At 63.5% G+C, this 55,901-nt stretch carries 55 protein-coding genes and 1 tRNA gene (1 of these 56 running past the window's edge); 18 read left to right on the top strand and 38 right to left on the bottom strand.

All coding sequences use genetic code 11. The features are described from left to right. Positions 1–136 precede the first annotated feature (136 nt). Positions 137–2,173, top strand: a complete 2,037-nt coding sequence (locus tag ACQ5SA_RS15505; RefSeq protein ID WP_499314837.1) for a TonB-dependent receptor domain-containing protein — start codon at positions 137–139, stop codon at positions 2,171–2,173. Between the two features lie 54 nt (positions 2,174–2,227). Here ACQ5SA_RS15505 and ACQ5SA_RS15500 read toward each other — a convergent pair whose 3' ends face one another. Then, on the bottom strand, positions 2,228–2,398 hold the full coding sequence (locus tag ACQ5SA_RS15500) for a hypothetical protein (RefSeq protein ID WP_162887695.1): 171 nt from the start codon (positions 2,396–2,398) through the stop codon (positions 2,228–2,230). A gap of 218 nt (positions 2,399–2,616) precedes the next feature. Between ACQ5SA_RS15500 and ACQ5SA_RS15495 the strand changes: the two genes are divergently transcribed. Beyond that, positions 2,617–3,003, top strand: coding sequence for a DUF2628 domain-containing protein (locus ACQ5SA_RS15495; RefSeq protein WP_025879013.1), 387 nt, complete (start codon positions 2,617–2,619; stop codon positions 3,001–3,003). Between the two features lie 96 nt (positions 3,004–3,099). Here the strand turns inward: ACQ5SA_RS15495 and ACQ5SA_RS15490 are convergent, their stop codons facing one another. From ACQ5SA_RS15490 to ACQ5SA_RS15475, 4 genes are all read right to left on the bottom strand, one after another. Next, entirely contained in the window at positions 3,100–5,634 is a 2,535-nt protein-coding gene (locus ACQ5SA_RS15490) for a methyl-accepting chemotaxis protein (RefSeq protein ID WP_499314834.1), read from the bottom strand. 209 nt (positions 5,635–5,843) lie between these two features. After that, positions 5,844–6,737, bottom strand: a complete 894-nt coding sequence (locus tag ACQ5SA_RS15485; RefSeq protein WP_230109779.1) for an NAD-dependent epimerase/dehydratase family protein — start codon at positions 6,735–6,737, stop codon at positions 5,844–5,846. A 142-nt stretch (positions 6,738–6,879) separates the two neighbouring features. Continuing rightward, complete coding sequence (locus tag ACQ5SA_RS15480) at positions 6,880–7,653, bottom strand: LytR/AlgR family response regulator transcription factor (RefSeq protein WP_230109781.1); 774 nt, start codon at positions 7,651–7,653, stop codon at positions 6,880–6,882. Continuing rightward, positions 7,650–8,771, bottom strand: coding sequence for a sensor histidine kinase (locus tag ACQ5SA_RS15475; protein ID WP_353098735.1), 1,122 nt, complete (start codon positions 8,769–8,771; stop codon positions 7,650–7,652). The genes ACQ5SA_RS15480 and ACQ5SA_RS15475 overlap by 4 nt, the downstream gene beginning before the upstream one ends. 177 nt (positions 8,772–8,948) lie before the next feature. On the opposite strand from ACQ5SA_RS15475, the gene ACQ5SA_RS15470 reads away from it, so the two are divergent. Next, positions 8,949–9,281 (top strand): hypothetical protein, encoded by a 333-nt coding sequence (locus ACQ5SA_RS15470; protein WP_499314831.1) that lies wholly within the window; start codon positions 8,949–8,951, stop codon positions 9,279–9,281. A 129-nt stretch (positions 9,282–9,410) separates the two neighbouring features. After that, entirely contained in the window at positions 9,411–9,713 is a 303-nt protein-coding gene (locus ACQ5SA_RS15465; RefSeq protein WP_499314830.1) for a KGG domain-containing protein, read from the top strand. 10 nt (positions 9,714–9,723) lie between these two features. On the opposite strand, the gene ACQ5SA_RS15460 is transcribed toward ACQ5SA_RS15465, so the two are convergent. Then, complete coding sequence (locus ACQ5SA_RS15460) at positions 9,724–11,196, bottom strand: MFS transporter (RefSeq protein ID WP_499314828.1); 1,473 nt, start codon at positions 11,194–11,196, stop codon at positions 9,724–9,726. Positions 11,197–11,328: 132 nt separating this feature from the next. Here ACQ5SA_RS15460 and ACQ5SA_RS15455 point away from each other — a divergent pair, with 132 nt between their 5' ends. Then, a complete protein-coding gene (locus tag ACQ5SA_RS15455) occupies positions 11,329–11,955 on the top strand; it encodes a TetR/AcrR family transcriptional regulator (RefSeq protein ID WP_353098731.1) in 627 nt (208 codons plus the stop codon). Between the two features lie 15 nt (positions 11,956–11,970). On the opposite strand, the gene ACQ5SA_RS15450 is transcribed toward ACQ5SA_RS15455, so the two are convergent. The 4 genes from ACQ5SA_RS15450 to ACQ5SA_RS15435 all read right to left on the bottom strand — a co-directional run bounded on the left by ACQ5SA_RS15450 (position 11,971) and on the right by ACQ5SA_RS15435 (position 15,016). Continuing rightward, positions 11,971–12,321 carry a VOC family protein gene (locus tag ACQ5SA_RS15450; protein ID WP_499314826.1) on the bottom strand — a complete coding sequence of 117 codons (351 nt, stop codon included), beginning with the start codon at positions 12,319–12,321 and terminating at the stop codon, positions 11,971–11,973. Between the two features lie 98 nt (positions 12,322–12,419). Beyond that, positions 12,420–12,620, bottom strand: a complete 201-nt coding sequence (locus ACQ5SA_RS15445; RefSeq protein WP_499314824.1) for a hypothetical protein — start codon at positions 12,618–12,620, stop codon at positions 12,420–12,422. Positions 12,621–12,709: 89 nt separating this feature from the next. Further along, positions 12,710–13,891 carry a CmlA/FloR family chloramphenicol efflux MFS transporter gene (cml, locus tag ACQ5SA_RS15440; protein WP_499314822.1) on the bottom strand — a complete coding sequence of 394 codons (1,182 nt, stop codon included), beginning with the start codon at positions 13,889–13,891 and terminating at the stop codon, positions 12,710–12,712. A 219-nt stretch (positions 13,892–14,110) separates the two neighbouring features. Continuing rightward, positions 14,111–15,016, bottom strand: a complete 906-nt coding sequence (locus tag ACQ5SA_RS15435) for a LysR substrate-binding domain-containing protein (RefSeq protein ID WP_499314821.1) — start codon at positions 15,014–15,016, stop codon at positions 14,111–14,113. A 76-nt stretch (positions 15,017–15,092) separates the two neighbouring features. On the opposite strand from ACQ5SA_RS15435, the gene ACQ5SA_RS15430 reads away from it, so the two are divergent. After that, positions 15,093–16,592, top strand: a complete 1,500-nt coding sequence (locus ACQ5SA_RS15430) for an MFS transporter (RefSeq protein ID WP_499314819.1) — start codon at positions 15,093–15,095, stop codon at positions 16,590–16,592. An 85-nt stretch (positions 16,593–16,677) separates the two neighbouring features. Here the strand turns inward: ACQ5SA_RS15430 and ACQ5SA_RS15425 are convergent, their stop codons facing one another. The 6 genes from ACQ5SA_RS15425 to ACQ5SA_RS15400 all read right to left on the bottom strand — a co-directional run bounded on the left by ACQ5SA_RS15425 (position 16,678) and on the right by ACQ5SA_RS15400 (position 19,572). Continuing rightward, the gene (locus ACQ5SA_RS15425) at positions 16,678–17,130 is read right to left on the bottom strand and encodes a PA2169 family four-helix-bundle protein (RefSeq protein WP_032952113.1); all 453 of its coding nucleotides are present in this window, start codon (positions 17,128–17,130) and stop codon (positions 16,678–16,680) included. Positions 17,131–17,308: 178 nt separating this feature from the next. After that, on the bottom strand, positions 17,309–18,373 hold the full coding sequence (locus ACQ5SA_RS15420; protein ID WP_499314818.1) for an alpha/beta hydrolase: 1,065 nt from the start codon (positions 18,371–18,373) through the stop codon (positions 17,309–17,311). Positions 18,374–18,449: 76 nt separating this feature from the next. Continuing rightward, positions 18,450–18,749: a hypothetical protein gene (locus tag ACQ5SA_RS15415; RefSeq protein ID WP_108265967.1), complete on the bottom strand. Its 300-nt coding sequence runs from the start codon at positions 18,747–18,749 to the stop codon at positions 18,450–18,452. Continuing rightward, positions 18,737–18,952 (bottom strand): hypothetical protein, encoded by a 216-nt coding sequence (locus tag ACQ5SA_RS15410; RefSeq protein WP_499314816.1) that lies wholly within the window; start codon positions 18,950–18,952, stop codon positions 18,737–18,739. Before ACQ5SA_RS15410 ends, ACQ5SA_RS15415 begins: the two co-directional genes overlap by 13 nt. Before the next feature lie 43 nt (positions 18,953–18,995). Beyond that, entirely contained in the window at positions 18,996–19,208 is a 213-nt protein-coding gene (locus tag ACQ5SA_RS15405) for a hypothetical protein (protein WP_499314814.1), read from the bottom strand. Positions 19,209–19,350: 142 nt separating this feature from the next. Continuing rightward, positions 19,351–19,572 carry a hypothetical protein gene (locus ACQ5SA_RS15400; protein WP_499314812.1) on the bottom strand — a complete coding sequence of 74 codons (222 nt, stop codon included), beginning with the start codon at positions 19,570–19,572 and terminating at the stop codon, positions 19,351–19,353. A gap of 170 nt (positions 19,573–19,742) precedes the next feature. Here ACQ5SA_RS15400 and ACQ5SA_RS15395 point away from each other — a divergent pair, with 170 nt between their 5' ends. Further along, entirely contained in the window at positions 19,743–20,045 is a 303-nt protein-coding gene (locus tag ACQ5SA_RS15395; RefSeq protein ID WP_499314810.1) for a hypothetical protein, read from the top strand. 17 nt (positions 20,046–20,062) lie between these two features. Here ACQ5SA_RS15395 and ACQ5SA_RS15390 read toward each other — a convergent pair whose 3' ends face one another. Further along, positions 20,063–20,548: a hypothetical protein gene (locus tag ACQ5SA_RS15390; RefSeq protein ID WP_499314808.1), complete on the bottom strand. Its 486-nt coding sequence runs from the start codon at positions 20,546–20,548 to the stop codon at positions 20,063–20,065. A 30-nt stretch (positions 20,549–20,578) separates the two neighbouring features. On the opposite strand from ACQ5SA_RS15390, the gene ACQ5SA_RS15385 reads away from it, so the two are divergent. Both ACQ5SA_RS15385 and ACQ5SA_RS15380 read left to right on the top strand, forming a co-directional pair. Beyond that, the gene (locus ACQ5SA_RS15385) at positions 20,579–21,220 is read left to right on the top strand and encodes a glutathione S-transferase family protein (protein WP_499314806.1); all 642 of its coding nucleotides are present in this window, start codon (positions 20,579–20,581) and stop codon (positions 21,218–21,220) included. A 169-nt stretch (positions 21,221–21,389) separates the two neighbouring features. Beyond that, positions 21,390–21,710 carry a hypothetical protein gene (locus tag ACQ5SA_RS15380; protein ID WP_499314804.1) on the top strand — a complete coding sequence of 107 codons (321 nt, stop codon included), beginning with the start codon at positions 21,390–21,392 and terminating at the stop codon, positions 21,708–21,710. Between the two features lie 58 nt (positions 21,711–21,768). Here ACQ5SA_RS15380 and ACQ5SA_RS15375 read toward each other — a convergent pair whose 3' ends face one another. Beyond that, positions 21,769–22,146: a nuclear transport factor 2 family protein gene (locus ACQ5SA_RS15375; RefSeq protein WP_499314803.1), complete on the bottom strand. Its 378-nt coding sequence runs from the start codon at positions 22,144–22,146 to the stop codon at positions 21,769–21,771. A gap of 124 nt (positions 22,147–22,270) precedes the next feature. On the opposite strand from ACQ5SA_RS15375, the gene ACQ5SA_RS15370 reads away from it, so the two are divergent. After that, a complete protein-coding gene (locus ACQ5SA_RS15370; protein WP_499314801.1) occupies positions 22,271–23,185 on the top strand; it encodes a LysR family transcriptional regulator in 915 nt (304 codons plus the stop codon). A gap of 295 nt (positions 23,186–23,480) precedes the next feature. Here ACQ5SA_RS15370 and ACQ5SA_RS15365 read toward each other — a convergent pair whose 3' ends face one another. Further along, on the bottom strand, positions 23,481–24,053 hold the full coding sequence (locus tag ACQ5SA_RS15365) for a phospholipase D-like domain-containing protein (RefSeq protein ID WP_499314799.1): 573 nt from the start codon (positions 24,051–24,053) through the stop codon (positions 23,481–23,483). A gap of 278 nt (positions 24,054–24,331) precedes the next feature. Between ACQ5SA_RS15365 and ACQ5SA_RS15360 the strand changes: the two genes are divergently transcribed. Together ACQ5SA_RS15360 and ACQ5SA_RS15355 are read left to right on the top strand one after the other, a co-directional pair. Then, positions 24,332–25,321: a tyrosine-type recombinase/integrase gene (locus ACQ5SA_RS15360; protein WP_499314798.1), complete on the top strand. Its 990-nt coding sequence runs from the start codon at positions 24,332–24,334 to the stop codon at positions 25,319–25,321. Between the two features lie 52 nt (positions 25,322–25,373). After that, the gene (locus tag ACQ5SA_RS15355; RefSeq protein ID WP_499314796.1) at positions 25,374–25,700 is read left to right on the top strand and encodes a helix-turn-helix domain-containing protein; all 327 of its coding nucleotides are present in this window, start codon (positions 25,374–25,376) and stop codon (positions 25,698–25,700) included. 529 nt (positions 25,701–26,229) lie between these two features. On the opposite strand, the gene ACQ5SA_RS15350 is transcribed toward ACQ5SA_RS15355, so the two are convergent. Both ACQ5SA_RS15350 and ACQ5SA_RS15345 read right to left on the bottom strand, forming a co-directional pair. Further along, entirely contained in the window at positions 26,230–26,775 is a 546-nt protein-coding gene (locus tag ACQ5SA_RS15350; RefSeq protein WP_499314795.1) for a hypothetical protein, read from the bottom strand. A gap of 845 nt (positions 26,776–27,620) precedes the next feature. Beyond that, positions 27,621–28,235: a hypothetical protein gene (locus ACQ5SA_RS15345; protein ID WP_499314793.1), complete on the bottom strand. Its 615-nt coding sequence runs from the start codon at positions 28,233–28,235 to the stop codon at positions 27,621–27,623. 63 nt (positions 28,236–28,298) lie between these two features. Between ACQ5SA_RS15345 and ACQ5SA_RS15340 the strand changes: the two genes are divergently transcribed. Next, positions 28,299–28,574 (top strand): hypothetical protein, encoded by a 276-nt coding sequence (locus ACQ5SA_RS15340; RefSeq protein ID WP_499314791.1) that lies wholly within the window; start codon positions 28,299–28,301, stop codon positions 28,572–28,574. Positions 28,575–29,179: 605 nt separating this feature from the next. On the opposite strand, the gene ACQ5SA_RS15335 is transcribed toward ACQ5SA_RS15340, so the two are convergent. The 13 genes from ACQ5SA_RS15335 to dtd form a co-directional block, all read right to left on the bottom strand. Next, positions 29,180–29,485, bottom strand: a complete 306-nt coding sequence (locus ACQ5SA_RS15335; RefSeq protein ID WP_499314789.1) for a hypothetical protein — start codon at positions 29,483–29,485, stop codon at positions 29,180–29,182. Positions 29,486–29,532: 47 nt separating this feature from the next. After that, the gene (locus ACQ5SA_RS15330) at positions 29,533–30,582 is read right to left on the bottom strand and encodes a hypothetical protein (RefSeq protein ID WP_499314787.1); all 1,050 of its coding nucleotides are present in this window, start codon (positions 30,580–30,582) and stop codon (positions 29,533–29,535) included. Between the two features lie 876 nt (positions 30,583–31,458). Beyond that, complete coding sequence (locus ACQ5SA_RS15325; protein WP_499314786.1) at positions 31,459–31,752, bottom strand: DUF5681 domain-containing protein; 294 nt, start codon at positions 31,750–31,752, stop codon at positions 31,459–31,461. Between the two features lie 1,295 nt (positions 31,753–33,047). Continuing rightward, positions 33,048–34,361: a hypothetical protein gene (locus ACQ5SA_RS15320; protein ID WP_499314784.1), complete on the bottom strand. Its 1,314-nt coding sequence runs from the start codon at positions 34,359–34,361 to the stop codon at positions 33,048–33,050. A gap of 1,068 nt (positions 34,362–35,429) precedes the next feature. Continuing rightward, entirely contained in the window at positions 35,430–37,121 is a 1,692-nt protein-coding gene (locus ACQ5SA_RS15315; RefSeq protein ID WP_499314782.1) for a lytic transglycosylase domain-containing protein, read from the bottom strand. 204 nt (positions 37,122–37,325) lie between these two features. Further along, complete coding sequence (locus tag ACQ5SA_RS15310; protein WP_499314781.1) at positions 37,326–38,006, bottom strand: hypothetical protein; 681 nt, start codon at positions 38,004–38,006, stop codon at positions 37,326–37,328. Positions 38,007–38,868: 862 nt separating this feature from the next. Further along, positions 38,869–39,405: an HNH endonuclease signature motif containing protein gene (locus ACQ5SA_RS15305; protein ID WP_425541465.1), complete on the bottom strand. Its 537-nt coding sequence runs from the start codon at positions 39,403–39,405 to the stop codon at positions 38,869–38,871. 625 nt (positions 39,406–40,030) lie between these two features. Then, entirely contained in the window at positions 40,031–40,741 is a 711-nt protein-coding gene (locus tag ACQ5SA_RS15300) for a hypothetical protein (protein WP_312401040.1), read from the bottom strand. 52 nt (positions 40,742–40,793) lie between these two features. Then, positions 40,794–41,483, bottom strand: a complete 690-nt coding sequence (locus ACQ5SA_RS15295; protein WP_312401039.1) for a hypothetical protein — start codon at positions 41,481–41,483, stop codon at positions 40,794–40,796. Positions 41,484–41,605: 122 nt separating this feature from the next. Further along, the gene (locus ACQ5SA_RS15290; RefSeq protein WP_312401038.1) at positions 41,606–42,820 is read right to left on the bottom strand and encodes a tyrosine-type recombinase/integrase; all 1,215 of its coding nucleotides are present in this window, start codon (positions 42,818–42,820) and stop codon (positions 41,606–41,608) included. A gap of 177 nt (positions 42,821–42,997) precedes the next feature. Then, positions 42,998–43,073, bottom strand: a tRNA-Ile gene (locus ACQ5SA_RS15285). Positions 43,074–43,395: 322 nt separating this feature from the next. Then, a complete protein-coding gene (gene rpoD, locus ACQ5SA_RS15280) occupies positions 43,396–45,246 on the bottom strand; it encodes an RNA polymerase sigma factor RpoD (protein ID WP_108267021.1) in 1,851 nt (616 codons plus the stop codon). A 90-nt stretch (positions 45,247–45,336) separates the two neighbouring features. Next, complete coding sequence (gene dtd, locus ACQ5SA_RS15275; protein ID WP_089237155.1) at positions 45,337–45,777, bottom strand: D-aminoacyl-tRNA deacylase; 441 nt, start codon at positions 45,775–45,777, stop codon at positions 45,337–45,339. Positions 45,778–45,837: 60 nt separating this feature from the next. Here dtd and ACQ5SA_RS15270 point away from each other — a divergent pair, with 60 nt between their 5' ends. The 4 genes from ACQ5SA_RS15270 (at position 45,838) to ACQ5SA_RS15255 (ending at position 50,094) form a co-directional block, all read left to right on the top strand. After that, positions 45,838–46,758: a lauroyl acyltransferase gene (locus tag ACQ5SA_RS15270; protein ID WP_108267017.1), complete on the top strand. Its 921-nt coding sequence runs from the start codon at positions 45,838–45,840 to the stop codon at positions 46,756–46,758. Positions 46,759–46,833: 75 nt separating this feature from the next. Beyond that, positions 46,834–47,967 (top strand): GTP cyclohydrolase II RibA, encoded by a 1,134-nt coding sequence (gene ribA, locus ACQ5SA_RS15265; protein ID WP_499314778.1) that lies wholly within the window; start codon positions 46,834–46,836, stop codon positions 47,965–47,967. Positions 47,968–48,079: 112 nt separating this feature from the next. Further along, on the top strand, positions 48,080–48,556 hold the full coding sequence (locus ACQ5SA_RS15260) for a PH domain-containing protein (protein WP_353098742.1): 477 nt from the start codon (positions 48,080–48,082) through the stop codon (positions 48,554–48,556). Then, a complete protein-coding gene (locus tag ACQ5SA_RS15255; RefSeq protein WP_499314776.1) occupies positions 48,553–50,094 on the top strand; it encodes a PH domain-containing protein in 1,542 nt (513 codons plus the stop codon). Before ACQ5SA_RS15260 ends, ACQ5SA_RS15255 begins: the two co-directional genes overlap by 4 nt. A gap of 138 nt (positions 50,095–50,232) precedes the next feature. On the opposite strand, the gene ACQ5SA_RS15250 is transcribed toward ACQ5SA_RS15255, so the two are convergent. Next, positions 50,233–51,291, bottom strand: coding sequence for a CDP-glycerol glycerophosphotransferase family protein (locus ACQ5SA_RS15250; RefSeq protein ID WP_499314775.1), 1,059 nt, complete (start codon positions 51,289–51,291; stop codon positions 50,233–50,235). On the opposite strand from ACQ5SA_RS15250, the gene ACQ5SA_RS15245 reads away from it, so the two are divergent. Next, positions 51,290–52,096: a glycosyltransferase family 2 protein gene (locus ACQ5SA_RS15245; protein WP_499314773.1), complete on the top strand. Its 807-nt coding sequence runs from the start codon at positions 51,290–51,292 to the stop codon at positions 52,094–52,096. The two genes, ACQ5SA_RS15250 and ACQ5SA_RS15245, sit on opposite strands and share 2 nt — an antisense overlap. 21 nt (positions 52,097–52,117) lie before the next feature. Here the strand turns inward: ACQ5SA_RS15245 and ACQ5SA_RS15240 are convergent, their stop codons facing one another. The 3 genes from ACQ5SA_RS15240 to rsmB all read right to left on the bottom strand — a co-directional run. Then, entirely contained in the window at positions 52,118–53,293 is a 1,176-nt protein-coding gene (locus ACQ5SA_RS15240) for an O-antigen ligase family protein (RefSeq protein ID WP_353098779.1), read from the bottom strand. A 233-nt stretch (positions 53,294–53,526) separates the two neighbouring features. Then, positions 53,527–55,239 (bottom strand): ArnT family glycosyltransferase, encoded by a 1,713-nt coding sequence (locus tag ACQ5SA_RS15235; protein WP_353098777.1) that lies wholly within the window; start codon positions 55,237–55,239, stop codon positions 53,527–53,529. Positions 55,240–55,261: 22 nt separating this feature from the next. Continuing rightward, on the bottom strand, positions 55,262–55,901 hold the 3' portion of the coding sequence (gene rsmB / locus ACQ5SA_RS15230; RefSeq protein WP_353098776.1) for a 16S rRNA (cytosine(967)-C(5))-methyltransferase RsmB. 692 nt of this gene lie beyond the right edge of the window; only the last 640 of its 1,332 coding nucleotides appear in the window; its start codon lies off the right edge, out of view; its stop codon occupies positions 55,262–55,264.

Below are 55,901 nucleotides of genomic sequence, written 5' to 3'. Positions count from 1 at the left end.
CCGCGCTCCTTGCTCCGGACCCACCCAGCTGCGCCGGACTTACCGCGCGCCCGATGACCCAGGGAAGGGGTGGCTGCCTGCTGTCTGCGTGCGCCTGCTGCTTCCACCGGGTCTCTCCTCTCCCTTGGAAGCCGTCATGTCCCCTCTTCGTTCCGCGCGCCCGTCGCGCACCCGCCTGGCCAGCGCCCTGGCCGCCGCCTGCCTGCTGACCCTGCCCGCCCTCGCCGCCGCTGAAGCCAGCGCCGATGCCTCGACCAAGGACCTGGATACCGTGGTGGTCACCGCCTCGGGCAACCAGCAGTGGATCAAGGATGCCCCGGCCAGCATCAGCGTGATCAGCCGCGAAGACATCGAACGCCAGCCGGTGCACGACCTGGCCACCCTGCTCAGCCGCATTCCGGGCGTGACCGGTGGGCTCAGCGCCGCCGGTGAGCAGTCCAAGATCAAGCTGCGCGGCATGCCGTCCAACTACACGCTGGTGCTGGTCGATGGCAAGCGCATGGGCAGCTCGGCCTCGACCAACTATCGCCCCGACCTGGGCCGCCAGGACCTGAACTGGATTTCTCCCGACCAGATCGAGCGCATCGAAGTGGTGCGCGGCCCGATGTCCTCGCTGTATGGTTCGGACGCGATGGGCGGGGTGATCAACATCATCACCAAGCGCATCGGTGACAGCTGGAACGGCAGCGCCACCCACAGCTACACCCGGCCGCAGGATGGCGACCGTGGCGACACCCAGCAGATCGGCGCGACCTTCTCCGGCCCGCTGGGCGAGCGCTTCGGCCTGCGCATCGGTGCCAACAGCATGCGCCGCGACTCGGACCGCTCCAACGGCGGCGTGTATGGCAACGCCTATGCCGGCGAGAAGGACCGCAATGTCGACGCGCTGCTGCAGTGGAAACTGAGCGAGGCACAGGAAGTGTCGCTGGAAGCGGGCCATGGCGTGCAGCAGGCCTTCATCGCCCAGGCGCTGGAAAAGCAGGACGAGGGTGCATGGGGTGCCAGTGAGCTCAAGCGCAGTTCGCTGGCGTTGAACCACGACGGCAAGTGGGATTTCGGTACCTCCAAGCTCAGCGCGTACTGGACCGAGTACAAGAACGACATCGGCGCCACCGGTCGCTCCGAGGCAACCGATACGATCATCGAAGGCAGCCTGAGCACGCCCTTCACCCTGGGCGTGGACCACCAGTTCGCGGTGGGCGGCCAATGGAAGCGCCAGGAGCTGACCAACACCGACACCATCGGCCAGGCACCGATCGACTACACCGGCAAACCGGTGGTCGGCTCCAGTCTGGAAGTGGACACCTGGGCGCTGTTCGTCGAAGACGAGCTGAAGCTGCACCGCACCCTGGCCCTGACCCTGGGCGCGCGCCTTGACCACCATGAGCAGTTCGGCAGCCATGTCAGCCCGCGTGCCTACCTGGTCTGGCACCCGAGCGAGCAGTGGACGATCCGTGGCGGCGTCTCCAAGGGCTTCCGCGCGCCGAGTCTGACCGAGAATTCGCCCAGCGCAGCGACCCAGTCCGGCGGCCGCGGCTGCACCTCGCTGATCCCGCTGGGCTATACCCGCGGCGGTTGCTACATGGCCGGCAATCCGGACCTGGACCCGGAAACCAGCACCAACCGCGAGATCGGCATCAGCTTCGACAACGATCTGGTCGACGCCGGCCTGACCTACTTCCATACCGACTTCAAGAACAAGATCGAGTATGAAGCGCTGGGCAAGTTCAACGGCTACTGGTGGACGCGCATGAGCAACGTGCAGCGCGCGCGCACCAGCGGCATGGAAGGCAACCTCAACTTCCGCTTCGGCGATCACTGGCGCTGGCGCACCTCGGCGACCTGGATGAAGGAAGCCAAGAACCTGACCACCGGCCGCAACCTGATCGACACCCCGGAGTTCTCAGGCTATTCGTCGTTGGACTGGACGCCGAACACGGTGTTCTCCAGCAGCCTGTCGGCGCAGTACACCGGCAAGCAGACCGGCGTGGTCAGTACCTTCCTGAAGGCCTACACGCTGTATGACCTGACCGCTGCCTGGAACGTCAACGAGGTACTGACCCTGCGTGGCGGCGTCAGCAACTTGGCCGACAAGAAGCTGTACGCGGACGGCTCCACCGACTACTTCGTGGCGGGCCGCAGCTACTTCCTCAGCATGACCGCGCGCTTCTGATGCGCACTGCGATCGCGCTGGCAACAGGCCAGCGCGATCGTGGCTTTTTCAGGCTCAGTCGTTTTCCAGCACAGCCGGTGCAGCGTCGCGGCTGGCCGCGATGCGTGCACGGTCCATCGCCACCGCCAGTTGCTGGCGGGCGAGCAGTTGTTGTGCCTGCACCACTTCGGGTGTGGGCAGGAGCACCGGTCCGGGTGCGTTTTCCGGTGTAGCTGGTGTGGTCATGCAACCTCCATGGACATACCGCCGCTACCCGTGAACAGCCGGGGTGGCAGCGGAACTGCGCACCCTATCCTAAAAACAAGGCGGATGGGTGACGGTGCGGCGCTGGGACGCAAGCCCTTCGCCGTAGGAACGTCACATTTTTGACGCTCCAAGCTGGTTTGCTGAATGTGACTCACTTATCATGAAAACGTTTTCCTAACAGGGAAGTCCCTACTCACATGAATACCGTCGACCTCACCCGCTTCAGCCCGAAGTGGCAGTTCCGCTTCAATTTCTTCCAGCAGCACGGTGCTCCCAAGGAGCCCGGCTTCAAGCAGGCCTGGAAGGCGCTGTCCTTCGGCGACCGCCTGAAGATCAACCTCAACTTCTTCGCCTTCTTCTTCGGCGCGATCTATCTGTTCATCCTGGGCATGTGGCGCAAGGCGCTGGTGGTGATCGGCATCAACATCGTGCTGATCGCGGTCAGCCTGGTGCTGCCGGACATCGTCGCGCGTGCGCTGTTCATCGCAATGAACTTCCTGGTGGCGTCGAGCACCAACTACAGCTATTACCTGGAACAGGTGAAGGGCAACACCAGCTGGAACCCCTTCGAAGGCATGTTCTAAGCAGCTGCGTACGCCGGGCAGGGTCCGGCGGCGCCAGTTGGTTTGAAGTTGCATGGACGCCCGGCCTTGGCCGGGCGTCTTCGTTCACGGCCCTGATCAGGCAGCGCGCAACGTGGCCGTCGGGCGAGTGTCGGCCTGCAGGCGGAAGCGTGACACCGCCACCGCCAGCTGCTCGGCCTGTTCTTCCATCGCCCGTGCCGCCGCCGTGGCTTCTTCCACCAGCGCAGCATTCTGCTGGGTGGTCTCGTCCATCTGCACCACGGTCTGGTTGACCTGTTCGATACCGGCCGACTGTTCGCGCGAGGCGGCCGAGATCTCGGCCATGATCTCGTTGACCCGGCCGACCTGGCCGACGATCTCCTGCATCGTGCGGCCGGCGCCATGCACCAGCTGCGCACCGGCACCGACATGGCCGACCGAGGCATCGATCAGCTCCTTGATCTCCTTTGCCGCGCCCGCCGAGCGCTGCGCCAGCGCGCGCACTTCACTGGCAACCACCGCGAAGCCACGGCCCTGTTCACCCGCACGCGCCGCTTCCACCGCTGCGTTCAAGGCCAGGATGTTGGTCTGGAAGGCGATGCCATCGATCACCGAGATGATCTCGGCGATGCGCTGCGACGAGGTCTCGATCTGCTCCATGGTCTGCACCACCTGGCTGACCACCTGCCCGCCTTCGCTGGCAACGCCTGCGGCCGAGGCCGCCAGCTTGTTGGCCTGCAGGGCATGATCGGCGTTCTGGCGCACGGTGGAGGTGAGTTCCTCCATGGACGCGGCGGTTTCTTCCAGGTTGGCCGCCTGCTGCTCGGTGCGGCGTGACAGGTCGCTGTTGCCCGACGCGATCTCACCTGCAGCCAGGCGGATGCTGGATGCAGACTGCTGGATCTGGCCGACGATCTGGGTCAACTGCTGCACGGTGCTGTTGGCATCATCCCGCATCACCGCGAACACCCCGTGGAAGTCCCCCTCCATCCGAGTACTCAGGTCACCGGCGGCGATGGCGCGCAGCAGCGTCGACAGCGCGGCCAGGTTGTGATCACTGACCTGCATCATGGTGTTCAGGGTTTCCACCATGCGGCGGAAATCGTGCTCGAAGCGCTGCGCATCGCCGCGCACCGCGAAATCACCGGCCGCTGCTGCTGCAGCCAGCTGCTGGATCTGCTCGTTGATCGCCGCCAGGTTGGTCTTGGTGGTTGCCATGGCAGCGGTGAATACCGCCTTTTCGCCCGGCAGTACTTCCATGTCCACGCTCAGGTCACCCACCGCGTAGCGCTGCATCACTTCGACCAGGCGCTGGGTGACCGTATTGCTGTCGGCCACCAGCTGGTTGCTGTCGGCCACCATGCGACCGTATTCGCCCGGGAACACCGAAGCATCCATGCGGTAGCTGATTTCACCGGCATCATGGCGACGCGCCATCTCCGCCTGAGCGGCCATCACCGCCTGCAGCTGGCCACGCATGCCCTGCATCGCGTCCAGCAACCGGCCCACTTCATCGTTGCCCAGCGCCGGCATGGCGGTGTCCAGCTTGCCCGCAGCCACGTCGCCAGCGATGCGCACTGCCTGTGCAAGCGGTCGCACGGCCAAGCGCTGCAGCAGCAGGTAGACACCGCCGCTGAGCACCAGCGCGGCCACCACACCCACCAGCAGGATGATCCACAGCAGCTCGCGGGCCTGCGCGATGATCACCGCGTGCGGCACCACCACGCCCAGCGCGAAACGCTGCGGCGCGTCCCCCACCTGCAACGGCACGTACAGGCGCACGTTGCCGGCAGCGTCGGGCTCGAACGCTTCGTACGTCTTGTCGGCGGCGATCTGCGCCAGCATGCCGACGGTAGCGGCATCGGTACGCGGCTTGCCGATCTCGGCAGCGTTGGCCGAGGCCAGCACCACGCCCTTCGGCGACAGCAGTTCGACACGGCCGGCGCCCATCGGCGTCAACGTGGCCAGGTGCTTCTGCAGCGCGTCCAGCGAGAAGTCGACGGTGAAGACACCGAGGAAGGTGCCGTTCTCGACGATCGGCGTGCTCAGCGTGCTCATCAGCACCTGCTTGCCGCCGATATCGTAGGCATACGGCTCGCTGACCAGCGGCAGCTTGTCGCGGCTGGGCACCATGTACCAGTTGCCCGAGCCGCTGGGCGTTTCGGTGTAATCGGTCATCGTCGACTGCTGCGGCTTGCCGTCCTGCCAGGCCCAGTAACTCATGTAACGGCCGGTGGCGTCGTGCGCCTCGCTGTTGACGAACTCCGCATCCTTGCCGTCGAAGGCATTGGCCTCCCACATGGTGCTCTTGCCCAGCCATTCCGGGTGCGCGTGCAGCTGCTCGCCGATGACGTTGGCCAGGCTGGCGCGATCAGGCGCATCACCGCGCGCACGCTGGGCAAGCACGGTTTCCACCATCGCATCGTTGCTGGCGAAGGCCGTACCCAGGTCGGCAGCCACCTGGCGCGCCTCGGCGCGGGCTTCGCTGGCCATGGTCTGCCGCGAGGACGACACCAGCGCCGAACTGGCCTGGTGATAGATCAGGAACGCGGTCGCGCCAAAGCACAGCAACGCGATCACCGCGGTGCCCAGCATCAGCTTGTGGGCGATGCTGCCGGGGCGGCGGGCAGCGACGGAACGGGAAGAAGACATGGGAGGATCCGCAGGCAGTTCAGGTCGACCGGTGCCACCAGGGCACCGCGCAGATGCGCGATCCATCGCGCGGGCCGCCTGCCCTGCCGGATCGGAACCCGGCGCAGGAAAGCGCGCACCGGGTTAGCGGCCATGGCCGGGCGAGGTTGAGGCTAACCGCACGCACAAAACTGAACCTGCTCAGCTGCGGCCGTCGACGCGGGCCTGTGCTACTCGGCCACGCGGTCGCGGATCCACTCCGCACGGGGCAGGACCTCGATGCTGCCGGCGGCGTACTGCTGCAGAACGTCCTCCGGACCGAAACGCGGCTGCCAGCCCAGCGCTGCGCGCATCCGGCTGCTGTCATAGACCCGGTCGATGCTGAGCGGCAGCGGCCAGCCACGGCGCTCGAACTCGGCCAGCAGCTGCGGTGCGCGGCGTGCCAGCACCTGGCGCGGATCGGCCGCCAGCTGCAGGCAGTCCTCGCGCCGGAAGGGCGTTGGCGCGCAGGCGAGGAAGCGCTGGAAGGGCGCGCCTTCATCGTGGAGCAGCGCGGCATGCGCGCTGGCCACGTCGCGTGCGTCGATGCCGCGGTGCAGGCGGAACATCGCCATACGGTCAGGCGGCTCGGGGAAGCAGCGCGCCATCCGCAACACGCGCACGGTGAACGATGTGCTGGCCGCCGCTTCGGCAGCCGCCTCGGCCTGCAGCTTGGTGCGGTGGTAGATCGTGCGGGGCAGCGGCTCGGTGTCCTCGTCGATCCAACGGCAGCCGCCGGATACCACGGCATGGCCGTACAACGCCGTGGTACTGGTCAGCACAAAGCGCTGCACGCCAGCCTCGCGCGCCAGCTGCAGCAGGTTTGCAGTGGCGTCCACGTTGATCTGCTGGAACACCGCGTCGGGTACCAGGCCCACGTGGGGGGCGTGAAGTGCCGCGGTGTGGATCACGGCATCGATTCCCTGCACGGCGCGCTCCAGCGCCCGGCGATCGGTGATATCGGCAATCACGCGCGTGGTGGCGAAGGGACTGCGATCCAGCCCTACCACCTCATTGGCGCCCGCCAGCGCACCGAAGATCGCGCGCCCTATCCGCCCGGAACTTCCGGTCAACAGAATCTTCATTGAATCCATTCACTCGACAGCGCCCGGGACCTACCGGGATATCCCGATTCTAGGCAAGCACGATGTCATCGGCGATAGGAACCGATGACATTCTGCATGCCATCGCCGTCGAGTCGGCGGCGCTTGACCGGGCAACAGGAACTCACGCCTCCGAGCGGGCCGACACCAGACGCAGGAAGGCTTCGTTCTGGTAGCGGCTCATGCGCAGCTGCTGGCCGTTCTCCAGGGTGAGTACGTGATGGCCATTGAACCAGGGGTGGATCGTCCTGACCCGCGCGATGTTGACGATGGCCGAGCGATGCACCCGGGCGAAATGCCTGGGATCAAGCCGTTCAGCCAGGCTGTTCATCGTTTCGCGAAGCTCATGCACGCGATCGGCAAGATGCAGCTGCACCGTATTGCGATTGGCGCGGATCCAGAGGATGTCCTGCACCGCCAGCAGCAGCACTGCCTCGCCATCACGTACGGCGATACGCTGCAGATAATCCTCGCGCCTGCGCAGCACATCCAGCGCCTGCAGCAGGCGCGTGTTGTCGGCCGCATTGGCGGCCTGGGCCAGCCGGGATTTCGCGCGCAGCAACGTGGCCGCGAACCGCTCGCGACTGAAGGGCTTGACGAGGTAATCCAGCGCGTTGGCCTCGAATGCACGTACCGCATACTGCTCGTACGCGGTGACGAATACCGTGGCCGGCATCCGCGCGGCGCCGATGGTGGCCAGCACGTCCAGACCGGTGATGCCAGGCATCTGCACATCCAGGAACACCAGGTCCGGCGACTGCGCGCGGATGGCTGCCACGGCAGACACTCCGTCACCGCACTCGGCCACGCTGTCGATGTCTGCATCGCCGTGCAGCAGACGCGTCACCGCGCGCCGGGCGATCGGCTCGTCGTCCACCACAAGCACACTCAGGCTCATGTGGCACTACCGTGCACGACAAACTCGGGAGCGTCATCGGCATCGTCCAGCATCCGCAGTGGCAACCGCACCCGGCAGGCCACACCCTGCGGCCAGAGCAGGTCCAGGCGTACCTCGGCCGCATCGCCATACAGCTCGCGCAGGCGCAGCCGCGTATTGGACAGGCCGATACCATGGCCACCTGGCGCCCCGGGCTGCTGCAGCGTGCTGTTCTGGTTGCGCACCTCGATGCACAGCATGTCACCGTCGCGGCGGCCCTCGATCTCGATGGTGTCTTCGCCAAGGTTGCGGCCGATGCCATGGCGCAGCGCGTTTTCCACCAGCGGTTGCAGGATCAGGCTTGGAACCGCGCCATCAAGCAGTTCCGGTGCAACGTAGATGCGACTGTGCAGGCGATCCTTGAAGCGCGTGCGCTGGATGCCCAGATACAGCTCGATCAACTCCAGTTCCTGGCGCAGGCTGATTTCCTGGCCATCGTAGTCTTCCAGAAACGCACGCAGCAGCTCGCTCAGACGCAGCAGCATGTCTTCGGCACTGGCCTTGTCTTCATCCAGCAGGGTGATGATTGCATGCAGCGTATTGAACAGGAAATGCGGCTGCAGCTGCGACTTCAATGCCAGCAGCCGCGACTGCGCCAGCTCGGTCGCCAGCCTGCTTGCCTCGACCTCGCGGCGCACCTTTTCCTGCTGGAAATGCAGTGCCTGCTGGATCGCGAACAGGGCCCAGTAGGTCAGCAGGCCCATCGCGAAATGCTGGGCAATGAAATACCACAGCTGCTCGCCAAAGCTGCTGGGCTCGAACCAGGTGGACACCAGGGCGCCCACCACCATCGCCAGCCCGGTCACCCCCACGCTGGCCATCAGCTGCACGCCCAGCCCGGCCAGCCTTCGCTCCGGCTGCAGCGGATAGCGTTCGCCCAAAGTGAACACCAGCGGCGCCAGCGCCGCCCAGGTAAACCACTGGATCATCGACCAGCGCAGGTAGACCTCAAACGGGAATGACTGACCCTGCAGGCTGTGGCTCAACACCTTCTGCAGGGTGAAGGCGAACGCCACCGCCAGCCACAGCAGCAGGTAACGCAGCACGTCGATCTGGGTATGGCCAAGGCGGATCTTCATCGCATGCGTCCCTGTGCCCGAAGCGGGCCAGCGCCATCTTAGGCACAGCGTGGCCGGCAATGAAGGGCGGCGATGGCCGATTGCGATTGGTCCCGCTGTCGCGACGATTCGTCCCGGATCGATTGCAGGCGCGTGGCCTCCACCGCCAGATGGCGATGTCCCCAACGGAGATCGCCCATGCACCTGTCCCGCGCTCTGCTCGCTGCCAGCCTGTTCTGCATTGCCGCCAGCGCACCTGCTGCGCCGCTGCACTACCTGACCCTGATCAACCGCGCCCATGCACCTGCCATGTCGGTGGAAGTCGCGGCGAGTGAATCCGACGCATTCCACGCCTTGGCATTGGCCGGGCCCATCGCGGGAGGTGGCGGCCAGGCCACCGTGGCACTGCGCGGAACCGGTTGCCGCGTCGATCTGCGCATCACCTTCAACGATGGCCGCCGGATCCTGTACAGCAACACCGATGTCTGCCGCGGTGACCGACTGCTGATCTCGGCGCTCCCTGCGCGGTAACCGGTTGTCAAACGCATGCGCAGGGCGTGTGAGTCCAATGGGGCCGACGTCCACCTGCCGTTAGCCCGCGATGTGGAGCATGAAGCCGTCGCTGATGGCGGCATCCCATTTCACATCCGGAGACCGGCAATGGCCAACTCACGCAGCGGCAGCAGCAATCGGGGCTTTGCCTCGATGGACGAGGACAAACAGCGCGCGATCGCGTCGAAAGGCGGACGCGCCGCACACGCATCCGGCAATGCGCACCAGTTCAGCCCGGATGAGGCCCGCGTGGCGGGCCGCAAGGGCGGTGAAGCGATCAGCCAGGATCGTCAGCACATGGCCGCGATCGGGCGTGAAGGCGGCCATGCACGGCATGCCAGTGCCCGCCAGCAACAGCAGCTGCAACGGCAGGAAACGCCCGGCAAACCTGGCAACGGCCAACAAGGCTGAGTTGTTGCGGTCACTGCACCACGTAGCGGCGGTGCAGGCCGAAGGCTGTCAGCACCGCCAGCGCACCGGCCAGCGCCATTGCCCAGCCGAACCCACTGGCCATCGCCGCGCGGTAGTAGCCCAGCAGGTACGGTGAACTGGATGCCATCGCAGGTTCGAAGATGAGCAGCCGCGCTTGCTGCGCCACCTGCAGTTGGCCGGCGGCGTGGGCTGCTGCGGTGAGATGCTGTACGGCGCGCTGGCTCATCACGCTGCCGAGCAGCGCGATGCCTACGCTCATCCCCGCCTGGCGAAGTGCATTCATCGTGGCCGACGCGATACCCGCGCGTTCCTGCGGCACGTGGCCCATCACGGCCATGCCCGTGGCGGGCACCGCCAGCCCCATGCCAGCCCCCAGCAGCAACAGCAGGAGCGTTGCATGTGCGCGCGTGCTGCTGGCATCAAGGCCTGGCATCGCACACAGGGCAATGCCGGCCAGCGCGTAGCCGGTCACCAGCGCTGCCGGCAAGCCAATCCGACCGACAATGCGGCCAAACAGCAGCGAAATCCCCCCCATCATCAGGAACTGTGGCACCAGTTGCAGCCCCGCGGCGGCGGCGCTGCCGCCCTGCACCTGCTGGAAGAACAGCGACAGGAAAAACAGGCTGGCGTAGGCGCTGAAGCCCAGCACGAAGGACGCGACGTTGAGCAGGCGGAAGCGATGATCGGCCAACAGGTCCAGCGGCAGCAGCGGGCGCGAGACCCGTCGTTCCACACAGCCGAAGGCCACCAGGCCGGCGACGGCAAGGGCCAGCGCCAGTACGGTCCGAGGCGCCGCCAACCCCTGCTCGCCGATGCCGATCAGTCCGTAGCTCAGCGCCGCCAACGCCACGATGCTCAGCAGTTGTCCCGCCGGATCCAGCGCAGCATGCTGCGGGTGCCGTCGCTCGGGAATGCCCCAGGCGCCAAGCGCGATCGCCAGCAACCCCAGTGGCAGGTTGATCAGGAAGATGCTCGGCCATCCTGCACGCTCCACCAGCACACCGCCCAGCAGCGGCCCCAGCACCAGCGCCAAGGCACTGAAGGCAGACCAGCCGCCGATCACCTTTGCCCGCCGCCGGGGATCGGGAAAGGCATGGCTGAGTATCGGCATGGCGCTGGGAATCAACAGTGCACCCGCTACTCCCTGGATCGCGCGCCCCATCACCAGCACCTGCAGACTGCCGGCACAGGCACATACCAGCGAGCCGGCGATGAAGGTGGCGACACTGGCCAGCCACACCCGCCGCTGGCCATGTCGATCGCCCAACGGACCGGCCGAAAGCATGAACGCCGACAGTGCGATCGCGTAGGCGTTGATGACCCATTGCAGCCCGGCGATGTCGGTCCGCAGTGCGGTCTGCAGTGTCGGCAGTGCGACGTTGACGATGCTGATGTCCAACGAAGCCAGGAAGGTGCCGAGATAGGCCGCCAGCACCAAGGCTGGGCGTCGAAAGCGTTGCATGCCGGAAAACCCAGAAAGAACATCGACGCATACACTAGCCACTGACTGACCGTCGGTCAATGACTGGCGGTCAGTCAATGTTGTTCGCGCCTTAGAATGGCGCCCACCCTCTTCCAGTCCGGATCGCCGCCGATGATTCCGCCGCACGCGTCAGCCAAGTCCCGCACCAAGCCCGCAGAGATCCGCCTGGAGGAGTTGATGGACGCTGCCGAGGCGCTGTTCCTGTCGCGCGGCGTGGAAGCGACCACCATCAGTGACATCGTGGCTGCAGCCGACGTCGCCAAGGGAACGTTCTATACGTACTTCGCGTCGAAGGGCGAAATCCTGCAGGCGCTGGCCAAGCGCTATACCGAACGCTTCATGGCCGAAGTGGAACGGGCAGTCGAGCAGCATCCGGCCACCGCCGGCGAGGCCCGCCTGCGCGCCTGGATCGAGGCCAATATCCGTATCTATGCGCGCACGCATGCGCTGCATGACGTGGTCTACGCCAACCATCATCACCACGAACGCGGCAACGCCGACCGCAACGCCATCCAGCAGCAGTTGTCGGCAATCCTCGAAAGCGGTGTCGAGGCAGGGCTGTGGTCGTTGCCCGCGCCACGGGTCACCGCTTCGCTGATCTACGCCGGCGTGCATGGCGCCACGGACGATCTGATCGCCGCACCCGAACAGTCACCCGAGGCGTTCATCGCTGCGGTGGTCGCCGATTGCCTGCGCATGGTCGGTGTTGCGGCGACCGCTGCGAAAAAGCGCCGCTGAACCGGCGCGCGCCGACTAGGCGTGGGCGAGGATGTTCAACAGGCGCCCGAACGGGTCACGCACGTAGAAGCGGCGCACGCCCCATGGTTCTTCGGCCGGGCCATATTCAAGAGCGATGTTCGCGTGTCGCAGGCGTTCGAGCACATCATCCAGGTCGTCCACCTCGATCGAAAGATCCGGCACCGGCGTACCCGATCCGCCTTCGCTGGCGACGCTGAGCTGTGCCAGTGCAGTGCCCTGCCCGCCGTAGGTGACGATCCAGCCGTGGTCCATCACGACGTCCATGCCAAGGATGTCGCCGTAGAACGCAGCCGCCTGCGCAGGATCGGCACTGGCGATGTTGGCGACAACGCGTTTTACAGCCATGTGGTGGCTCCAGGCGATCAAGACCGCGCACCGCGTGCTGCGGCCAAATGGAAAGGGGCCCCTGGATCGGGCCCCCCAATGCGAACGGTATGCAGGCCTCAGACGGCGCCGCACCTGTCCATGACACAGCGATCGTATTCGAACTGGCACTCCATGGCATCACCACCGCCGGCCACGCAGGCCTGGTAGGCCTTCCAGCACGGCAGGTCACACAGCTGGACCGGACCGGCAACCGCCACCGAACCGGTACACGCAAGCGCAAACACTGCAGCAACGATCACTTTCCTGATGGCTCGCATCGATATCACTCCCTGATAGGCCTGGTGACTCCAGGCCGCATCACCCTACCCGCGTGTGCGGGAGAGGAAGTGAAAGCGTGGGCGTAGTTTTACCGCCTCAGCATCGCCAGACCAACCAGGCTCAACGACGGCAGCAGCAGTCCATAAGCCACCAGCGGCCAGACCGTGTCGCCCGGCAGCAGCAGCGTCGCCAGCGTGCCAAGCGTGGCCACGATCAGGCTCTGCACGGCGTAGTACAGCGCCACCGCCGTGCCGGAAGCATCGGCGAAATCACGCAGTGCACCATTGGCTGCCACCGCCACCACCATCACGATGCCGATGGCGACCAGCCACATCGGCAGCACGACACTGGCAAATGACGGCGGCAGCATCGCCGCCATCGCCATGACCAGCACGCCGCCGATCATCACCATCAGCCCACGCAGGAAGCTGCCACCAATGCCCCATCGCCCGATGAACCACGCGGCGAAGCGCGAGGTGACGATCATCACCAGCGCAACCGTCGCGAAAGCCAGGCTGAAGCCCATCGGCGAATAGCCTGCGCGCCCCATCAGCACACGCGGGGCAATCGAGAAGAACACGAAGAACGTGCCCATCGCCGCACCGAATCCCACTGCGTGGACCCAGAACCCGGCATTGCCGAGGATGCGCGCGAAGGCCGGCGATGCGTTGCCGTGCTGCGGTGGCCGCGTCTCCTGCCAGCCCCGGCATGCACGCACACCCGCCAGCAGCCCCAGCACACCCAGCGCGACGAAAATGGCCCGCCAGCCCAGTGCGTAGGCGATCAACGCGCCGAGGATCGGGCCGAGTGCCGGCACGAGCGCCAGCATCGAGGCGAACAGACCATAGAGCGTGGCACCCTCGGCCGTATCTGCATACACGTCGCGCACCGTAGCGAAGGTGGCGACCAAGGCGGCCGACGCACCGATCGCCTGCACGCCGCGCCAGGCCAGGAACGCCGCGCCCCCACTGCACGCGGCAAGCGCGAACGACGCCAGCGTGAACAGCAACGCGCCCATCAGCAGCACAGGCCGTCGCCCGATCCGGTCCGACAGCGGGCCGAAGACCAGCTGGCCCAGCCCGAGTACGAGCATGTACAGACTCAGCGTCAACTGGATGACGGCAGGCGATGTGCCGAGTGCATCCGGCATGGCCGATACAACAGGCAGATAGATATCCATGGCCAGCGAGGCCAGGAGGTCGAAGGGAGCCATCAACGCGATGGCGGCCGGCAGGGAATGGGCCCAGCGAAGGGCTTTTCGATCAGACATGGGGAAACATCCGCTCAGGAGGGAATCCGGCGGTGATCAACCCAGTGCGTGGAAATCGCAGGACAAGATCACCGCAACAACGTGCGTACCGTTGTTGCGGCTCAGCGGACTGTCTGCGGACCGTTCCCGTTGTTCATCTGATGATCCGGTGGAAGATCGAGTGCGGCCAGTGTAGCAAGGCCATTGCGGGGCAGCCCGGCAACGTCGTCCACCACGGCCTCAGGGCAGGGGCAGCATGTCGATGCGCCGGGAGGGTGTACGCCGCACCTGCTCGATGAGCCGGCGGACCGCTGGCGATGTTTCCTGTTCACGGTACAGCGCAGCGATGGTCGAGGCGATGACCGGCCCGGCGATCGGCAGATACACCATGCCTGGCAGCAGCAGCGTCCGCTGCAGCACCGACGGCACGATCGCCACGGCGCCATCGCCCACCGAGACCTGCGCGAGTACCGCGGCAAGATGACCGGGACGGGAGCGGATGTCCGGCACGAATCCGCCACGGCGGGCGACTTCCAGCGTGCCGGCGGGCTGCTCCGGCATGATGAACGCCTCCTTCGCCAGCAGCGACGGCTGCACCGGCACCCCCGAGTGGGCCAGCGCATGCGATGCCGGCAACGCCACGCAGAACTGATCTTCGATCAGGATGTGCGAACCGAGCGCATCGGGCACCTCCATCGGAAGCCGGCAGAACACCACATCGATGCGACCGTCCAGCAGCAGGTCCGGCAGGTCGGCCATCGGCCATTCGCCGACCTGCAGAACCACATCGGGCGAGGCGCTGCGGAACCGCTGCAACTGCTCCTGCAGCGCGCCCGCATGGACCGCCGAACCTACATAGCCGATCTCGATCCTGCCGATCTCGCCGCGACCGGCGCGGCGGCCCACGGCCTCTGCCTGCTCGAACTGGCGCAGCACGTTGCGCGCTTCGGCCAGGAAGATCGCGCCGGCCGAGGTCAGCGTGACCTCGCGTCGACTGCGATCGAACAAGGGCGTACCCAAACGACGCTCGATCTCCTGGATCTGCACGCTCAGCGTCGGCGTAGCGATACCCAGGCGCAGCGCGGTGCGTCCGAAATGCAGCTCCTCGGCCAGTGCGACGTAGTACTGCAGATGTCGACGTTCCATGCGCGCCCGGTCGTTAGCTTTGACCTAACGTACTTCAAGAACACGGGCAATGAAACAAACGGTCGAAGCTGCTTGAATGGGCATTCTTCTCCCACCCGAGTACCTGGTGCTCCTCTCTCCTCCCCGCCGCAGGCCGCCCAACTGGATCCTGATCATCGCCTCGCTGGGCTGCACGATGACAGTGCTGGAAACCAACGCCGTGGCCGTCGCGCTACCGACCATCGCGCGGGATCTGCAGGCGGACTTCGCCGACATCGAATGGGTGATCAGCTGCTACATCCTGTCCTTCACCTCACTGCTTCTCCCCGCCGGTGCCATCGCCGATCGCCATGGTCGCAGGCGGGTGCTGCTGATCGGCATCGCACTGTTCGCCATCTCATCGCTCACCTGTGCGTTGGCACCCATGGCCAGTGCTTTGTATGTGGCCCGTGCGTTGCAGGGCGTGGGAGCGGCCTTCCTGCTGGCGCCGTCACTGTCGGTGATCGGCCACGAGTTCCACGAGGGCAAGCAACGCGACGATGCCTGGGCCTTCTGGGGCACGGCAATGGGCATGATGATGGTGCTCTCGCCACTGATCGGCGGGCTGTTGTCCTCGCTGTGGGGATGGCGTTCGGTGTTCATCGCGATCCTGCCCTTCCTCGCCTTCCTCGCCTACGGAGCGATCCGCTGGGTTCCCGACTCCGCCGACACGGTGGTACGCCCACTTGATCCGCCCGGCATCATCACCTTCAGCATGGCGATCTTCGGCATCGTGTTCTTCCTCGTGGAAGGGCTCGCACAGGGATGGACATCGATGGTGGCGCTGGCCGGTCTGGGCCTTGGCATCGCAATGGGCGCGCTGTTTGCCTGCATCGAACTCAAGCGTCGGCATCCGATGGTCGACCTGCGGCTGCTTGCAAGCCCGCGTTTCGTCGGCGCACTCTTCGCCATGATCGGCTACGCGGTCAGCGCCCAGGTGATGGCCTCGATGCTGCCGCAGTACCTGCAGAACGGCGTCGGCCTGAGTGCGCTGGCCACGGGTGCAGGCATGCTGCCGTTCGCCGCGGCAATGCTGTTTTTCCCGAGCGTTGGCAGGCGCCTGGGCCGACGGTTCTCGAGTGAGATGGTGCTGGCCATCGGCCTGTCCATCACTGCCGCTGGCAACGCGCTTGCCGGTATCGGCGCGTGGCACCACATGCCGGCGTTGGTGCTGCTGGCGATGGTCATCATCGGCGCAGGCGGTGGCATCCTCAACGGCGAAACCTCCAAGGCCATCATCGGCTCGGCACCCCGGGATCGCGCAGGCATGGCCTCGGGCATCAGTGCCACGACGCGCTTCGTCGGCATCCTGCTCGGCTTCACGGTTCTCTCCAGTGCCTTGACCGTCGGCATCCGCGCCGGACTCTCAGCACGCGTTCCTGCAGATGAAGTCATGCGTCTGGCCGACACCATCGCCACCGGTGCACTGACCCGAGGAGCCCCGGTTGATCTGGCGCGGGCGATCTACAGCCAGGGCTTTGCCGCGTCCCTGTGGACTGCGGCCGCAGCAGCGACGCTGGCCAGCCTGGCCGTTGTCCTGCTCAGACCACGCGCCTGATCGCAGATGGCAGACGAAGAAACGACCAGGGCAGCAATGGGCTGCCCTGGTCGCGGCGATGTGGGGGGACGATCGCCAGATGCGATCAGGCAGCCTTCATCGCATGCTTGCGGTCGCGCATCACCGAGTGGCATTCCTGCACTTCCGGCAGCCACTGGGTCACTTCCTGGCGCACCGCCGGCGGCAGGTCGTTGTCCTTCAGCACGTCCTTGAACGCGCCCAGCAGGCGATCCTCGGACTCTTCAAGCTCGGCCACGTAACCGTAATTGGTGTCACCGAAGGCAGCGCGCACCTTGCCGTAAAACTGCTGCATGGAACCAACCATGGTGCCGTGTTCGGCCGGCTTGCCACCGGTGGCGGCCACCGAGCTGCTCAGGGAGGACACGATGCGGCCCTTCACCCCGGCGATGCGGACGAACAATGCCGACAGCTCGGCATCCTTCACCTTGGTTGCGGCTTCCTCGTAGAAGGACTTGCCATCACGTGCGATCTCGATCAGGTCGTTGAGGCGATGCTCGATGGTGGACTGGGTGCTCATGTGTAGTCTCCTCTGGGGGAAAAAGGGCAACAGTGGAATCCGTTGCCTGCGAGCCCAGACTGGCCGACCGGGTGTGGTTCGCGGGTGAGCATCGATTGATGCGGTGATCATGCTGCCCAACGGCGCCCCACCCACTCACGCGGACGACGCGGTGTCTTCACTGCATCTGAATCAACAATCAGCCGTCCTTGCCCATCATCCAACGAATGGCCTGCGGAAACGAGGTCTTCCAGTCGTCCGGATAGAAATGGCCACCGCCATGCGTACGCGAACGCAGTTCGTTGCCATCGCTGAACAGCGCGCGGAAGTCCGCACTCATCTTCTGGTTGGCGGGTCCTTCCTGTTCGCCGTTGATGACGAACACCCGCTTGCCGCGTGCACTGCTCTGCGTGGGCACCGGCTGCCGCCAACCGCCCGGCGACACCAGCAATGCACCGGCGTAGTCATCCGGGTGCTGCGCCAGCAATGCGCCCGCATGCTGCGAGCCCTGCGAGAAACCCATCAGGTAGACCTGCTTGCGATCGATGCACTGGCGCCCGGCCAGTTCATCCAGACCCTTCTGCACCACCTTGTGCGTGCCTTCATAGGGGCCGGTCCAGCTGAAGCTGTCGAACGACTCGCGCATCTCCGTACCGTTGATGCCCAGCAGCACCACACCGGCGTCGGCCAGCGGCTGCTCGCTGCTGTCCAGGTGTCCATTGATGCCGTAGCCGTGCAGCCACACCAGTACCGGCGCACAGGCCGGCATCGCAACACTCTTGGCAGGGTGCAGTACCGAGATGGCGCCCACCTTGCCTGCCGATACCTGCGCGTAGCGCGCCTGCGTATTGGCCATCACCCGCTTGAAGAACGGCTCTCCACGCAGGTCCTCGAAGTCATCGTTGTCGGCCAGCGCTGGCGCGAACCACATGCCACGCTCATCGGCTTCACGCAGATAACGCTCGGCAAGCGCGTCGTCACCGCGGCGAGCGAACAATGCCGCTGCACGGTACGGCGGCAACGCCAACGTTGCGTCTTCGCGGCTTGCCGCCAGATAGAGCGCCAGCGACTGCAGCAGCGTGGCGTCATCTTCCTCGGCCTTTTCCATCAACTCCTGCGCATCATCAGCATTGATCAAAGCATTCAGCACAGGGCTGATTGATTTGAACGCGATGGTCGACGCGCTGTCCTGTTCGTCGGCGTGTGCGCTCGGCGCGCAGACAGCAAGCGCCATGAAAACAGCAAGAGCAGACAGCCTGGGCATGGAGATCTTCCGTGATTGCGGCGACGCGCGGGGCGCGCAGTCTAGCAACCTCGGGGCCGATCAGATCAACGTGCGCTCAACCGTAGGCAGGATGGCTGCCGGTAAGCACGCCCATCGAGAACGCGTAGCCCGCTTCTTCCAGCAACAGCCGCATGCGCAGTTCCGCGCGACGCGGAACGCAGAGCCCGCTGGGTGCGTACAACGCATAGACGAAACCGGCACCTTCCACGTGCTCGCGGCGGACCGAACAGTTGTTGGTCTCGGCGGCATCGGACCACACGGCTCGCAGCTTCTCCGGACCGATGGACTGGCCGTTGCGCAGGCGGAATGTCAGCCAGCGCACACCGAGCGGGGGATGATAGGTCAGGCTAGCCATTGCGCACCTTCAATACGGCGGCGGAGGTGGTTCAGGACGTCGGGTTGCAGATCGGGATGCTCGTTGCGCGTCGAGACCGGCAGGTCGATGCGGACAGCGCCGTTGACCACTGCAGGGATGTCCGAACGCAGGTCGATCCACCATCCATCGGGAAGGCGGAGCCCGCGACCGTCCCTGTCATAGAGGTTGATCTGAAAAGACATGACGCTCGCTCCCATTGGGATTCGAGCATACGCCTGCGCAATGTCACTCCAGACTGCGACCCGTCAGTGCGGTCTCCTCGATCCGTTTCACGCAGACGAAGACGAACGCCTCATCCTGCTGCACCTTCAGGAACGAATCCAGCCAACGCGCAGCGGCGCCGCGGTTGCCGATCACGCCTCCCAGTTCTTCGGTGAGGCAACGGGCGCACTCCATGCCACCCGGACTGGGTGCCTGGCAGGCGCGGCATCGCGCCATCGTCGTCGTCCTTGCCGGTCGGCACTGGTACATGATCTTTGTCATCAGGCTTACCGCACGGGCATGGGATGGCATCAGCGCTCTTCCAGAACGTTGGACAGAGGAAAGCCGCGCAACGCGCGGCCTTTTCTTTGCTTACTGCTCAGCGACGGGCGTCACGGCCCGGCTCGTTCTTCTGTTCCTGTCCGGACTTCTGCGGGCCGCTCGGTTGCCCATCCTGCTGCTGTTCCTGCTGGCCCGGCGTGCCATCCTGCTTCTGCTCGCCGCCCATTTCATTGCCATCGGTCTGTCCCTGCTGGGCAGCCTGCTTGGGATCGGCCGAAGCGTTGTTGCGGTCGGTCTGGCCTTGCGTGTTGTTGTTCATGTCTTGCTCCACCGCAGCGATCTGCTGCAACGCCACTGTGTGCGTCGGCCGGTTACGCAGCTGCATCGGATCGTGCGAATAATGAACAGCCGCCATGAACGGACCGGCAGCACCAACACAGGGTGCTGACATGCAGAGGTATACGTTGGCGTTCCAACAGGAGAAGTCTCATGGAACGCATCATCAACAAGGACTTCGTTGACGTCGAACGCGAGCTGCAGCACTGGCAGGCCGCATTCCAGACGGGCGATCTGCCCGCCATCAACTTCCGCCACGAGGTTGCACCGGTCATCCGCCTGGCGTGCGACATCTACGTCCGCAACCCACACGGCACGCGCACGGCGTGGCTCACTGATCTGCAGTCACGGCTTGCGCTGCGCACCAGCCTGCGTGGCCACCCGGGGTCGGCGGAAATGGCGATGGGCTGCTGGGCCCGTCTGTCCGGGCCGGCATTGGTTCCGCAAGCGGGCTGACACGCCCTGCGGGTAGATCACTCCTCGCCTGCGTGCAGGTTGCCTTCCTGCATCAGTTGATCGTTCAAGCTGTTCACCAGCGCTATGACGGCGTCAGCCAGGGCACGCGCATCGGCGATGGAGCCATGGAAGGCGATGCGGGTGCCCTCCACCTTCACTTCCGCCAATGAGAGCTGCGACGCCAGCGTCGCGCATTGCTGCAGGAAGCGATCAGTCCACTGTTCATCGGGTACTTGATCCAGAAGCGCCGTGATCGCTTCATCGGCAGCCGAATCCACCTGCTGGTGAAGCCGAGGTACGTCGAACCCAACGATCCGCGGCAGTCTGGACGTGCTCACGTACTTCCCCAAGGGTGTGCAGAAGGGCAGTATCGCGTCACCGCGCATCCCACGCGAACCGTCCGACGTGAACGGTTCATCCTGACGGCCCAAGCTCGCGCGCTCGGAGAGCAGCTGTGTCGATTCCAGGGTTCCTCGCACGTCGATGAAAGGAAGGCCGGCCAACCAGGTCGGCTATCGCCGATGGAGATCCCGATGACCCCGACCCTGACCGCATTCAAGCATTCCCCGGACCGTGGGCAGGGCCTGGCACGCGACATGCGCGTACGTTGGGCACTCGAAGAGTTGGGCGTGGCCTACGACGTCCATCTGCTCTCCTTCGAGGAAATGAAGCAACCGCCGCACCTGGCGCGGCATCCCTTCGGGCAGATTCCCACTTACGAGGATGGCGAGCTTGTGCTGTTTGAATCAGGCGCGATTGTCCTGCACTTGGCCGAACAGCACCCTGGGCTGCTGCCCGCCGATGCGAACGCGCGCATGCGTGCGATCACCTGGATGTTCGCCGCACTGAACACCGTCGAGCCGCCGATCGTCGAACGCTCCATGGCCTGGGTGCTGGAACGCGAGCAGCCCTGGTATGCGCAGCGGCTGGTGATGCTGGACGAACGCGTGCGCAGGCGTCTGGGCGAGTTGTCCGCGCGACTCGGAGATGCGCGGTGGCTGGACGGAGACTTCAGTGCCGGCGACCTGTTGATGGTGTCGGTACTGCTGCGGCTGCAGAGCAGCGGCATCGTCGATGAATATCCGATGCTGACTGCGTACATCGCGCGTGCGACGGAGCGGCCCGCCTACCAGCGCGCGTTCGCCGCGCAGTTGGCGGTGTTCCAGAACCAGTAGCTCCACGCCGTTTCCAGTAGCTCCACGCCATGCGTGGAGAACACCATCTGCCCACTGCAACCATTCCCCGGCGAATGGTGAACACCCAGTAAAACGTGCATCCCGCGGCATATCCATCGCCACGCACCATCGCCTACGCTCCGGTTTCGCCACTGCCCGGAACCGGATCATGCCCTTGATTGCCGTCGCACTTGCCTCCGCACTCTCTGCCCTGCCCCACATTGCCTGGGAACGCGAGCGATCCGAAGATGCGCACCAGCTCACGCTGTGCCAGATCCACCGCGATCAACTGATGGATCGTGCAGAGAGCATGGACACGCACCAGCAGGCCAAAGCAGTCTGCGATCTGCTGGCACGCGAATACAGGCAGAAGTGGGACTTCGACGCGCACGATGCGCTCGCCGCACAGGCGGTGGATATCGACGAGTTGGTGCGTCGCGGAGATGCGGTCGAAGTGCCCCCTGGCAAAGCGGATCGCGTTGTAGATTGATGCCGACTGCACCGCCTGCATCGCTTGAAGGCACGCCAGTACCAGCACCGGCCGGTGCTTATTCCTTGAAGAGGCCTGCAAAGGTCTGGATCACGATCTTGCCATCGCGGACGATGAGCGTATCGGTCGCCATGATCGCGTTCTTCGCGCGCCAGCGGATGTAGGCGGTCTCACCATGGACTGCCAGCTCATCGATGGTGATGTTGCGCGTGCCGTCCGGGAAGTAGTCGCGGTAGACCTGCACGAAGGTCTCGTGGATTTCTGCATGTCCTTTGATCACAGACCCCGTTCCATTGATGATGATGGCGTCCGTCGCATAGTCCGCCAGAGTCCGGTCCACATCTCCCAGACGGAAGGCCTCCAGATGCCGGTCCAGCACCATGCGGGTTTTTGACGACTGCTCGGTGAGATTCTGCGGAAGCGCTTGCGTGGTCATGGCATATCCAGATTGGGGAGAGGCGCCGCCTGTCTGGCGGCACGGCTAGGATCGGGGCGCCTGCCGTTTCCTGGTAGTCATCAATCAGTTGAATCACTTGTGATGATTGATTGAGAATGCCTCCATGGAGACCTTGTCCAACCTTGAGTGTTTTGCCCGCGCGGCGGCCATGGGAAGCTTCTCCTCGGCCGCAAAGCAGCTGGGGCTGACGCCTTCAGCGGTCAGCCGCAATGTCGCGATGCTGGAGCGGAATCTTGCGGTCCGGCTCTTTCACCGGACGACCCGCAAGCTGACACTGACCGAAGCCGGGGAGCGCTTGGCGGACTCGATCCGGTCCAATCTCGAGGGCCTGCAGGATGCGCTTGCCGAAGCCTCGGACCAGCAGCAGGAGCCCTCAGGTGTCCTCAAGGTCAGCATGGCGAGCGTGTTCGGCATGGATTACGTCCTGCCCCTCCTGCCTGGCTTCCTGGCGGCCTACCCGAAGATCAGGATCGACTGGCAGCTGGACAACCGGCATGTCGACCTTGTTGCCGAAGGTTACGACGCGGCGATAGGGCGAGGATCGGAGCTGACCCCGGGCACCATCTCCAGGACGCTCGCCCGCGTGCGCATCGTGGCAGTCGCATCGCCCGCCTACATGAAGGCACGGCGCCCTCCCGCGTCGCCACACGACCTCGCCGAATTCGACCTGATCGACATGCGTTCGACGCGCACGGGGCGACTTGTGCAATGGATGCTGCGGGACGAACACGGCAACGAAGCCGTGTCCCCTGTCGGTGAGCGCATCATCTTCGATGACCCCGGCGGCCTGTGCAAAGCGGCCGCTCTCAGCCTTGGCGTTGCCTTTGTGGCGACCTCGCATGCCCTGCCCTACCTGCAGCGCGGGGAGCTGATTCAACTGCTGCCGAACTGGTCAGCGGACGGCGGACCGATCTCCATCTACTACGCCAATCGCCGCTACCTGCCGCCGAAGACGCGCGTCTTTGTCGACTACGTTGCCGACGCATGCCGGGATCAGGATCTGGCGGGTAGGTTCTGAGGAGTTCCGCTTGGGAATTTTCTTGAAACTGCTGCCGCCGCTGGCCATGGAGGCTGGTTCTGATGCTGCGTGAGGCAGCTGGACTGTCCGGAATACGCACGGACATTCATGTGGCCCACCAGCAACCGAAAAATAACATCAATCCATTGATTTACAATGGATTTTACTTCCACAATCCCAACCATGACTCGCTATTCGACTCACTAATCATGGAATGACTCAGCGGCGAGTGCGGCCATGCCTTCACCAACAGCAAGAACAGCACACGAAGGAGACCTTAACTATCGCCAACTGCCTATTTGTCGACCCTTTCCCAATCGAACTTCAGCAGTAAGTCCTGAGCCCCGTCGATGAGCTTCTTGACTTCATCGTCATACTTTGAGTCTAAAAAAGCATCCCGGCCTAGAACTTCGCCTCTCCATTCGCTCCTGGCGATCCTCACAACCTCAGCCGCGCATTCGTCCCCGGCTAGCCACATAACGACATCCGCCTCCTGCTGCGCAAGCGATATGTTTCTCTGCCGCCCGGTTTCCGTGTGTGCAAACATTGCAGGCATTGTCAAATTGCTACTGCCCACCACCGCTATTACTGGGCCACCGTTTTGACTTATGTGCACCTGCATCTTTGCATGCCAGGCTGGCCTCTTTCCGTCTTGAGTCCGCTGCAAACTCGCTGTTGCGTTGAGTCCCGATTCTTTGAGGCTGTTGCAAAGCGCAACCATCTCATCGCCCGCAGAAGTGTTGCATGCACCGTACAAGTGAATTGTCCGGCCACTGGCTTTACCAAAGGAGTAGTCCGGAGTTTTCTCCTCCAATATCTCCGGCATATCCCCCTTAAAGAAGCCAGAGGCAATGTGCAGCGCCGACATCCCTTCGCTCCTGAGCGAGCTGAATACGAGATCTCGATACACGCTGGTTGCGTCTGGCTTCCTCAAAATTAGCGCAATCGGCATTGAAGCGGCTCTCAACGAATGAGACGCTAGCGTATCCCACCATTCGCCTCGTTCCCAGAGCGGCCGCTTTGTGTTGCGACATCACCTAGCTCGGCCCATCATCAAAGCACTCGGTTGCTGCCTGACACCCCAAAGCTCATAGAGAAACTCTATTAGCGCTTGGGTCTCTGCAAGGCCACATCAGGCGTGAGGCCATGACAAAAGTTACCATCTACTGGCGTGAAGGGGTCGCCTACCTCAACTGGCGCGACGGGGCTAAACGGTTCCGTATCTCCATCGGTCGCGTCGGCGCTCGCGAAGCTGAGGAGATTCGATCAGCGCGCGAAGCGGAACTGAGGCACGGCGTCCGGATCATCTCCCGGGCGCCATTGCTGCGCGACTTCCTTGGCGTCTGGCTGGACTGGTACAAGGCCGAACACCCAACCACGCACGGGAAGGCCAAAAGCGAGTTACGGATCATCCTGGACAGCTTGGGTCATCGCCCTATCGATACCCTGCGCCCAATCGAACTGGAGGCCTACAAGACGCAGCGCTTGGTGAAGGACAAGATGGCGCCGGAGACAGTTGGGAAGGAGGTTCGGCGCCTGCAGGCCGCGCTGAGGTGCGGGGTGCAGTGGAAGGAACTGGATGCAAACCCGTTTGAGGGGATCCAGGCGCCAAGAGGGGTGCGGAGCGTTGCCGTCCGGTTCTATACGAAGGCTGCAATGCAGCGGCTCTACGCGGCTAACGAGGCTCGAGCGAACCTGTGGCGATTCATGGCGCACACGGGCATACGGCGCGGTGAGCTGATGCACCTTCGGCACGAAAACGTGGTGGCCGGCCGCCTACTGGTCGAGAGTGACCCTGATGAAGATGGGAATGGGCGCACGAAGTCAGGCAAGTGGCGCGAGGTCCCGCTGAATGCACATGCCGTCGCAGCCCTGGCCGCCCTCCCCGACCCTCTGGTGAACGTTCACAAGGACACAGTAAGCGACTGGTTCAAGGTAGACGCCACTGCAGCGGGCGTTGGCGGGAGTCTTCACCGCCTGCGCCATACGTTCTGCGCCCACATGGTCATGGCCGGGGTGCCGCTTCGCCGGGTGCAGATCCTGGCTGGGCACGCCAACTACGCCACCACTGAGAAGTACTACGCGCATCTGACCACGAAAGGGGATGCCGCAGCCGTGGCTACGTTGACGTTCTGAATTCAATCATTCACAGAGCGGCCCGCCCCCTCGTTCGCAAGGAGTTGCTGCGATGGAATCAGGCAATAAGCTACTGACTCTGGCGCAGGCTGCGGAACTTTCAGCCTGTTCCACAAAGACTCTCCGCAGAGCCATTTATGCCGGGGAGCTTGCCACCGTACGGCTGGGACAAAGCGCGAAATCGGATCGAATTCATGCCGCCGATCTAGATGCTTGGTGGCAGCGGTCGCGGTACGTGCCCCCGCCCATGCCGGTGTTCCCGAAAGCAGCTTTCATGGGACCGCTCGTTTCTGATGCTGATGAGCGACTCGAAAAGCTACTGGCAACGAAGCGAACCAAGTCCGCTGCCAGGACCGCGACTGTGCGCCGGAGGAAGTAGTCCGCTAGGCGGAGATGTCCGGGAGGCGGACTAGTCCGTCTGAAGCCACTCTTGCCGTTGCTGCTCGGCCTTACTCGCTAGCTCCCCCGGACGGCTGCTGCGCCGAAGTTCTCCGTCTACGCGCTCGTGCCCCGTAACGATGGCTATCTCGCCACTTCAGTACCTCCCCGGCCACCCAAGTGGCTGGGCGCATCGATACCCTGACAGGGAAGTCAGGTCGGCACGCGACAGTCTCAAGCACGCTTCTGCGTGTTAGCCCAAGCAGTTCGCCTACGACGTCCGCATTTATCGCCCGGAGCTCAAATGGCACCAGGCTATCGTGTTCGCTCATAGTCACACCCGTTTTACAACGGCCGGGCCAACCAGCCTAGCTAAGACTGCAGCCCCTGTCCCCCGCAAGAAATTAGGACTCGAACGCCCTGTGCTGCAAGGCATTTGAGATCACAGGCGTAGTCGACAGCTGGGGATGCATCTCCTCCGCGTGCATGCCCGTTCGTCCGACGCCGGAGATTGTTCCGCCGCCGTCCAATCAGGTGGAAAAGCCGCGCGGTACCACTTGCGAGCCAGGTTGCCATCCCCTCTGATGCGCTCTACCCGCCCCTACCCAAGCCTTCATCGGGTCTTTCACCCTGGGCTTGGTCACCGCTGGCGGCCGACATGGCTTCAGGGCTTCCTTGACCCGCTCCAGCTCCTTCAATCCGGCCTGGGCCAAGCGGCGAGCCTGCTGCAACTGCTCGGGTGTCGGCGACAGGCCGGGCGGCGGAGGCAAAGGCTCCCTCGGGCTGTCGTCCACCATCCTAGCCACAGCGGCTCGTAGGCGCATCTCAGGGTAGAGCCTGGCCGCGCACCACCGCTCGGCGTAACGCTTGCCCTGGTCGACACTCGCCGCCCATGCATCCTTGGTCTGCCACATCTTCCGGGCATCGAGGTGCACACGCACCCCGCGCTCCTTCGCTGGCGAAACCTGGGCGATCTGCCGGCCGCTCCACCACAGCACCCAGGTATCCCTCAACTGGACCCAGCCAGAGGGTGGTGGCGCAGAGCGAAAGCCTTGGTAGCCGTGCGAGGGAAGCATGGCCGGAAGGATACGGCTGGCCGTCGCAGATGCTGCGAACGCGCCAGCCACCTACCTGAATCGCTCACACCTCGACACGCGTCACATAGCTGGCCACCGTGGGCCTTTACCTACGCCGTTCTGGGCGGTTTTCCGATTGAACCGAGGCCGGGGTGTTGCGACCGTGCGCGGGCAGTGCAGCACTACCACCCTACTCATGGAGAGATGGAAGTGAAATCGAAGCGAAATGACGTCAGAACTGCCAGATCAACCCTTCGCCGCTTACTGCTGGGCGCGTCTCTTTGCCTGATGTCAGCCGGCCTTGCCCAAAATGCGTTCGCGGGCCAGTGGGTCCAAACTGGCAGGGTGCTACTGTTAGATTCGGAAGGTATAGCGCCTTACATCGTGTCGTGGACCAACACGTGCCAAGGCGGAGTGGAAGGACCTTCGGGCTTCTACACCTACGGGGACTGGGGTCCAGAGGGACTGGGCTCGTGCTCCTCCGACGCAAACACCGGCTGGGCAGCAAATTACGCCGGGAGCATTGGCTACTGCAGGCCCGAGCCCGAACATCTTGGCGGAGGGTACTCCTGCACCGAGTACTCGCACACGTTTGGTGGTCAAACGTACACGGGTGCAATTCCGGCAACGTGTAACGTGCCTGGGACCTATGCCATCAGCTACATGCGACGCGCAGAGCTTGTGTATTCCGGTAACGGAAACATGCCCAATGACTATTATGACCGGGTCAACGAAGTTTCAGCCGAGTTCTACTGCCAGCAGTAGACTGACGCAGGACACCTGACAGTTTCAGAGCCAACAGTCCCCGCGCAAGCGGGGACACTTGCCTATAACCCCTGCCAATTTCATATCACCCCGAGGTCCTTCACGACGGCTTGGCTCTTCTGCAGGAACCCAGCCAGCAACCGGCCGCCAGCCACCTCTCGCCCCACCCGATTGTTGAGCCAAGCGGCTTGGAGCTTTCCGGCAGCGAGCAAATCGGCTTCGGCGAAGCTATCAGGGCAGCCAGCCAACGGCTCTCCGGGCGAAGCCAAGCCCCCATCCAAGGGCTGAACCAATGTCTTGCGCGAACTGTCGCTCTTGGCATACGCCGTGGCCACCATCCTGCCGTTCTTCGGCGACCAGCCCCCAAGCACCAACTCGGTCCCGAGCTGTTCGAGCGGAAGACCCGCCTCGACTGCCGCCTTCTCGTAGTTCGGCCACAACTGGTCAACGACTAGACCCAGCTCGGCGGTGAGTTGTTCCATCGTGAAGTCCGCTCGGAAGCTGGCCTGCAGGGCCAACTCGTAGATGCGGAGGAAGAACTGTGTGGAGCCGCGTGTGGCGAGCACTAGGTTGTGCTGAGGGATCAGCAGCAACTTTGCTCCGGCCGAATGCGCCCCCGTTCGCGCATCTTCTGCCAAGGTATCCACTGCGACCACAAGGTGTTCACGAGTGAGCAAAACGTTGAGGATGCTCATTGGACAAGTCCATAGGCCCGCGCCGACTATCTCCACTCTTCAGCCGCCTGTCTAGAGACGCCGATGTCAGAAGCAATCGCTGAAATACTGCAGCGCCTTGAAGCCTGCGAGACGTCCTTAGAGGCTCATCGCGGCTACCTGAAGGCGTTCGAGTACGGACTTCGTGCAGCGATAATCACCCATCCCAGACCGGAAGAGCTTTGCCGCGTGTGGACGCAGTTGCTTCCCGGGATTGCAGAGAAGCACTCCGGGGACGGTGGCGCCATCTACACGGCGGCCCTGCAGCAAGCGCTCGCGCTGCTCACAGATCAGATCGGGGCTCCCAATCGAGAGCCTTAGTACCTCAGCCGGAAGACGACACGGCTCCGGAACAGGTGTTGGAGACCCATCGAACCCAGCCAGAACAGCACCAGACCTCCAATTAGGCCGATCCACCAAGTCAGGACTGCACCCGACCAGAGACCGAAGGCGATAGAGCAGACCAGAACCACTGTAGCCGCCCAACCAGGGATGCCGTACTCGATACGGGCCTTGCACCCTCTGCAAACTATTGCACCCCGTGGCACACACCCCATGCACATCGGGCAGATCATCTGATCATCCATGTTCTCCGCTCCATTGTTTAGACATCTGGAGCGATATCGGCCTACAGGACGGAAACTTGTGTCGCCGATCACAGCTACCTGCTGCTGGCCTTTGCTAGCGACGGTGTGGCAGGGCTAAAGACAGTGCGAACGCATCCGAAATCCATGCGAACGCATTGCGAACGCATCGGTCAAGCATGGAGAACGCGGGGGAGAACGCGCGAGCCGCCGCTTGAGACCTTTGGACCGTGTCACCGTTACGTTACGCGTGACGTAACCGTGTGAAAATGCGGCAATAAGGGTTTAAGAAACGGTAGGAAAGGGCTCTCCCAATGCAGGGTGTCGTGCCAAAGATGCGACCTAGCTGCAGAGCTCCTCGAGCGCCTCCTCGATGTCCGACACCCAATTTTCGATGTAGAAGCGCCCGGACTGCCCATCTGCGCGAGTCAGCTCTTCGGAGCCGTACGTCTTCAGCTTCCCGTAGACGACGTCGCCCTCATACAGGTAGACGCCAGAGTAGTGCTCTGCTGCGACGTACCAACCGTCAGTCGTCTCAATGATGGCGTTGCCCGAACCACAGACATCCTCTTTAACTACGATTCCCTTCTCAGCAAGCGCGGGGAACGAGCATCCGAGCAGAAGAAAGGCCAGAATCCATTTGGACATGCAACCCTCCGAATCAAGCAATAACTATTGCCATGTCAAGCCGCAATCTAAACCAATGAAATCTTACCTTCAACCGAGTATCGGCGGAGAACCCGGAGCCTACGATAGTAGGCAAGCAGCATTCTCAGCTGCGTCAGCGGATCGAGACCCAAACCCTGAAACTCCGCTTTATAGCGCATCCAATTTACAAGCTCGAAGTACTCGTCGACGAAATCGGAGAGTGTCTCTCGCTGCATTGGGGTCAGACGCTGGGCCGCGGAACCACCATCTGAATCGAACCCACTTAGATTCTCCTTTCGAAAGTAAATGTAGATGTCCGAATAAAGCTTCTCGGACTTTTTGAAGTTTGCGGCAGGAACGATCTGCTGGCACGTCCGCGCTATATCAATCGCGAACTCTTTCAGCAATTCCAACTCAATGTGCCCCGGAGAAGCGTAATGCAACTCAAGCACGCGAGCTCGATGGATAGAAGGAGTGACTCCTCGTAGACCAGTAAATATATTGACGGCGTTGATTCCGCCCTTCCAGTCCGTGAGAAACCTGTTGAGGGCGGAGCGTACCGCCTCTCTAGCCAGGTTTCCCAACCCGTAGTGGAAGGAATAGAGCTGCTGGTAGACACGAGGCACCGTGGCTATGTCATCGATGTAGAGCTCTCCATCCAACGAAATCTTGTATTTCCCAACGTCCGCGGATGCCAGCAGCAGAGCAGCATCAGTCGCGATAGACTCGTACAGGAAAGAGTCTTTATCTGGCATATATTCTAACAGCAGGTCGGATGGGGCTATGGTCCTGAGGTTCTTCCTCTGCGCCTTTTTAGTCGCTTCAAATACCAGAAGCAGGTCCGCCTTATCGATAATAGACTTTAGAGAAAGCGCCGCTTTTAAGTACTGGGAAAGGTCTGCCCGACCAACGGGTGTAACTACCCATCGATTGTGTCGAGAATCGGCATCTACCCAGAAAAAGATGAAGTCATCGTCATCCTTCTTGAACAGGCTCACTAGCGGCCCGTCATAGAACACAAGATCCGCATTCCAGATGAAGTTCAACTTCTCATTCTTCGAGAGAAACGTCCCCTGCAGATCCGGCAATACGCTCACGGGATTTGCCCATGGAGCTGAAAGATCGATTTCACATTCACCCCCTTGCTTGAGAAATATGTGAAATGACCGTTCGTTCCTGACGGGCTGGTCGTGGATCCGTGCTGCGGAAGCAAATTAGCGACAGCAATGTGGTCGCCAAAAATGACACGGGCCTTTTTGACGGTTTTCTCGATAGCGTGGAACGCGGAGATCCCGTGCGCCGCCGTATCGTAGACAGACAGCCCCCAACATTTGCACATCTGCGACGGCGAACTTGCGTGGTGTAGTCTCTTCGGATTTAGTTCCGCCACTGGCAAGAAGCAATTATCGGTGATTGGGTTCCGTACCCACCGCCATGCAGTCGCCTGCCTACTCAACGCATCTACAGGAGGGCACGCCGCCCCTTGCGTTGAACATTCGTCCAGCGACTTCTGATACTCGTACATAGGAACTCCATTCCTCACGTCCGAGTAGCTTCCATACCCTTATGGCCCGCTGTCAAGTCTTGGGCCCAGCGGGATTTCTACCCTCTGAGGACCGGGAGGCAGTGATTTGTTCCACATGTGCGTCTGAAAGGAGACCCGCAAGCGGGCCTAGTGGAGCGAGTGCTGATCTATGACTGAGTGGAACACGTCCACCTCAACCACCCACCGGCCGTTGCTGAAACAGCTGACCAGGCCGCATTGGCAGTGTCCGCCCGCCCAGGCAGGGCAGCGCCCGTCGTGCAGGTCGTAGGCCTTCCAGGGTTCGCCGATAGCGTCCTTGGCCACCTCCGCCCTGCCCTCGAAGTCCTCCGGCAGACACTGCCGCTCAGCGGCATACACCACGTAGGTCACGCCATCCCAAGCCTCTTGGGATCTATCTGTTTCTACGGTAGAGATTGGCGTTTGATCATCAGCCACGGTCGCCCTCCGGTTCTGAGTCTGCCGTCATAGCCACCAGTTGCACGGTGATGGCCTGGACGGGTACCGAATCAGGGTCTACCCCTACTGACTGGACCGGCTTGCCGTAGCCACGGTCCAGCAGTGCCTCGCTCGCCGCCTTAGCCAGAGCAGGGTTGTCGCCTCGCATGATGGCTACAAGCTTCTCAATGGCCTCCTGACCGTACTCACGCGCCAACTGACGCACCTCAAAATCCACCCTGGGCCGGCCGCTCGGATTGCCCGATTGTCCTGGCTTGAATGCCATAGCTGTCACCTATTGTTTTCAGTTGTTACCAATGTGAGCCCATGCCTACGGAAGGCCTTGTCCGCAACATCCAAGCCCACCTCCTCAACATGTCGCTGGAGGAAGCTGGCGGCCATCTCGGTGATGTCCAGGCCGCCCAGGTAGACACGCTGCCCCGCATTGGCTCGGAGCATCACTGCAGCGATGCCCTTCACGGCCGCAGGGGATAGAGACGACGACATAGCTACTCCCTCAGTTCGGCGACCCACGCGGCATAGGAAATGCACTCATCGGACGGCGAGTTCCTCTCTGGACCCACTACCCACCCGCTCAGTGTCTTGATGATCACGATCTCTTTCTGATTCAGCCAAGTCGGCATCTATTGCTCCGTTTTGGTTAGTTCTGTTCGTATGCCTTGCGCCAGAAAGCGCTACGTGCGCCGCCTGCATCGCCTACCGAGTTGCCGCCGCCTCTACGGGCGCCGCTGTTAACACCCACTGCTCCGCCGCCACCGCCACGGACTGCGCCAGTTGCCGTTGCGCCCGGCGAGTAGTTGCCGAAGTTGAGATTCGATCCCTGCCCCTGCTGGATGCTCTGGCCCCAAGTGCTGGCCGGAGACCAGTTGGTTAGCGCGCCACCCGGGCGAGTGAAGTTCTGATTGCCGAAGTTGTTAACCGAGCCCTGACCCTGCAGGTAGCCGTTCCATGTGCCACCCGGAGACTGACTTGGGAAGCCAAGGTTGGAGGCCACTTGAGGCGCCGGCGCGGCGGCCGGGCTCGTCCCGAAGGCAGGCCTGGTGTAGCCAGGGATCGGAACCGCCTCCATTTGAGGAAATTCAGGGTCCGGGCCATAGCGGTCCACGAGTTTGTTAATTCCACGCCCAGCGAGCTGACCGGCCAGGGGCCCTGCAAAAGCAGTGATCAGCCACCTTGCCGCCGTGCCAATCGCACCAGCCTGTACGTTTCGGTAGTGGCCAGTCACTGGGTTGTAGTTGTTGCTGCCAGCCAGAATGCGTTCACCGGCTCTGCCAGCTGCACGCCCCAAGAATGAACGTTGTGCCATTTGTATCTCCAGGGCATATCGGTGCCCAATTTGTTTGGCTTCAGGATCGAAGGGAGAACGCGGGTGTATGCTCCGCTGGTCCCTGATTGGATGAACTGCAATGGACGCTTGGCAGAAGACTTCCTATCCCCTCCCCAAACCTTGGGAGGAGAAGCACCTTGCCGATGACCGGAAGCGCGGCCGCTATGGCCTGGTGTTCTGCGCCCTACTCGTCGCGGTCCCCGTCTTGCTTATTGGCTTAGCAGTTCTCGGATTTATGGGCTTCGCCGTCGCTTCGTAGCTTCGAGCTGTTCCGCAAACTCCGCTACGTCGTCGTTTCCTTCCGACTCGGCAATACGACGCAGCGTTTGAGCCTGAGAGATCAGCTCCCCGACCGGCTTCTCTCCGTTCTGGGCCACCCAGCGCACAAATCCCGGGCTGGTCATCAAGCGACCGAGGCCGTTGAAGGCTGCGGCCAGCGAGGCGGAACTGGTGACAATCCCCGCCGCGAGCAGCGGACTCCCTGCCGCTAGTGCACTCGCTGCACTACTCGCTGTACCTGCCGACTGCGTGATGAGCGAAATCAGCCGCCCCGAGCCAGACGGGTTGCGGAACACCGCGCTCCCCTGCCGGATTCTGTCAGTCATGCGAGCGATCTTGTCCATATCCTGACGGAAGCCCATCCCATGGCGGTCGAACAACACCCGCTTAGCCTCCGGGCTCATGTTCGCCCAATTGGTCAGAAACGTTTCCATGCTGAAGACGTCGCTATCGGCGTTCTGCTGGCTGCCAGTTGCCCGGCCCATTCGGCGAATGAAGGAAGCTGACATCTCTCGCTGCGCATCTTTCGGAAGGGACTGCATCACTGCATGTAGCGTCGTGGCCCCCTCCTTCGTGTTGCCGAACGCAGCCTTGTAGACGGCTTCCGGACCGCCACTCTTGTCCACTACATGGGCGATGGAGTCGATACGGTTGCTTCTGGCCGCGTAGTAGGCATTTGCCCGCTTCCAGGCCTGCTGCGCCTCCGGAGTCGTAGCGGCCGCCTCCATATCCCGCGTGAGCGCTCCGTAGAGCGCCTTCCACTTGTCCCGTGGCACGCTATCCGCCAAGGAGTAGTTGTCTAATTCCTTGCCCACAAGCGTCCGCAGCTTGGTCAACGCCACGTACGGAATCTGGTTGTCCGCCATCCCTGCGATTGCCGTCTTGACCTGCTCGTCAATCTGCCGAGGACTCGCAACCGGTTGCGAGGCACGCATCCCCAATGTCTGGAGACGCATGTTCTCCGCCCGAGCCTTCTCAGCTTGCGCGTTGAGCTGCTGCCTAAGCGTGTCAGCCTGTTGGCGGACATCCGGGCGCTGCAGGGCGGCCTCCGCCCCCCCTATGTCCTTCGCTAACGCAGACTCAATGCCTTGGATTCGCGCATTCTGGAAGAGCTTGGCAACGTTGGGTGCCCCCTCAATGGAGGCGTTGAGATCAGACAGTGCCTGCTTGGTGTTCTCGACCTGAACCCGTGTACCGGGCGCAACTTGCTGGGATACCCGGTCATACAGCTCATCCGCCTTCTTCGCAGTCTTCGGAACGAACGCCACCGGACTCTTTCCCTCTACCCCCTCAAGAACAGCTCTACCAGCTTGCTCAGGGCTCATAGGCCTACCACGTGGGGAAAGCTTTTCCGAGTAACGCTCAATGGCTTGGCCAGTAGCGCTGGACTGCTTGGCCCCCAGCCGTGCAATCGGGCCGGCGCCACCGGGCACATTCCCAAGCATGGTCTCCATAGCCTGGGAGAACCGGCCGCCAGTCGCCTGCCCAACGCTCGGTGTGGTCCCTGCAGCGGCGAAGTCGGTGATTGCTCGGTCGATGTCTTGGGCAGTCACTCGATCACCGGCAGCGTTACGCCCTCTGAGAGCTCCCCGTGTCACATCTGCCATCGCCTGCGGGACGAACCCACTGCGCATGCCAGGAAGTGCCGAGATAGTGCCCGGCGCGAAACCGCCAACAGCACCTGCTGCGATTTGGGCAGCGGTCCCGCCACCAGCCTCTCGGACGGCGGAACTAGCCCCGGTGCCCGATACGGTGGCTGCAGTCTGTAGGACCGGGTTGGAAGCGAAGAACTCGCCAGCAGCCTGCGTGAGGCCGCGACCACCACTCGCGGCGGTGCCCGCTCCCAGCGTCAAAGCAGTGCCGGTCAAGCCCTCGCCGATGTCAGAGACGATTCGCTGAGCCTTGGTCTGGGGCCTCTGCATGCCTAGGTCATCCGCAATCTGTTCGCCGATCTGACGGTAGGAGGCCGTAGGAACAAAGCTGTCACGACCGGCTGCGATGTCGCCCTCAGTCGGCACATGGAACTGCCGCCGAACCGGATCTACGACGTAATGATTGAACGCGTCGCCGCCAATTGCACCTAGCAGCCCACCGACACCCTGGAGTACCTGACGCCCTCCGTATTCGCCAAGCCGCCGACCGACTGCACTGCCTGGCTGGTCAGCAGTGCTCTCCCAGCTGGAGGTAACATCGCTGAAGTCGGGTCGCTCCGCCTGCACAGTTGGGAGCGTCACAATGTCATCGGCTGGATCAAACTGGTCAAAAGGGTTCTGACCAGAGCTAGCTAGATCTTGCACGGGGCCATCGAACTGATCGAATGGATTGTTCGCCATTGGTCACCTCAGGTAGTCGTCAGCGCTGACGCCATACTTTTGCTCGAAGGCCGCGCGCATGTTCGGGTTCTTTCGGAGGAAGTCCACCGCTGCCGGGGGCACTTGGCCTTCCTTGCGAGACGACGAGCCCCTGCCCACGATCCGCTCTGGCGAGTAGTTGTATTCCTTTGCCAAATCGGAGTACTGCTCCCGGTAGCCGTCGATCTGCTGCTGTGCCTGATCCCGCAACCCCTTCGCGGAGCTAACGAAACCGGTTCGCTGCTCGGGATTCAGTCGCTCACCGTTGACGGCTTTGTTGTAAGCATTTCGGATCTGGTCCGGTACGCCTGCTGCGTTCTGTGCCGTCGCGAATTCCCCCTCCCGAACCACAGACGCTGGATCAAGCATGCGCATGTAAGAAAAGATCAGCGCCAAATCATTCTGCGCAGATGGAGTCTTTGCCGCTTGTGCAATTTGGCCGTACGAGTTGACGACTGTCTGAGCACCCTTGATCTGCGTCGTGTACTCCTTACGCAGGTCTTGCTCTGCTTTTGCCATGTCACCAGGGGCCGGATTGTTCTTTCGATCTGCCGGGCCGCCAGGGATTGCCTCAAGCTGCTGTCCGTCCACAGTGAAGCGATATCCAGCTGGCGGTTGGCGCTCTGACCGGATGGGCGAACGTTCAGCCCGGAAACCAATGTCCGACCCTGCCATCTTTCCCTGGCCAGCCCGGGCTAGCACCTTCGGGACATACTCACGAGTCTCTGCCGGAGCATTAGCAAGCACCGCGTCCACATTGCCGCCGTGCGTCTGCATAGCGCGATCTACGTTACCCGGACCCCAGTTGTAGGCAGCCAAGGCCAAGCGTGGGTCGCCGTACTGGCGATGCATCGCACCGAGGAAGTCCTTACCCACGCGCTCCATCTCAGCCGGAGATTGATCGCGGGCAGGTGCAACGCCATAGCCTGGATCTCGCAGGGTGCCAGGCATCGTCTGCATGGTGCCCATAGCGCCCTTGGGCGACACGGCAGCTGGGTTGCCGCCCGACTCAACCTGCATCACTGCCTGCTCCAGGTTGGGCAGAACGTCAGCTCCCAGCGTTCCAGGCGAGGCTGGTGAATCCTGCCAGAACTCTGGTGAGAGCATCCCCGCCTTTGGCATCTGCTTGTCCATGAAGTTCGGGGAGAGCATGCCCTGACTGATCACGTTGCCATTGAGATCGCGCATCTCCTGAGTAGCGATATTGCGCAGCACAGTGAGATAGCCGGGTTCCTTCGTGCCCGGATTCCTATACGGGATCTCCATGGGGTCCCACTTTGGCGCTGGCTGAGCCTTCTGACGAAACTCCAACGCGCCAACAGGATCAACATTCGCCCAGCGACTCCATGAGTCCTCATTGAGTGATCTGTCGGGATTGAGCACCCCTTGTTGTGCAGCCTCGATAGCTGCATTGCGCTCCATACCCTGCCGGGTGCGGCCGAGGATCTCCTCCTTGTAGCGAGAGTTTTCCGCAGCGGTGACACCTTGGTTTGCAGCCAGCAGCCCTCCCTCAATGCCATTTGCCAGGGCAGCACCGAAGTTGCCGCCTGCCGGGCGAAGCATGGCAAGGCCAGCCGACAACAGGCCTTGCCTCGCGATTGCGCCCTGGTCCTGCTCAGTCATGTTTTGCCATCTCGGCGTGATTCTGCCGAAGAAGTTCTTGATGTGAGGATTCATGTATTTCCTGCGATTCAAGGCGACTCATACGCCGGGAAGGGATAGGCGGCGCCACCTTCCGATGGCGCCGCCAAGGAGCCCGCCCTTGGGTAGTAGAGCCCCTACTACTTAAGGCGTTTGGCGGGTGTAAATCGCTCCCGCATCGGGTGGCCTGCCTGTCCGCAAAATGTCCGCATCCACGAAGGACAAGGCGCGGCCTGCATGTCACTCGTCTCCGGACAGATGCGGCAGTTTGCCTTCGCCCACCTCCCACCCGCTGCTTTCACCTAGTTCCTCCAAGAACGCGTAGCTGGCCCTCTCTAACCAACTCCACAGCGTGGCTTCCACGTTGGAGACAAGCTGCCGATACGTCGCCTCTCGCATTCCGAATGCACGTGCACCATCCCTATAGCTACGGCCCTTTCCCAGGAGTTTGGCTGCGGCCTCCCTCGCCACCTCCGCTGCATGACCCATCGCTGTCAGGTGCAGCTCCACCTTTGGCCATTGGTCCATCTTCTGGGCTGCGTAGACCATCAGCCACGCCTCAAGCGGACCGTCCAGCGATGCATCAGACAACGCGAGGAGTACCGGCCGCACCGGCCGCACCGCAGGGATAACCACCGCGCCAGAGAACCTGTGGTTGTCCCAGCCCTGCACGCGTCGGACACGCGTGGCGCACGCGTCAGCACGCATGTTCGCCTTGCGATCAAACTCCTCCACCAGAGAACGGGCCGCCCCTTTAAAGCCACGCAAGGAAGCAGCCCTGGCCATTGGATCCGAAGGGAGATACCTGCGAGCTTCCTGCACCACGCGCCCCCGCGTGTTGATAGCGAGCCCCGAAGGATCAAGAGCACCGTCCTCGTCTGGCGACGCCTCCACCCACGACGCCTGCCACGACACCGCCATGCAGGGCCCACAACCGAATGCAGCAGCCAATGCCCTAGAAGCTCGATCCACGTTGATCGAGCCCTCTGTCCAAGGCTTGGCAAGACCGGGAGCTTCCGGTGCTTGCACCTGCTTGGGCCCGGTTCGGTACTGTGCCGTTTGGTTCAAGGGGCGCCCCCTTCAAGCCAAGGCTTCAAGAAGATCTGAAGCGGTGAAGAGCGCGCTCCGCTTGGTAGATATCTATAAGGGAGTACACATAGCGACCTCGGACAGGTGTGGATAACCACCTGACTGGCCCACATAGCGAACTCACAGGTCTGTATGTGGGTCAACTGTTTCGAGAGTTGGCCTACATAGCGACCTAGTTGGCCCACATAGCGACTAGCCATTGTGATTTCGCCTCCAGTGATTGGGCGCTGTCACGGTCGATGGCTCAAGGTGCTTCTCTGATTCGTCAATCGCGTAGTAGGTGAGCGCGAACAGGCTGCACATGTTCTTGCCGCCCTTGCGAGTCTCAAGGATCCACCGAGCATCCAACAGTTCTCTTTTGGCCGCCTGGACCGTTGCCTTGCTCCTCCAACCTCGCTTGGAGAGCATGGACCAAGGAATACTGAGATCCCCGTTCCTTCCCGGACGGTACTGACGAGCAAGCTCAAGCAGCAGCTTCACTGCATTTCCCGAAAGAAGGCCAAACTCTTCGGAGTCCGAGATCTGGTGCTGGATTGAAAGAAAGGGCGGTCCCTTACCCCGACCCTTCAATCTCTGGTGGCGCTGCTTGTTCTGTTGCCGGCCGGAAAGAGCCACTCCGTGCCCAGCCGGCCTGCTGGCTGGGTCCTGGCTGAAATTGTGCATACACCCCCCAAGGGCATAGGTGGGAAGCCAGTCAGGTCTTCTTGGGCCGCACCTTCGCGGCTCGCACGCCAGGAAGATGCGCCCATGTTCGGCCGGTGCGGATCTGATTCACTGTGCGAGGGGCTACTCCAAGACGTTTGGCCCACACCCTCGAGGGAATGGTGTCCACGCTGTTGCGTATCGCTACCGCTTGTTCTGGGGTTAGCTTGCAGTGGTGGGACCTACAGCCGTAGCGAGCGATGTTTCTCTCAGCTTGCCTAGCTCGGTTCTCCTGAGGGGTTACCAAATCAAGATTGGAGAGCGCGTTGTTGCCTGCGTCGCAATCGAGGTGATCGATCTGCATCCCCTCCGGAATCGGTCCGTGGGCAGCTTCCCAAACCAATCGATGCGCATACCAAGTGACTCGCGAGGATGCGGCTGTCGCTCTCCGGATGACCCTGACGTAGGTATCCGAGGTCTGGATTCCGACCTCTAAACCATCCGGATCAAAAACCCTGCCGGTGGAAAGGCAGACCCTCAAGCCAGAGGAAGGGTGGGTAACGAGCTGGGTGGGGTCGCGTGGGTTCACGGCTCCTCCTCCAACGACTCGCACTGCTGCTCTTGCCTCGCCTGGAGAGCTCTCCAAGCGGCCTGCACTCGCTGGGGCGCGTGGTATTCGGTCACCCTGTACGAACCGTGGTTGTCTTCATGAGTGGCTGTGTACGCCTCCAGAATTCCCCGGCTCACCAATTCAGTAGCCGAGCGCCGAGACGGAGCAGCCCGACCACAGTCAGCGGTCCAGCCGCCCAAGTCCAAGAGCCTCATCTGATCTCTGTTGAGATTTGAGAAATCGAATTCGCTCACGCCGCGACCTCCATAGAGGCCGCAGCAAGTCGTGCGGGGAGTGTGTAAAGGCTATCGAGGTAGACGAACCGGCGCGTACCGATGCTGACCGTCTCCAGAAGACCGGCTTTTGCCAGCTCGTAGGCCTTAGATCGACCGATTCCTACCTTCGCGCATTCCGGAATGAAGGGCCGGAAATCCCGATGTCCATATGTATCCATTGACTGCACCGTGTGGCCGCTATGCGCGGCGGGTGAGTCGAAATTTATGGATGCGCGACCTCGAGGGACATGTCGTCAAATCCCCAAGTTATGGATTTGGCTCAGCTGAATCAGAATCAGGATTTACGATTCTGATTCAGTGCCACCGGACTACACCCTCTTCGGGACAGGAGCAAGCTTGGAGATGGCAGCCTCGTCCAGGTCGTCAGTGCTAAAGAACACCGATGTCAGTGCGAGTACCAGCGCCCGGTGCGGCGTGCCGAACTCCCTCACGAAGTTGCTAGTCACTCGCCGGATAAAGCGCAACCTCCTTACGTTAGAGTCGTTCGGCTTCTTGACCTCGCTCTCCAACTCAGCAAGGTGAAGCGCACCATTGTGGATCGCGTCAAAGACGAGCCCTAAGTCATTCTTGAACCCGTGATAGATAGAGAACCGAATTCGGTTGAACGATTCCTCTCTTTCGTCTTCATCAAGACCCTCGAAATCATTTGGATGAGCGTCCTCATAGTTGATCGCGCTATTGAGCGCAGCGAGATCGAGATCGGGTTGAAAGGGCCAAACCAGGCCACTTTTCTCGTCATAGAACGGTATGAGCAGTTCCCGCAGAGCCTCGCAGTGGGCGACCATCCTTTTTGAGGCTTCCTGCCGCTGCTTGGACGTCATCTTTTCGAACGGCTCGAGTTCTGCGAGGCCATGCATCACTGCGCGGCCAATCCAGTCCTCCAGCGTCCCTGCCAACATTCCAGGCTTTCGATCTTTGCCCTTCAGGGACTCCAGGCACAGCGCATACTCTGCAGATGCCGTCAGCTTCCGCCATGCGGCTTCCGCCTCCTGATGCATGAAATAACGAGGCGAACTCATACGTGACTCCCTATGTGATCTCCAGCCCGGCGTTTCCCAAGCTCACCGCATCCTACCTAGCGCCCTTCAAGTGGGCGATAGTCTCGTTTACCAGCTCGCGGGCCGCGCGCCTAGCCTGGACCATTGATCGAAGTTCAGGGCCACCAGCAGGTGGATTGCGTAGTAAGTCTTCCGCAAGCCTCTCGAGACTCTGCCTTGCCTTCTCCCGCGCCTGCTTGGCGGCCCCTTTTTCCCGCTTAACAGCCTCCTGCTGCGCGCGTTTGAAGCGCCTATCTGCGGCCGCATCGCGCCGTCGCTGCCGCTCTAGGCCTGCTCTCAGCGCGACTTGAGGAAAGCCAAGAGGAAGCATCTCGTCAGTAGCGTCGTGAGCGCTCGCATACCAGTGAACGCCCCGCCTGAAATTGTACGAGGCCTCCTCGAAAAGGTGGCAGCCCGCACCAGACTCCATCAGGCATCCCACGGGCTGCCAACCGATTTCCCGTGCACGGGAGAGAATCTGATCAGCGCCCATTATTTCGGTCACAACTGCGCCTGTGCTGTCGTAGTAGCACAGACAGAACCTGTCTCGGCGGTGCGCTGCCAACCAGTCCATGCAGACCAGTTGATGGGAGATGAGCAAGCGGGGAGCAATCCCCATCGCCAAGAGTTCGTCAATCGGATCGGGGGCCTGAATGGCCAGCCCACCACCGCTGGGATCTTTACGCTCGCTCTCGAAGACAGCACTTATACTCTGGTTATCCATGGTCGACTCTCCAGTAGTCGGTTGTGGTAGGCCGAGCTAGGGGTTGCCGCCCCTTCCTCGGCCGCTTTGTTTATGCGGCCTTGCTTCTTCGTCGGCCCTCCTTAAAGGCCTTTCTCTTGTGCTTAGGCGCGCTTGGCCTTGAGGACCAGCACGTTCGGTTCCGCGACGCGCAACTGGTCGAGATAGTCAGACCAGGCTTGCATCATCTTCCGGCGCTCCGGCAGGTGGGTTGCTCGGTTGTAGGCGCGCCCAAGTGGATCTTTCACGGCATGCGCCAACTGATGTTCGATATAGTCCGGGCGATAGCCAAGCACTTCATCCAGCACCGTTCTTGCCATCGCTCGGAAGCCATGGCCGACCATCGTGTCCGAGTCGAAACCAAGGTTACGCAACGCTGCATTGAGCGTGTTCTCGCTCATTGGCTTCAGGGCACTACGGACACCGGGGAAGACGAACTCGCTACGCTTGGTGTAGGGGTACAGGTCCCGAAGCACTTCCACAGCTTGGCTCGAGAGCGGGACGATGTGCGGCGTCTTCGTCTTGCTGGTCACGTAGCGCCACTCTGCAGCATCCAGGTCGATGTCGGCCCACTTTGCCTGCCTCAGCTCCCCAGGGCGAACAAACAGCATTGGGGCCAGCTTTAGCGCGGCCTGAGTGACCAATGCACCCTGGTAGCCCCAAAGCGCGCGAAGGAGGCCACCAATGACGGCGGGGTCAGTCACGCTAGCGAAGTGCTTGGTCTGAGGCTGCTCCAGCGCTCCTGTGAGGTCCTGAGCGGGATTTCGGTCAGCACGGCCCGTAGCGATGGCATAGCGGAAGATGCGGCCGGCGTGGGCCCTCGCCCGATGGGCAGTCTCGACTACGCCTCGCTGTTCCAGCTTCCTAAGCGCAGCCAGCAGAACCGGAGCAGTGATGTCCCGAACAGGCAGATCCGCCAGCCCAGCCAGATCCTTCTCGATCAGCCGACGCTCGCGCACAACGGATCCAGGGGAAAGGCCCTCCTTTGTTCGCTTGGCGAGCAACTCCAAGCCGATGGCGCCGAAGGTATTTGCGGCGCGCTCTCCTTGCACTGCCTTCTCGACCCTTGCTACCTGAGCGGGATTGGCTCCACCGCGCAGCAGCGAACGCAGACGGTCGCGCTCGACGCGGGCGGCCTGCAGGGACATAGACGGGTACTCGTCGAGGGTGACGATGCTGGCCCTACCGGCGTACCTATAGCGGTACCGCCAAGCCTTCGACCCCGTTGGACGCACCTCAATACATAGCCCATTCGAGTCGGCGATCCGGTAGGCCGCCGCCTTGGGCTTCAGTGTGCGAACTTTAGTGTCGGTGAGCATGTGAGTCATCCGCCAGTGAGTCAGGGTCAGGAATTACCTACCCTCGACTCACAGCCTGACTCACTTTTTTTGCGGATGCAAGTGGATGCCAACGGATGCAGATGGACGGTCAAGCGCAGTAAAACCCCTGTACCGCCTGCACTCTTGGACATCCCTGGACTTCGCTGGACATCAATGTGGTGGGCCCACCAGGATTCGAACCTGGAACCAAGGGATTATGAGTCCCCTGCTCTAACCGTTGAGCTATAGGCCCTGCGAAGCGTCACAGTGTAGTGGAGCACGACCGGAATCGGCTACTCAGTTGGCAGCAGCGGGCGCCACACCAACACGCTGCAGCGGCCTTTCCGCAGCACCAGCAACGCTACATTCCTTGCAGATGCGCCAGCTCTCATTGCGCCGTCCCTACCCAGCTGCGCAGGGCAGCAGACGCGCCGCCGGATGCGCCAATGCCGACAGCAGCCGAGCATGGGCTCGGCTCTACAGAAAGCAGCTGCATCCATCCGCATCGCCCCGCCCCAAAAAGAAAAACCCCGCCGAAGCGGGGTTTCTCTCAACACATCAGCACTCGCTGGAGATCAATCGATATCCAGGAAGCTGCGCAGCTGCTCCGAACGGCTCGGGTGACGCAGCTTGCGCAGGGCCTTCGCTTCGATCTGGCGGATGCGCTCGCGGGTCACGTCGAACTGCTTGCCGACTTCCTCGAGGGTGTGGTCGGTGTTCATGTCGATGCCGAAGCGCATGCGCAGCACCTTGGCTTCCCTCGGGGTGAGGCCGGCCAGCACGTCGCGCACGGTTTCAGACAGATTGATGTTGGTGGTGTTCTCGATCGGGGACTCCACGTTGGTGTCCTCGATGAAGTCGCCCAGATGGGAATCCTCGTCGTCGCCGATCGGGGTTTCCATCGAGATCGGCTCCTTGGCGATCTTCATCACCTTGCGGATCTTGTCTTCCGGCATGTCCATTTCCTTGGCCAGCTCCTCCGGCGTAGCCTCGCGGCCGTACTGCTGGAGCATCTGGCGGGAAATGCGGTTCAACTTGTTGATCGTTTCGATCATGTGCACCGGAATACGGATGGTGCGCGCCTGGTCGGCGATCGAACGGGTGATGGCCTGGCGGATCCACCAGGTCGCATACGTGGAGAACTTGTAGCCGCGACGGTATTCGAACTTGTCCACGGCCTTCATCAGGCCGATGTTGCCTTCCTGGATCAGGTCGAGGAACTGCAGGCCGCGGTTGGTGTACTTCTTGGCAATCGAGATCACCAGGCGCAGGTTGGCCTCGACCATTTCCTTCTTGGCCTTGCGCGCCTTGGCTTCACCATAGGCCATGGCACGGCTGAGTTCCTTCAGCTCGTCCAGGTCCAGCAGGGTGACCTTCTCGATGTCGATGGTGGCCTGCTGCTCGGACACGATCTGGTCCTTCACTTCACGCAGCGCCGAAGACCACTTCTGCTTGCGCTTCAGTGCGTCTTCCACCCATTCCAGGTTGGTCTGGTTGCCTTCCCAGGAACGAATGAAGTCCTTGCGCGGCATGCGGGCAGTGACGGTGGCCAGGTTCAGCACGCGGCGCTCGTGGGCCTTGACGCTGCCCATGGTGTCGCGCAGCTGCTTGGTCAGCACGTCGGTCAGCGGCAGCGGCAGCTTCAGGGTGACGAACACCGCCGACATCTCCTCGCGGAGCTTCAGCAGGCCCTTCTTGTCGCCCTTGGCAACGGCCTTCTTGAAGGCGTTGAGGGCATCGCTCAGCGCCTGCATGCGCGCGGCGACTTCCTCCGGATCCGGACCGGTCGGCGCGGCTTCTTCATCGGCGCCGTCGACATCGTCCTCTTCCTCGTCGGCGTCGTCATCGCTGTCATCCGAGTCGTCGGCCACGGCAGCAGCCGGGGCCGGCACTTCGTCGGACAGGTCATTGAAGCCGACGATCACTTCGGCAAGGCGCTTGCGGCCTTCCTTGTGCGCTTCGTAATCGGTCAGCAGCGATTCGACCGACACCGGGAACTGGCCGAGTGCGGCCTGGACCTGGGACAAGCCTTCTTCGATGCGCTTTGCAATGGCGATTTCGCCTTCGCGGGTCAGCAGCTCGACGGTACCCATTTCGCGCATGTACATGCGCACCGGGTCGGTGGTACGGCCACCTTCGGTGTCGAGCGCGCTCAGCGCGGCGGCAGCTTCTTCGGCTGCGGTGTCGTCGACCTCACGGTTGCCCGTGTTGCCGTCGTTGAGAAGCAGGGTTTCCACATCCGGAGCAACTTCATGGACATCAATGCCCATGCCGTTGATCATGCCGATGATGTCTTCGATCTGTTCCGGGTCGACCATGTCGTCCGGCAGATGGTCATTGACTTCGGCATAGGTCAGGTAGCCCTGTTCCAGGCCCTTGCTGATCAGTTGCTTGATTTCGGATTGGGCAGGACGTTCGTTGGCCATGTAGTGCTCGCGCCACCGGCTAGGGGGAAATAGGGAACGTAGCATTATACCAGCCCGGGGCCCGGCCTGCCGGGCGGTGGTCCCGGTGGCCTAGGGCCTGAGGAGGAAGGTCACGGGACCGTCATTGACCAGGCTGACGACCATATGGGCACCAAAGCGGCCCGTTTCCACCCCTGGCGCATGATTTTCGCGACAGATCCCGACAAATCGATTGAACCCGCGTTCAGCCTCCTCTGGCGGTGCCGCGCTGGTGAAGCTCGGCCGCATGCCGGAACGAGTGTCCGCGGCCAGGGTGAACTGACTGACCAGCAGCAGGCCGCCGCCGGTATCACGCAGCGAGCGGTTCATTTTGCCGGCCTCATCTGCAAACACACGGTAGCCGAGCACGCGTTCGGCCATCCGCTGCAGCTGGGCCTCGGTATCGCCCGGCTCCATGCCGACCAGGGCCAGCAGGCCGGGGCCGATCTGCCCTACCGCCTCACCTTCCACATGCACGGCGGCTTGGCTGACACGTTGAATCAGGACGAGCATCGGCGGGCTTCCAGGCAAGGGCCGGCCACGATAGCAGCGCCCTTGGCTAAACTGGGGGAGATGAATCCACACCGCAAAGCCCGGCTGGTCTACCGCGCCACCACCCTGTTCGCCCGCCTGCCTTGGCCACTGCTGCGCGGGTTCGCGCACGCCCTGGCCTGGACGTGGGTGCGCCTCGATGCCCGCGAAAGCCGCGTCACCCGCCGCAACCTGGAGCTGGCCTACCCCGAGCTGGACGCACCGGCACGCGAACGCCTGCAGCGCGAGCTGCTGCGCTCCACCGCCCTGCAGGCCATCGAGACCCTGCGCCTGTGGAGCCGGAAGCCCGAAGACAACCTGCGCCTGCACCTGAAGGAGCGCCACGGCCAGGCGCTGTACGACGCGGCGCTGGCCAGCGGCAAGGGCGTGATCGTGGCGGCCCCGCACTACGGCAACTGGGAGCTGCTGAACCAGTGGCTGGCCTCACGCGGCCAGATCGCCATCGTCTACAAGCCGCCGGAGGACGAGGCCAGCGATGCCTTCCTGCAGATCGTGCGCGGCGGCCACAACGTGCAGCAGGTGCGTGCCGAGGGCCCGGCCGTGCGCCAGTTGTTCAAGGTGCTCAAGGACGGCGGCGCCACCGGCATCCTGCCCGACCAGCAGCCCAAGGCCGGCGACGGCGTGTTCGTGCCGTTCTTCGGCGTGCAGGCACTGACCATGACCCTGGTCAACCGGCTGGCCGAGCGCACCGGCGCGACGGTGCTGTATGGCTGGTGCGAGCGCATCGGCCCGGACATGGAGTTCGCCCTGCACATCGAGCCGACCGACCCGGCCGTGGCCGACCCGGACCCGCAGGTCGCCGCCACCGCGCTCAACGCAGGCATCGAACGCATCGCCCGCCGCGACCCGGCGCAGTACCAGTGGACCTACAAGCGCTATACGCTGCGGCCACCGGGCAGTGGCGAGGAAGACCCGTACGCGACCGACGAGCATCCGCACTGAAAGCCGCTCCACCCGGCCTGCGACACACCGCCGCAGCACGTTGAATACGACGCTGGCGCCCCCATAGAGACACCGATGTCCGCCTCCCCCGGTCCTGCCATGTCTGCTTCCTCCCTGTTCGGTGATCCGGCAGCGATCCGCTGCGAGCGCGCGGTCGCCGAACTGCGTGCCGGTCGTCCGGTCCTGCTCCACGATGGCCAGGGCCAGCGCCTGGCGGTGATCGCGCTGGACAGCGCCACCGCCAGCAGCTTTGCCGCCTTCGCCAGCGCCGCGCGCGAGCGCCACTACCTGTATCTAACCGCCACCCGTGCCCGCGTGCTCGGCGTGGAAGCACCCGAGGGCGCGCGCCTGCCGTTGGCCGGTGTAGCGTTCGATGCACTGCCCTCGCTGGGCTACCTGCGCGAACCCGGACCGATGCCTTCGGCCTGGAGTGCAGGCGATGCGTTCGATGCCGGCGCGGTGGAACTGGCCCGGTTGGGCCTGCTGCTGCCAGCGATGGTGGCCGTGCGCCTTGAGGCAACTGACAGCACCTTCGATGGCGCCGCCGACGTCGGCCTGTGCGATCTGGCCGAAGGCGCTGCGCATGCCGCACATGATTACGAACTGGTGGCGCGTTCTCCGGTGCCGCTGCGCGATGTCGGCATGACCACGTTCGCGGTGTTCCGCGGCGGCGTCGCCCAGCGCGACCAGGTGGCGATCATCGTCGGCGAACCAGACCTTTCCGCCGTGGTGCCGGTACGCGTGCATTCGTCCTGCCTCACCGGCGATCTGTTCGGTTCACTGAAGTGCGACTGCGGCGACCAGCTGCGCCGTGGCCTGCGCAAATTGAAGGAACTGGGTGGCGGCGTGCTGCTGTATCTGGACCAGGAAGGCCGCGGTACCGGCATCGCCGCGAAGATGCGCGCCTACGGCTACCAGCATGACGGGCTGGATACCATCGACGCCGATGCGCAGCTGGGCTTCGGTGCTGACGAGCGCCGCTATGGCAGCGCGGTGGCGATGCTGCGCGGCCTGGGCGTCTCCCGTGTTGCCCTGCTCAGCAACAACCCGACCAAGGCGCAGCGCCTGCGCAATGCCGGCATCGAAGTGCTGGACTGCATTCCGGTCACCGGCGAGATCACCGCCGAGAACGAGCACTACCTGCGCACCAAGGCCGACCGCGCCGGCCACCTGCTGGATGTCGACGCGCTGATCCAGGCCGCCCAGTAACGCGGGCGACCTGCTAACGTCTGCGCGGTGCGGTCATCACCGCGCCTGCCCGCCCTGCTGCCCGACGGACGCCCGCGTGACCGAACTTCCTTTGCCTGTTGCTGCCGCCGAAATGCCCCTCGACCACTGGCACCCCCTGCCGCGGCGCGCTGCCCGGTTGGCGGCACTGGAGGGCGCCTTCGGCGGTCTGTTCATCCCCGGCGCACCGCTGGCGGCCGTCTGGTGGTTCTTCGATCTTCCCGGTGGCCTGTGGGCTGCATCGCTAGGCTTGTTGGTCGGCCTCGCCTTCGGTGGCTGGATCGGCCATCGCCGCCTGACCCGCACCCGCTGGCGGCTGGATGCACAGGGCCTGGGCCTGCGCCGCGACCTGATGTGGCAGCTGGAGACCCGCATTCCCATTTCACGCGTGCAGCACCTGGACCTGCGTCGCGGGCCGCTGGAGCGGCGTGCTGGCCTGGCCACGCTGATCGTGCACACCGCCGGCACCCGCCTGAGTGCGGTCACCGTCAACGGGCTGGACGAAGCCGATGCCGAGCGCCTGCGTGACACCCTGGCCCATCAGCTGGACCAGGACGCCGACGCCCTGTGAGCCAGCCCCCGCCCCTGCCACCGTCGCTGCCCAACGGTGGCGAAGAGCATCGCCTGCACCCGTGGTCGTGGCTGTTCGTGCTGCTGATGCAGTTGCGCCACTATCTCCTGCCGCTGGTCGCGTTGCTGGTGTTCGGCCAACGCGGCGACCGCGATCCGATGTGGGCACAGCTGATTCCGCTGACCGCCATCGCCGCGCTGGTGCTGGTCTCGGTGCTGCAGTACCTCAGTTACCGCTATCGCATCGGCAGCGATGCGATCACCGTGCGCAGCGGCCTGCTGGCGCGCAACCGGCGCGAGATTCCCTTTGCCCGCATCCACAACGTGGAAGTGCGGCAGAACCCGCTGCATCGATTGTTCGGGGTTGCAGAGCTGCGTCTGGAATCGGCCGGTGGCGTGCGTCCGGAAGCGGAGATGCGCGTGCTGCGGCTGGATCAGGCGTTGGCCCTGGAACAGCTGGTGCGCCAGCGTGGGCAAGCGCCCCAGCCAACGCTAGGCGACGCACCGGCTGCCAGTGTCGTGCCCTCCGACGACGAACAGGTACTGCTGCGCCTGTCGAGCTGGGACGTGCTGCGCATGGGCCTGCTGTCCAACCGCGGCTGGGCGCTGGCGATCGCCGCCTTCGGTGTTCTGTTCCAGACCGTACCGCGCCCGGTGATGGACGATGCCATCCAGCGCGGCGGGCGCGAGGCCTTCGGCTACGCCAGCCATCTGCACACCGGGGTAACCGCTGGCCTGGTGCTGCTGGCCGCGGCATTGCTGCTGGGCTGGCTGCTGCTGCGGGTGTTGTCGGTGGTGTTGACGCTGCTGCGTTACCACGGCTTCACCCTCAGCGAGCGCGAACGGCGCCTGACCGTCTCCACCGGTCTGCTCAGCCGTACCCGCAGCAGCGTCGCGCGCCGCCGCATCCAGGCATGGACGCTGGGCGAGAGCACTCTGCAGCGCTGGTTCGGGTTGCGCCAGCTGCGTATCGACAGCGCCGCCGGTGGTCCCTCGCGCGACGACGACCGCGCGCTGCGCGAACTGGCTCCGCTGGCTGGCGCGGGCACCTGCGACGACCTGGTGCGCCATCTGCTGCCACAGCTGCAATGGCCACCACAGCAGTGGCAGCCGATACCGCAACGCGGTTGGTGGCGATTGTCGTTGTCCACCTTGCTGATGGTGCCGTTGCTGACCGCCGCTCTTTACTGGCGCTGGGGCCTGCCGGCCTTGGCACTGCTGGCCTGGCTGCCGGTCAGCCTGTTGATCGCGCACCGTCAGATGGCGCGTATGGGCTGGCACCTGGATGGCCAGTTCGTGGCGGTGCGCGGCGGCTGGTGGAAGCGCTGGTGGCGCTGGGCCGAGCTGGACAAGGTGCAGGGCCTGCGCCTGCAGCGTTCGCCGCTGGACAAGCTGCTGGGTACGGCCAGCCTGCAACTGGATACCGCAGGTGCGCATGGCGACGTGGCGCTGGCGCTGCGCCATCTGCCGCAAGCACGCGCGCATGCGTTGATGGAAGAACTTGCGACGGCGCTGGCGCGGCGCAAGCTGCGCTGGTAAGCGGCCGAGTGTTGAACCGCCCCATCCACGCATGGCGTGGATCTACTGGTGCACGCGCGGCTCTACGATAGTGCCGGCCGCTGGCCGGCAATCGCAGGCATCCCGGTGGGTGCCGGCCAGCGGCCGGCACTACCTGCGTCAACGCTGCGACGGCCCCCAGTAGCCCAGATCCTTGCGGATCTGCAGGTCACGTACCCAGCTGCCAAACGGCTTGCGACGCAACGCCCCCATCTCGCCGGACAGGAAATCCTCGGTCGCGGCGATCACCCGCTCGCTGGACAGGCCATCGCGGTAGGGGTGGATGGCGTCGGCGTAGCGCACGATCTCCGCCTGCAACGCCGCATCCGGATGCAGCGCGCGCGCCAGCATGGCCGGCAGCTGCTGCGGATCGTCGAAATCGATCATGTGCGGCTTCGGCACGCGGTTGCGGAAGGTCACCACCGGGTTGTGCTGGACGATGAACTCGGAAACGATCGATGACGTGTCCGACACCAGCACATCGGCGGCACGCTGGGCGGCCATCACCTGCTCGGGTTCGATGAACCGCGCATTGGCGCCGGCCAGCGCGCGGTAGCGTTCGAACAGTTCCGGCGGGCACTTGGGGTGCAGGGTCAGCAGCCAGTAGTGCTGCCCGGCGGCGATGTCGGCCGCGATCTGCGCATGCAGGTGCGGGGCCGCACTCAAGCGCTCGGTGAAGGTTGAGCCGAACAGGATCACCGGGCGACCGCCGGCCGCACTGCGCAGCGCGGCACTGTCGCCGCCATCATCGCGGAACAGCGGGTCCAGCTTCGGCCAGCCGGTTTCCGCCACGGCGAAATGACCCTGCAGTGCCGCGATCTCGCGGAACGGCGCGGTGGTGGCAGGGCCCTGCGTGCAGTAAAGGTCGAACATGCCGCGCACCCGGAAGTGGCCACGCGCGCTGTCGCGCTTTTCCACGTTGAAGCCATGGAACAGCTGCACCTTGGCCCCCGACAGGAAGGTCGGCACCCAGTTGGCCGCGCTGAACACCGCCCGCGGACGCATCGCCAGGGCCTGCTTCAGGCCGATGTTGGGCACGCCGGGCAGCTGGCTGCCGGCCGCACCATCTTCGAACCAGGCCGCCACTTCCTGGCCGGAAGCGTGCAAGGCCTGCACCAACGGGGCGAGAATAGGCAGCGCATAGCGCTCCGTCGCAAACAACAGGTACCCGGCCATCATGTCCTCCACGACCGCTCCCATCGAACGGCCTCGCATCTCGGCCTGCATTATCGCGTTCAACGAGGCCGGGCGCATCGGCGACTGCCTGGCCTCGCTGGCCTTCTGCGATGAGATCGTGGTGGTGGACTCCCTGTCCACCGACGCCACGGTGGCCATCGCCGAGGCTGCCGGCGCCCGCGTGCTGCAGCGCCCGTTCGATGGCTTCCGCAGCCAGAAGGCGTTCTGCGTCGAGCAGGCCCGCCACGAATGGGTACTGTGCCTGGACGCCGACGAGCGCATCAGCCCGGAACTGCGTACGGCCATCGAGCAGGCCCGCGACGGCGGTTTTGCAGGCCATGCGGGTTACCGCTTCGCGCGCCTGTCAGAGTATTTCGGCAGATTCCTGCGCCACGGCAATGCCTATCCGGACCGGGTGCTGCGCCTGTTCGACCGCCGCCACGGCGGCTGGCGCGGCAAGCGCGAGATCCATGAGGCGGCCAGCATCGATGGCACCGTCGGCACCCTGCGCGGGGACCTCATCCACTTCCCCTACCGCTCGCTGCAGCAGCAACTGGCCAAGACCGAGAAGTACGCGCGGATGATGGCCGAGCACGAGTTCGCGCGCGGCAAGCGGGCCACCCTCGGCAAGCTGGTGCTGGCGCCGGCCTGGCGGTTCTGGCGCGGCTTCCTGTTCCGGGGCGGCTTCCGCGACGGCTGGCATGGCCTGGTGTATGCCTATGTGCGCGCAAACTACGTGCGGCAGAAGACCATCATGCTGTGGATGCTGGGCAACGGTCAGGCCGTGTCCGACCCGCCCAACCCCTGAGCGGGGAGCCGGGGCTGGATGCTACCGGGCGATCTTTGCCCGGTGCCGCGCACCTTCCACGATCGACAGGCCGGTCAGCAGGCCGACGATGGTGACGTAGAAACTGGCGGTCATCTGGTGCGCGAACATCGACTGGGTCAGCCCGCACAGGATGTAGGACACCACCACCATCACACCCGCAGCGGCAGGGCCACGGAAGGTGATGTGCCCGCTGCGCCTGTGCAGGCGCACGAACACCCACAGCGGTACGCCGTACACAGCCAGCAGCAGCAGCAGGCCGGGCACGCCCTGGGTAGCGGCCCACTCGGCGACATCGTTGTGGGCATGGCCAAGGTGGCAGCGATTCTCCTGCGGATCTTCGCGGCAGATCGGTACCCGCTGCATGGCATTGTCGAAGTGGCCTACCCCCACCCCGATCAGCGGGTGATCGAGGAAGGTGTCCCACGCCACCTGCAGGCGCTCGATCCGGGCCCCCGCCGATGAATCGCTGTCGCCCTGTTCCATGCGCTGCACGTCACTGTGCAGTTCCGTCAGACGCACCTGATGGCGCAGTTCGGGTACAGACAGCATCAGGGTCGCGGCGATGGCCAGCATGCCGGCAAGCACCGACAGGCGCGCCACGCCGGTGCGCCAGCGCAGGCTGAGTGCAAGCACCACCAGCAACGCCAGCAGCGCTGCGAACACGCCCCGGCTGCCGGTGAGGACGATTGTTCCGCAACCGGCGGCCGTGCCGACGATCACCAGCGACCAGCGTCGCGAAGGCCTGCAGAAGACCAGCAGCACCATCAGCATCACTACGATGTCGGCGAGCACGATTGCGTTGGTGGACAGTTCCGCGCGCGGCGCGCCTCCCAGTACCTGCAACAGCGCCAGCGCGAAGGTACCCAGCAGGCCGGCGAACGCGCCACGCCATAACCAGCGCATGTCCGGGCGCAACGCGCAGACCCATAACGCGATCCACGGGATCACCAGGAATCGCGAACGGTTGTCGACATTGCGCAGGCCGTGCTCGAACACCACCATCGAGAGCACGCCCAAAGCCAGCACAGCCAGCGTCAGCCAGGTCAACACCCTGATCGGCTGGGCATCCATGTGCCGCGCGCGCCACAGCAGTTCAGGCACCATCAGCGTGGTGACCAGCAACACCAGGCCATACGGCAGCAGGTTGATCGGAATGGTCAGCACCAGCGCCGGCATGCAGAACAGGCCGATCTGCGCCAACCAGTGCGCAGCGCGCGGTCGACCACCAACGGGTACGCCCAGCGGATCGCCGACCGTGGATTCCAGGTTGTGCTGTGAAACTGCCACGTCGAAAAGTTTCGCTGCGATCCTGCGGAATGAAAGGGATCGCCGGCACGGCCGACCCCACACTGACGTTTTACTGCCTTTGTCGCCGCTTGGGCAGTCTGGACAAGCACAGGCCGGAGTGGTTACTCCTCACGCTGCAACCGCCGCTCGCGTTCGCGCTCACCGGCGCTGGCCACACATCGGCCCTGTACCGCTGCGGCCGGTACCAGCCACCAACGGCGGCGGTTGGCGATACCGGCCAGTTCGGCCCGGTTGCGGTCGATGCAGGGCAGCAACGCGTCTTCGTGGACCAGCAACCAGCGCCGTTGCGGCGCCAACTGCTGCCATTCCACGGCCGTGGCCAGCTGTGCATCCCAAGGCTCGTTGAAGCCGAAGGTTGCTGCGGGCCGGTCGGCCATCAACAGATTCTGCTCTTTCCAGGCCACCAGTCCCAGCTCGGCATCGGCGCCGATGCGCTGGCCGGTATGCCGCATCAGGCCGCGGGCAGAACTTGAATCATTCAGCAGCGGATAGCCGATCAGGCTGTACAGCACCCAGACAGCCGTCAGGGTCGAGACCAGTGCCAGCTGGCGACGGCCGCGCCCGAACAACAGCAGGCTGGCCATACCCCAGCCGCCCATCGCCATCGCCGCCCAGGCCAGGGCGTTCATCTCGCCATTGCCGATGCCGCGCGTCTGCATGAGCCGCGTTTCGAAGCCGGGCTTGCCCAGCAGGGCCGCCAGCCCGGCGCCCAAGGTGCCCAGCGACAGCAGCAGGGTGAACGCGCCCAGCAGCCATTGTGCGTCGCGCCGGCGCAGCAGCCCCGGCAGCAACGGCGCCAGCGCCAGGCAGAACATCGGCAGCGCCGGCAGGATGTAGACGTCGCGCTTGCCATTGGGAATCGAGAAGAACAGCACGATCAGCGCCCACCAGCCCAGCAGCAACAGATAGCGCGCATCCCGACGCTGCAGCCGGCGCCGCCAGGCGGGGATCGCCCATGGCAACGCCAGGAAGGCGGGAATCCACATCGACGGCATGGTGCCCAGGAAGTACCACCAGGGCTGGTGGTGGTCCCATGATTGCGCATAGCGCTTGGCGGTCTGCCGGAACAGGATGTCGTCCATGTAGGCCAGGTACTCGCCGGAGCGGGTCGCCAGCGCGGTCATCACCATCGGCACCAGCCACAGCGCGATGGCCAGCACAAACGCCAACGGCGCCAGCCAGAAGCGCAGGTCGCGTGCATGCAGCCGCACCCGCGGCCAGTGCAGCGCCGAACCGATCACCGCTGGCACGATCATCAGCAACGCGATCACGCCCACGCCCTTGGTGATCACCCCGATGCCGGCAAAGAACCAGCCCAGCCACCACCAGCGCCACGCGGGCCCCAGCAGCAGGTGGCGCAGCAGACCGTAATTGGCCAGGGTGATGAACAACACCACCAGCGGGTCGATCTGCGCCTTCTTCGCCTGGAAGGTGAACTGCAGGGCGAACAGCAGCGCCCAGCCCGCGTACAGGCCAACCTGCCGCGTCCACAGACGCCGGCCCAGATCGACCACGCACCACAGCGTGCCGAGTGCAGCGATCAGCGAGGGCAACAGGAACGCCACACGCCAGTTGCCGACCACGCTGTACAGCGTCGCCTGCCACCACATCAGCATCGGCGGCTTGTCCGAGTACAGCTCCAGCCCACGGTGCGGGAACAGCCAGTCGCCGCTGTCCACCATCTGCTTGGCAACCAGGGCGAAGCGCGGTTCGTCCGAGGGCCAGGGATCGCGTAGTCCCAGGCCGGCACCCAACACCAGCAGGGCCATCACAACGAACAGCCACGTCTGGCGTGACGCACGGGTTTTCAGCATGGGGGCTCGGACAGCGGTTGGGTCAGCCCTTTTTTAGCAGACGCGCGTAGAAAAATCCGTCAGCATCGTTTTCACCGGGCAGGCGCTGGCGCGCGATACCGTCACAGTCCAGACCAAATGCGTCACCCAGCGCGACCGCTTCCGCATCCGCGTGCCACTTCAGGAAGCCCTTTACCTGATCGACGTTTTCCGCGCGCAGGATCGAGCAGGTGGCATACAGCAGCACACCGCCGGGGCGCAGCATCGACCAGCAGGCCTCCAGCAACCGGGCCTGGATGCCGACCAGCGCATCGATGTCTTCCGCACGGCGATGGAACATCACGTCCGGCTGCCGACGGATGACGCCGGTGGCCGAGCACGGTGCATCCAGCAGGATCGCGTCGAACGGAACGCCGTCCCACCATGCCCCCGGATCGCTGGCATCGGCCACCAGGACCTCGGCGCCTTCGCCGACACCGGTACGGGCGAACGTATCCTTGGCGCGCGCCAGGCGACGGGCGTCGATATCCAGCGCCAGCAATCGCAGGCTGGGGTCGCGCTCAAGCAGGTGCGCGGCCTTGCCACCCGGGGCGGCACACGCATCGAGCACGCGGCTGCCGGCCGGCGGCGCCAGCGCGTCGGCGGCACATTGCGCCGACAGATCCTGCACCGACAGCAGGCCT

Origin of the sequence: Stenotrophomonas indicatrix (genome assembly GCF_050573115.1) — a bacterium.
Classification (GTDB): Bacteria; Pseudomonadota; Gammaproteobacteria; order Xanthomonadales; family Xanthomonadaceae; genus Stenotrophomonas; species Stenotrophomonas lactitubi_A.
This window is presented reverse-complemented; position numbering and strand designations above follow the sequence as displayed.

Coding starts and splice junctions, on each gene's coding strand:
- ACQ5SA_RS15425 (WP_032952113.1), bottom strand. CDS start 17,130: ATGAGCACCCAGTCCACCATCGAGCATCGCCTCAACGACCTGATCGAG.
- ACQ5SA_RS15260 (WP_353098742.1), top strand. CDS start 48,080: ATGCCCCTCGACCACTGGCACCCCCTGCCGCGGCGCGCTGCCCGGTTG.
- ACQ5SA_RS15415 (WP_108265967.1), bottom strand. CDS start 18,749: ATGGCTAGCCTGACCTATCATCCCCCGCTCGGTGTGCGCTGGCTGACA.
- ACQ5SA_RS15235 (WP_353098777.1), bottom strand. CDS start 55,239: ATGCTGAAAACCCGTGCGTCACGCCAGACGTGGCTGTTCGTTGTGATG.
- ACQ5SA_RS15420 (WP_499314818.1), bottom strand. CDS start 18,373: ATGCCCAGGCTGTCTGCTCTTGCTGTTTTCATGGCGCTTGCTGTCTGC.
- rpoD (WP_108267021.1), bottom strand. CDS start 45,246: ATGGCCAACGAACGTCCTGCCCAATCCGAAATCAAGCAACTGATCAGC.
- ACQ5SA_RS15355 (WP_499314796.1), top strand. CDS start 25,374: ATGGAATCAGGCAATAAGCTACTGACTCTGGCGCAGGCTGCGGAACTT.
- ACQ5SA_RS15470 (WP_499314831.1), top strand. CDS start 8,949: ATGCACCTGTCCCGCGCTCTGCTCGCTGCCAGCCTGTTCTGCATTGCC.
- dtd (WP_089237155.1), bottom strand. CDS start 45,777: ATGCTCGTCCTGATTCAACGTGTCAGCCAAGCCGCCGTGCATGTGGAA.
- ACQ5SA_RS15315 (WP_499314782.1), bottom strand. CDS start 37,121: ATGAATCCTCACATCAAGAACTTCTTCGGCAGAATCACGCCGAGATGG.
- ACQ5SA_RS15385 (WP_499314806.1), top strand. CDS start 20,579: ATGACCCCGACCCTGACCGCATTCAAGCATTCCCCGGACCGTGGGCAG.
- ACQ5SA_RS15435 (WP_499314821.1), bottom strand. CDS start 15,016: ATGGAACGTCGACATCTGCAGTACTACGTCGCACTGGCCGAGGAGCTG.
- ACQ5SA_RS15405 (WP_499314814.1), bottom strand. CDS start 19,208: ATGGCGCGATGCCGCGCCTGCCAGGCACCCAGTCCGGGTGGCATGGAG.
- ACQ5SA_RS15400 (WP_499314812.1), bottom strand. CDS start 19,572: ATGAACAACAACACGCAAGGCCAGACCGACCGCAACAACGCTTCGGCC.
- ACQ5SA_RS15300 (WP_312401040.1), bottom strand. CDS start 40,741: ATGAGTTCGCCTCGTTATTTCATGCATCAGGAGGCGGAAGCCGCATGG.
- ACQ5SA_RS15475 (WP_353098735.1), bottom strand. CDS start 8,771: ATGAAGATCCGCCTTGGCCATACCCAGATCGACGTGCTGCGTTACCTG.
- ACQ5SA_RS15480 (WP_230109781.1), bottom strand. CDS start 7,653: ATGAGCCTGAGTGTGCTTGTGGTGGACGACGAGCCGATCGCCCGGCGC.
- ACQ5SA_RS15310 (WP_499314781.1), bottom strand. CDS start 38,006: ATGGCGGTGTCGTGGCAGGCGTCGTGGGTGGAGGCGTCGCCAGACGAG.
- ACQ5SA_RS15375 (WP_499314803.1), bottom strand. CDS start 22,146: ATGACCACGCAAGCGCTTCCGCAGAATCTCACCGAGCAGTCGTCAAAA.
- ACQ5SA_RS15395 (WP_499314810.1), top strand. CDS start 19,743: ATGGAACGCATCATCAACAAGGACTTCGTTGACGTCGAACGCGAGCTG.
- ACQ5SA_RS15240 (WP_353098779.1), bottom strand. CDS start 53,293: ATGCCGGCGCTGGTGCTGACCATTCCGATCAACCTGCTGCCGTATGGC.
- ACQ5SA_RS15490 (WP_499314834.1), bottom strand. CDS start 5,634: ATGTCTTCTTCCCGTTCCGTCGCTGCCCGCCGCCCCGGCAGCATCGCC.
- ACQ5SA_RS15360 (WP_499314798.1), top strand. CDS start 24,332: ATGACAAAAGTTACCATCTACTGGCGTGAAGGGGTCGCCTACCTCAAC.
- ACQ5SA_RS15370 (WP_499314801.1), top strand. CDS start 22,271: ATGGAGACCTTGTCCAACCTTGAGTGTTTTGCCCGCGCGGCGGCCATG.
- ACQ5SA_RS15485 (WP_230109779.1), bottom strand. CDS start 6,737: ATGAAGATTCTGTTGACCGGAAGTTCCGGGCGGATAGGGCGCGCGATC.
- ACQ5SA_RS15445 (WP_499314824.1), bottom strand. CDS start 12,620: ATGCGAGCCATCAGGAAAGTGATCGTTGCTGCAGTGTTTGCGCTTGCG.
- ribA (WP_499314778.1), top strand. CDS start 46,834: ATGTCCGCCTCCCCCGGTCCTGCCATGTCTGCTTCCTCCCTGTTCGGT.
- ACQ5SA_RS15250 (WP_499314775.1), bottom strand. CDS start 51,291: ATGATGGCCGGGTACCTGTTGTTTGCGACGGAGCGCTATGCGCTGCCT.
- ACQ5SA_RS15335 (WP_499314789.1), bottom strand. CDS start 29,485: ATGTCCAAATGGATTCTGGCCTTTCTTCTGCTCGGATGCTCGTTCCCC.
- ACQ5SA_RS15450 (WP_499314826.1), bottom strand. CDS start 12,321: ATGGCTGTAAAACGCGTTGTCGCCAACATCGCCAGTGCCGATCCTGCG.
- ACQ5SA_RS15460 (WP_499314828.1), bottom strand. CDS start 11,196: ATGCAACGCTTTCGACGCCCAGCCTTGGTGCTGGCGGCCTATCTCGGC.
- ACQ5SA_RS15505 (WP_499314837.1), top strand. CDS start 137: ATGTCCCCTCTTCGTTCCGCGCGCCCGTCGCGCACCCGCCTGGCCAGC.
- ACQ5SA_RS15345 (WP_499314793.1), bottom strand. CDS start 28,235: ATGAGCATCCTCAACGTTTTGCTCACTCGTGAACACCTTGTGGTCGCA.
- ACQ5SA_RS15325 (WP_499314786.1), bottom strand. CDS start 31,752: ATGGCATTCAAGCCAGGACAATCGGGCAATCCGAGCGGCCGGCCCAGG.
- ACQ5SA_RS15340 (WP_499314791.1), top strand. CDS start 28,299: ATGTCAGAAGCAATCGCTGAAATACTGCAGCGCCTTGAAGCCTGCGAG.
- ACQ5SA_RS15270 (WP_108267017.1), top strand. CDS start 45,838: ATGAATCCACACCGCAAAGCCCGGCTGGTCTACCGCGCCACCACCCTG.
- ACQ5SA_RS15380 (WP_499314804.1), top strand. CDS start 21,390: ATGCCCTTGATTGCCGTCGCACTTGCCTCCGCACTCTCTGCCCTGCCC.
- cml (WP_499314822.1), bottom strand. CDS start 13,891: ATGTCTGATCGAAAAGCCCTTCGCTGGGCCCATTCCCTGCCGGCCGCC.
- ACQ5SA_RS15500 (WP_162887695.1), bottom strand. CDS start 2,398: ATGACCACACCAGCTACACCGGAAAACGCACCCGGACCGGTGCTCCTG.
- ACQ5SA_RS15465 (WP_499314830.1), top strand. CDS start 9,411: ATGGCCAACTCACGCAGCGGCAGCAGCAATCGGGGCTTTGCCTCGATG.
- ACQ5SA_RS15290 (WP_312401038.1), bottom strand. CDS start 42,820: ATGCTCACCGACACTAAAGTTCGCACACTGAAGCCCAAGGCGGCGGCC.
- ACQ5SA_RS15245 (WP_499314773.1), top strand. CDS start 51,290: ATGTCCTCCACGACCGCTCCCATCGAACGGCCTCGCATCTCGGCCTGC.
- ACQ5SA_RS15365 (WP_499314799.1), bottom strand. CDS start 24,053: ATGTCGGCGCTGCACATTGCCTCTGGCTTCTTTAAGGGGGATATGCCG.
- ACQ5SA_RS15455 (WP_353098731.1), top strand. CDS start 11,329: ATGATTCCGCCGCACGCGTCAGCCAAGTCCCGCACCAAGCCCGCAGAG.
- ACQ5SA_RS15350 (WP_499314795.1), bottom strand. CDS start 26,775: ATGCTTCCCTCGCACGGCTACCAAGGCTTTCGCTCTGCGCCACCACCC.
- ACQ5SA_RS15495 (WP_025879013.1), top strand. CDS start 2,617: ATGAATACCGTCGACCTCACCCGCTTCAGCCCGAAGTGGCAGTTCCGC.
- ACQ5SA_RS15430 (WP_499314819.1), top strand. CDS start 15,093: ATGGGCATTCTTCTCCCACCCGAGTACCTGGTGCTCCTCTCTCCTCCC.
- ACQ5SA_RS15410 (WP_499314816.1), bottom strand. CDS start 18,952: ATGTCTTTTCAGATCAACCTCTATGACAGGGACGGTCGCGGGCTCCGC.
- ACQ5SA_RS15295 (WP_312401039.1), bottom strand. CDS start 41,483: ATGGATAACCAGAGTATAAGTGCTGTCTTCGAGAGCGAGCGTAAAGAT.